This is a genomic window from Kribbella sp. NPDC056345, assembly GCF_042262745.1.
Lineage (GTDB): Bacteria > Actinomycetota > Actinomycetes > Propionibacteriales > Kribbellaceae > Kribbella.
The window spans coordinates 689,470-745,562 of the sequence record NZ_JBHJQQ010000003.1 but is presented as its reverse complement, the minus strand read 5'-3'; the positions used below and the strand labels follow the sequence as shown (position 1 = coordinate 745,562).

At 68.5% G+C, this 56,093-nt stretch carries 55 protein-coding genes (2 of these 55 only partly in view); 36 read left to right on the top strand and 19 right to left on the bottom strand.

The features are described from left to right. On the top strand, position 1 holds a 1-nt sliver of the coding sequence (pyrR, locus tag ACFCV3_RS14215; protein ID WP_132412306.1) for a bifunctional pyr operon transcriptional regulator/uracil phosphoribosyltransferase PyrR. The gene continues 566 nt to the left of window position 1, outside the view; a 1-nt sliver of its 567-nt coding sequence is all that appears in the window; its start codon lies off the left edge, out of view; its stop codon straddles the left edge of the window (only 1 of its three bases is visible, at position 1). Beyond that, on the top strand, positions 1-942 hold the full coding sequence (locus ACFCV3_RS14210) for an aspartate carbamoyltransferase catalytic subunit (protein ID WP_202875140.1): 942 nt from the start codon (positions 1-3) through the stop codon (positions 940-942). The genes pyrR and ACFCV3_RS14210 overlap by 1 nt, the downstream gene beginning before the upstream one ends. Further along, positions 939-2,228, top strand: coding sequence for a dihydroorotase (locus ACFCV3_RS14205; RefSeq protein ID WP_376030156.1), 1,290 nt, complete (start codon positions 939-941; stop codon positions 2,226-2,228). Before ACFCV3_RS14210 ends, ACFCV3_RS14205 begins: the two co-directional genes overlap by 4 nt. Continuing rightward, entirely contained in the window at positions 2,225-2,716 is a 492-nt protein-coding gene (locus ACFCV3_RS14200; protein ID WP_132412312.1) for a hypothetical protein, read from the top strand. Before ACFCV3_RS14205 ends, ACFCV3_RS14200 begins: the two co-directional genes overlap by 4 nt. Further along, positions 2,713-3,834: a glutamine-hydrolyzing carbamoyl-phosphate synthase small subunit gene (carA, locus tag ACFCV3_RS14195; protein WP_376030154.1), complete on the top strand. Its 1,122-nt coding sequence runs from the start codon at positions 2,713-2,715 to the stop codon at positions 3,832-3,834. The genes ACFCV3_RS14200 and carA overlap by 4 nt, the downstream gene beginning before the upstream one ends. Beyond that, entirely contained in the window at positions 3,834-7,136 is a 3,303-nt protein-coding gene (gene carB / locus ACFCV3_RS14190; RefSeq protein WP_376030152.1) for a carbamoyl-phosphate synthase large subunit, read from the top strand. The genes carA and carB overlap by 1 nt, the downstream gene beginning before the upstream one ends. Further along, positions 7,129-8,193, top strand: a complete 1,065-nt coding sequence (locus ACFCV3_RS14185) for a quinone-dependent dihydroorotate dehydrogenase (protein WP_376030150.1) — start codon at positions 7,129-7,131, stop codon at positions 8,191-8,193. The genes carB and ACFCV3_RS14185 overlap by 8 nt, the downstream gene beginning before the upstream one ends. Continuing rightward, the gene (gene pyrF / locus ACFCV3_RS14180; RefSeq protein ID WP_376030148.1) at positions 8,190-9,026 is read left to right on the top strand and encodes an orotidine-5'-phosphate decarboxylase; all 837 of its coding nucleotides are present in this window, start codon (positions 8,190-8,192) and stop codon (positions 9,024-9,026) included. The genes ACFCV3_RS14185 and pyrF overlap by 4 nt, the downstream gene beginning before the upstream one ends. Positions 9,027-9,139: 113 nt before the next feature. Next, positions 9,140-10,117, top strand: a complete 978-nt coding sequence (locus ACFCV3_RS14175) for a DUF4037 domain-containing protein (protein WP_376030146.1) — start codon at positions 9,140-9,142, stop codon at positions 10,115-10,117. A gap of 83 nt (positions 10,118-10,200) precedes the next feature. On the opposite strand, the gene ACFCV3_RS14170 is transcribed toward ACFCV3_RS14175, so the two are convergent. Then, entirely contained in the window at positions 10,201-11,052 is an 852-nt protein-coding gene (locus tag ACFCV3_RS14170; protein ID WP_376030144.1) for a LysR family transcriptional regulator, read from the bottom strand. 68 nt (positions 11,053-11,120) lie between these two features. Here ACFCV3_RS14170 and ACFCV3_RS14165 point away from each other — a divergent pair, with 68 nt between their 5' ends. The 10 genes from ACFCV3_RS14165 to ACFCV3_RS14120 all read left to right on the top strand — a co-directional run bounded on the left by ACFCV3_RS14165 (position 11,121) and on the right by ACFCV3_RS14120 (position 20,669). Beyond that, a complete protein-coding gene (locus tag ACFCV3_RS14165; protein ID WP_376030143.1) occupies positions 11,121-12,098 on the top strand; it encodes a DMT family transporter in 978 nt (325 codons plus the stop codon). Between the two features lie 69 nt (positions 12,099-12,167). Further along, complete coding sequence (locus ACFCV3_RS14160) at positions 12,168-12,539, top strand: hypothetical protein (protein ID WP_376030141.1); 372 nt, start codon at positions 12,168-12,170, stop codon at positions 12,537-12,539. 102 nt (positions 12,540-12,641) lie between these two features. Beyond that, entirely contained in the window at positions 12,642-13,013 is a 372-nt protein-coding gene (locus ACFCV3_RS14155; protein ID WP_376030139.1) for a hypothetical protein, read from the top strand. 83 nt (positions 13,014-13,096) lie between these two features. Beyond that, complete coding sequence (gene mihF / locus ACFCV3_RS14150) at positions 13,097-13,411, top strand: integration host factor, actinobacterial type (protein ID WP_132414875.1); 315 nt, start codon at positions 13,097-13,099, stop codon at positions 13,409-13,411. Positions 13,412-13,461: 50 nt separating this feature from the next. After that, positions 13,462-14,100 carry a guanylate kinase gene (gene gmk / locus ACFCV3_RS14145; protein ID WP_376030364.1) on the top strand — a complete coding sequence of 213 codons (639 nt, stop codon included), beginning with the start codon at positions 13,462-13,464 and terminating at the stop codon, positions 14,098-14,100. A gap of 2 nt (positions 14,101-14,102) precedes the next feature. Then, positions 14,103-14,405, top strand: a complete 303-nt coding sequence (gene rpoZ / locus ACFCV3_RS14140) for a DNA-directed RNA polymerase subunit omega (RefSeq protein ID WP_132166639.1) — start codon at positions 14,103-14,105, stop codon at positions 14,403-14,405. A gap of 129 nt (positions 14,406-14,534) precedes the next feature. Beyond that, complete coding sequence (gene coaBC / locus ACFCV3_RS14135) at positions 14,535-15,806, top strand: bifunctional phosphopantothenoylcysteine decarboxylase/phosphopantothenate--cysteine ligase CoaBC (RefSeq protein ID WP_376030137.1); 1,272 nt, start codon at positions 14,535-14,537, stop codon at positions 15,804-15,806. 38 nt (positions 15,807-15,844) lie between these two features. Continuing rightward, positions 15,845-16,945 carry a winged helix DNA-binding domain-containing protein gene (locus tag ACFCV3_RS14130; RefSeq protein ID WP_376030136.1) on the top strand — a complete coding sequence of 367 codons (1,101 nt, stop codon included), beginning with the start codon at positions 15,845-15,847 and terminating at the stop codon, positions 16,943-16,945. A 186-nt stretch (positions 16,946-17,131) separates the two neighbouring features. Then, positions 17,132-18,325: a methionine adenosyltransferase gene (gene metK / locus ACFCV3_RS14125; RefSeq protein WP_376030134.1), complete on the top strand. Its 1,194-nt coding sequence runs from the start codon at positions 17,132-17,134 to the stop codon at positions 18,323-18,325. Positions 18,326-18,641: 316 nt separating this feature from the next. Further along, positions 18,642-20,669, top strand: coding sequence for a primosomal protein N' (locus tag ACFCV3_RS14120; protein WP_376030133.1), 2,028 nt, complete (start codon positions 18,642-18,644; stop codon positions 20,667-20,669). Here ACFCV3_RS14120 and ACFCV3_RS14115 read toward each other — a convergent pair. Both ACFCV3_RS14115 and ACFCV3_RS14110 read right to left on the bottom strand, forming a co-directional pair. Next, positions 20,666-21,160 carry a GyrI-like domain-containing protein gene (locus ACFCV3_RS14115; RefSeq protein ID WP_376030132.1) on the bottom strand — a complete coding sequence of 165 codons (495 nt, stop codon included), beginning with the start codon at positions 21,158-21,160 and terminating at the stop codon, positions 20,666-20,668. The genes ACFCV3_RS14120 and ACFCV3_RS14115 overlap by 4 nt on opposite strands. Before the next feature lie 81 nt (positions 21,161-21,241). After that, positions 21,242-22,240 carry an ArsR/SmtB family transcription factor gene (locus tag ACFCV3_RS14110; protein WP_376030130.1) on the bottom strand — a complete coding sequence of 333 codons (999 nt, stop codon included), beginning with the start codon at positions 22,238-22,240 and terminating at the stop codon, positions 21,242-21,244. An 84-nt stretch (positions 22,241-22,324) separates the two neighbouring features. Between ACFCV3_RS14110 and ACFCV3_RS14105 the strand changes: the two genes are divergently transcribed. After that, entirely contained in the window at positions 22,325-23,539 is a 1,215-nt protein-coding gene (locus ACFCV3_RS14105; RefSeq protein ID WP_376030128.1) for an MFS transporter, read from the top strand. Here ACFCV3_RS14105 and ACFCV3_RS14100 read toward each other — a convergent pair. Then, complete coding sequence (locus ACFCV3_RS14100) at positions 23,472-24,794, bottom strand: MFS transporter (protein ID WP_376030127.1); 1,323 nt, start codon at positions 24,792-24,794, stop codon at positions 23,472-23,474. The genes ACFCV3_RS14105 and ACFCV3_RS14100 overlap by 68 nt on opposite strands. Positions 24,795-24,912: 118 nt before the next feature. Between ACFCV3_RS14100 and ACFCV3_RS14095 the strand changes: the two genes are divergently transcribed. After that, positions 24,913-25,890 carry an Lrp/AsnC family transcriptional regulator gene (locus tag ACFCV3_RS14095; RefSeq protein ID WP_376030125.1) on the top strand — a complete coding sequence of 326 codons (978 nt, stop codon included), beginning with the start codon at positions 24,913-24,915 and terminating at the stop codon, positions 25,888-25,890. A 15-nt stretch (positions 25,891-25,905) separates the two neighbouring features. Here ACFCV3_RS14095 and ACFCV3_RS14090 read toward each other — a convergent pair whose 3' ends face one another. After that, the gene (locus ACFCV3_RS14090; RefSeq protein ID WP_376030123.1) at positions 25,906-26,262 is read right to left on the bottom strand and encodes a hypothetical protein; all 357 of its coding nucleotides are present in this window, start codon (positions 26,260-26,262) and stop codon (positions 25,906-25,908) included. Between the two features lie 40 nt (positions 26,263-26,302). Between ACFCV3_RS14090 and ACFCV3_RS14085 the strand changes: the two genes are divergently transcribed. Further along, positions 26,303-26,920, top strand: coding sequence for an HAD family hydrolase (locus ACFCV3_RS14085; RefSeq protein WP_376030122.1), 618 nt, complete (start codon positions 26,303-26,305; stop codon positions 26,918-26,920). Between the two features lie 3 nt (positions 26,921-26,923). On the opposite strand, the gene ACFCV3_RS14080 is transcribed toward ACFCV3_RS14085, so the two are convergent. Both ACFCV3_RS14080 and ACFCV3_RS14075 read right to left on the bottom strand, forming a co-directional pair. Further along, positions 26,924-28,051, bottom strand: a complete 1,128-nt coding sequence (locus ACFCV3_RS14080; RefSeq protein ID WP_376030120.1) for a hypothetical protein — start codon at positions 28,049-28,051, stop codon at positions 26,924-26,926. Positions 28,052-28,056: 5 nt separating this feature from the next. Next, the gene (locus ACFCV3_RS14075; protein ID WP_376030118.1) at positions 28,057-29,331 is read right to left on the bottom strand and encodes a C39 family peptidase; all 1,275 of its coding nucleotides are present in this window, start codon (positions 29,329-29,331) and stop codon (positions 28,057-28,059) included. A gap of 160 nt (positions 29,332-29,491) precedes the next feature. Between ACFCV3_RS14075 and def the strand changes: the two genes are divergently transcribed. Genes def through ACFCV3_RS14055 form a run of 4 tightly spaced genes read left to right on the top strand, consistent with a single transcriptional unit; the run spans position 29,492 to position 33,382 of the window. Further along, entirely contained in the window at positions 29,492-30,040 is a 549-nt protein-coding gene (gene def, locus ACFCV3_RS14070; protein WP_376030116.1) for a peptide deformylase, read from the top strand. Continuing rightward, entirely contained in the window at positions 30,037-30,963 is a 927-nt protein-coding gene (gene fmt, locus ACFCV3_RS14065; RefSeq protein WP_376030114.1) for a methionyl-tRNA formyltransferase, read from the top strand. The genes def and fmt overlap by 4 nt, the downstream gene beginning before the upstream one ends. After that, positions 30,956-32,335 (top strand): RsmB/NOP family class I SAM-dependent RNA methyltransferase, encoded by a 1,380-nt coding sequence (locus ACFCV3_RS14060; protein ID WP_376030113.1) that lies wholly within the window; start codon positions 30,956-30,958, stop codon positions 32,333-32,335. The genes fmt and ACFCV3_RS14060 overlap by 8 nt, the downstream gene beginning before the upstream one ends. Positions 32,336-32,392: 57 nt before the next feature. Further along, positions 32,393-33,382: a DMT family transporter gene (locus ACFCV3_RS14055; protein WP_376030112.1), complete on the top strand. Its 990-nt coding sequence runs from the start codon at positions 32,393-32,395 to the stop codon at positions 33,380-33,382. An 85-nt stretch (positions 33,383-33,467) separates the two neighbouring features. Here the strand turns inward: ACFCV3_RS14055 and ACFCV3_RS14050 are convergent, their stop codons facing one another. Beyond that, on the bottom strand, positions 33,468-34,433 hold the full coding sequence (locus ACFCV3_RS14050) for a DMT family transporter (protein ID WP_376030110.1): 966 nt from the start codon (positions 34,431-34,433) through the stop codon (positions 33,468-33,470). A gap of 122 nt (positions 34,434-34,555) precedes the next feature. On the opposite strand from ACFCV3_RS14050, the gene ACFCV3_RS14045 reads away from it, so the two are divergent. Genes ACFCV3_RS14045 through ACFCV3_RS14030 form a run of 4 tightly spaced genes read left to right on the top strand, consistent with a single transcriptional unit; the run spans position 34,556 to position 39,838 of the window. Further along, positions 34,556-35,752: a cysteine desulfurase-like protein gene (locus tag ACFCV3_RS14045; RefSeq protein ID WP_376030108.1), complete on the top strand. Its 1,197-nt coding sequence runs from the start codon at positions 34,556-34,558 to the stop codon at positions 35,750-35,752. 28 nt (positions 35,753-35,780) lie between these two features. After that, positions 35,781-37,340 (top strand): hypothetical protein, encoded by a 1,560-nt coding sequence (locus tag ACFCV3_RS14040; protein ID WP_376030107.1) that lies wholly within the window; start codon positions 35,781-35,783, stop codon positions 37,338-37,340. Then, complete coding sequence (locus ACFCV3_RS14035) at positions 37,337-38,560, top strand: ROK family transcriptional regulator (protein ID WP_376030105.1); 1,224 nt, start codon at positions 37,337-37,339, stop codon at positions 38,558-38,560. The genes ACFCV3_RS14040 and ACFCV3_RS14035 overlap by 4 nt, the downstream gene beginning before the upstream one ends. A gap of 9 nt (positions 38,561-38,569) precedes the next feature. Further along, a complete protein-coding gene (locus tag ACFCV3_RS14030) occupies positions 38,570-39,838 on the top strand; it encodes a glycoside hydrolase family 125 protein (protein WP_376030103.1) in 1,269 nt (422 codons plus the stop codon). Here the strand turns inward: ACFCV3_RS14030 and ACFCV3_RS14025 are convergent. The 5 genes from ACFCV3_RS14025 to ACFCV3_RS14005 all read right to left on the bottom strand — a co-directional run bounded on the left by ACFCV3_RS14025 (position 39,831) and on the right by ACFCV3_RS14005 (position 44,295). Further along, positions 39,831-40,676: an ABC transporter permease subunit gene (locus ACFCV3_RS14025; protein WP_376030101.1), complete on the bottom strand. Its 846-nt coding sequence runs from the start codon at positions 40,674-40,676 to the stop codon at positions 39,831-39,833. The two genes, ACFCV3_RS14030 and ACFCV3_RS14025, sit on opposite strands and share 8 nt — an antisense overlap. After that, positions 40,666-41,586, bottom strand: coding sequence for an ABC transporter ATP-binding protein (locus ACFCV3_RS14020; protein WP_376030099.1), 921 nt, complete (start codon positions 41,584-41,586; stop codon positions 40,666-40,668). Before ACFCV3_RS14020 ends, ACFCV3_RS14025 begins: the two co-directional genes overlap by 11 nt. Positions 41,587-41,775: 189 nt before the next feature. Further along, positions 41,776-42,441, bottom strand: a complete 666-nt coding sequence (locus ACFCV3_RS14015) for a response regulator (protein WP_376030097.1) — start codon at positions 42,439-42,441, stop codon at positions 41,776-41,778. A gap of 46 nt (positions 42,442-42,487) precedes the next feature. Beyond that, entirely contained in the window at positions 42,488-43,144 is a 657-nt protein-coding gene (locus ACFCV3_RS14010) for a response regulator (protein ID WP_376030095.1), read from the bottom strand. Beyond that, positions 43,141-44,295, bottom strand: a complete 1,155-nt coding sequence (locus ACFCV3_RS14005; RefSeq protein WP_376030093.1) for a sensor histidine kinase — start codon at positions 44,293-44,295, stop codon at positions 43,141-43,143. Before ACFCV3_RS14005 ends, ACFCV3_RS14010 begins: the two co-directional genes overlap by 4 nt. A 129-nt stretch (positions 44,296-44,424) precedes the next feature. Here ACFCV3_RS14005 and ACFCV3_RS14000 point away from each other — a divergent pair, with 129 nt between their 5' ends. Then, positions 44,425-44,922, top strand: coding sequence for a DUF6069 family protein (locus ACFCV3_RS14000; RefSeq protein ID WP_376030092.1), 498 nt, complete (start codon positions 44,425-44,427; stop codon positions 44,920-44,922). Here ACFCV3_RS14000 and ACFCV3_RS13995 read toward each other — a convergent pair. Next, positions 44,919-45,605 (bottom strand): FadR/GntR family transcriptional regulator, encoded by a 687-nt coding sequence (locus ACFCV3_RS13995; RefSeq protein WP_376030090.1) that lies wholly within the window; start codon positions 45,603-45,605, stop codon positions 44,919-44,921. The genes ACFCV3_RS14000 and ACFCV3_RS13995 overlap by 4 nt on opposite strands. An 81-nt stretch (positions 45,606-45,686) precedes the next feature. Between ACFCV3_RS13995 and ACFCV3_RS13990 the strand changes: the two genes are divergently transcribed. Next, positions 45,687-46,901 (top strand): alpha-hydroxy-acid oxidizing protein, encoded by a 1,215-nt coding sequence (locus tag ACFCV3_RS13990; protein WP_376030088.1) that lies wholly within the window; start codon positions 45,687-45,689, stop codon positions 46,899-46,901. On the opposite strand, the gene ACFCV3_RS13985 is transcribed toward ACFCV3_RS13990, so the two are convergent. The 3 genes from ACFCV3_RS13985 to ACFCV3_RS13975 form a co-directional block, all read right to left on the bottom strand. After that, positions 46,878-48,014: a sensor histidine kinase gene (locus ACFCV3_RS13985; protein ID WP_376030086.1), complete on the bottom strand. Its 1,137-nt coding sequence runs from the start codon at positions 48,012-48,014 to the stop codon at positions 46,878-46,880. The genes ACFCV3_RS13990 and ACFCV3_RS13985 overlap by 24 nt on opposite strands. 78 nt (positions 48,015-48,092) lie before the next feature. After that, entirely contained in the window at positions 48,093-48,731 is a 639-nt protein-coding gene (locus ACFCV3_RS13980) for a pyridoxamine 5'-phosphate oxidase family protein (protein WP_376030084.1), read from the bottom strand. An 8-nt stretch (positions 48,732-48,739) separates the two neighbouring features. After that, positions 48,740-49,975 (bottom strand): MFS transporter, encoded by a 1,236-nt coding sequence (locus ACFCV3_RS13975; protein ID WP_376030082.1) that lies wholly within the window; start codon positions 49,973-49,975, stop codon positions 48,740-48,742. A 133-nt stretch (positions 49,976-50,108) separates the two neighbouring features. Between ACFCV3_RS13975 and ACFCV3_RS13970 the strand changes: the two genes are divergently transcribed. After that, positions 50,109-50,561: a hypothetical protein gene (locus ACFCV3_RS13970; protein ID WP_376030081.1), complete on the top strand. Its 453-nt coding sequence runs from the start codon at positions 50,109-50,111 to the stop codon at positions 50,559-50,561. 62 nt (positions 50,562-50,623) lie between these two features. Further along, positions 50,624-51,199 carry a Uma2 family endonuclease gene (locus tag ACFCV3_RS13965; protein WP_376030079.1) on the top strand — a complete coding sequence of 192 codons (576 nt, stop codon included), beginning with the start codon at positions 50,624-50,626 and terminating at the stop codon, positions 51,197-51,199. A 6-nt stretch (positions 51,200-51,205) separates the two neighbouring features. Here the strand turns inward: ACFCV3_RS13965 and ACFCV3_RS13960 are convergent, their stop codons facing one another. After that, positions 51,206-51,850 carry an alpha-ketoglutarate-dependent dioxygenase AlkB gene (locus tag ACFCV3_RS13960; protein ID WP_376030078.1) on the bottom strand — a complete coding sequence of 215 codons (645 nt, stop codon included), beginning with the start codon at positions 51,848-51,850 and terminating at the stop codon, positions 51,206-51,208. A 97-nt stretch (positions 51,851-51,947) separates the two neighbouring features. On the opposite strand from ACFCV3_RS13960, the gene ACFCV3_RS13955 reads away from it, so the two are divergent. Then, positions 51,948-52,337, top strand: a complete 390-nt coding sequence (locus tag ACFCV3_RS13955) for a VOC family protein (RefSeq protein ID WP_376030077.1) — start codon at positions 51,948-51,950, stop codon at positions 52,335-52,337. 17 nt (positions 52,338-52,354) lie between these two features. Next, positions 52,355-53,692, top strand: a complete 1,338-nt coding sequence (locus ACFCV3_RS13950; RefSeq protein WP_376030075.1) for an amidohydrolase — start codon at positions 52,355-52,357, stop codon at positions 53,690-53,692. Between the two features lie 52 nt (positions 53,693-53,744). On the opposite strand, the gene ACFCV3_RS13945 is transcribed toward ACFCV3_RS13950, so the two are convergent. Beyond that, positions 53,745-56,093, bottom strand: the 3' portion of a protein-coding gene (locus ACFCV3_RS13945; protein ID WP_376030073.1) for a S8 family serine peptidase. The gene runs 516 nt beyond the window's last position; the window shows 2,349 of its 2,865 coding nt (coding positions 517-2,865); the start codon falls outside the window, past its right edge; its stop codon occupies positions 53,745-53,747.

Below are 56,093 nucleotides of genomic sequence, written 5' to 3'. Positions count from 1 at the left end.
ATGCGCCATCTACTGAGTGCCGGGGACCTGAGCCAGGACGAGGCGAACCTGATCCTGGACACCGCCGAGGAGATGCGCTCGCTGGCGGACCGGCCGATCAAGAAGCTGCCGGCCCTGCGCGGCCGGACCGTGGTGAACCTCTTCTTCGAGGACTCCACCCGGACCCGGATCTCGTTCGAGGCGGCGGCCAAGCGGCTGTCGGCCGATGTGATCAACTTCTCCGCCAAGGGCTCGAGTGTGAGCAAGGGCGAGAGCCTGAAGGACACCGCGCTGACCCTGCAGGCGATGGGCGCCGACGGCGTCGTCTGCCGGCACGGCTCCTCCGGGGCGCCGCATCTGCTGGCCACCTCCGGCTGGATGACCGGCGCGGTCGTGAACGCCGGTGACGGCACCCACGAGCACCCGACGCAGGCGCTGCTGGACGCCTTCACCATGCGCCGCCACCTCGGCTCGCTGGACGGCCGCCGGATCACGATCGTCGGCGACGTCCTGCACTCCCGGGTCGCGCGCTCCAACGTGTTGCTGCTGGCAACACTCGGCGCCGAGGTCACGGTGGTCGCTCCGCCGACGCTGCTGCCGGTCGACATGTCGCGCTGGCCCTGTACGACGTCGTACGACTTCGACTCGGTCCTGGCCAAGAGCGACGCGGTGATGATGCTGCGGGTCCAGCGGGAGCGGATGGGGGAGGCGTACTTCCCGAGTGCGCGGGAGTACACCCGGCGCTACGGCCTGGACGTGCACCGGATGGCGCAGCTGTCCGACGAGGCGATCGTGCTGCACCCCGGCCCGATGAACCGCGGGATGGAGATCAGCGCCGAGGTCGCCGACTCGACCCGCTCGGTGATCGTCGAACAGGTCACCAACGGCGTGGCCATCCGGATGGCCGTCCTTTATCTGCTGTTGTCAGGTAGCAACGAATCTTCAGAGGAGCAGAACGCATGACCGCATATCTGATCACCGGCGCCAAGATCGTGGGCGGTGAGGTGGCGGATCTGCTGATCGACAACGGCGAGATCGTTGCTGTTGGCACCGGCCTGGATGCACCGGCCGATGCGGAGACGATCGACGCCAGCGGACTGATCGCGCTGCCTGGGCTGGTCGACCTACACACGCACCTGCGGGAGCCCGGTCGCGAGGACGCGGAGACCGTGCTCACCGGCACGCGCGCGGCGGCGCTGGGTGGGTTCACCGCGGTGTTCGCGATGGCCAACACCGACCCGGTCGCCGACACCGCCGGTGTCGTCGAGCAGGTCTGGCGGCTCGGCCGCGAAGCCGGGTACGCCGATGTCTTCCCGATCGGCGCGGTTACGGTCGGACGCCAGGGCACGCAGCTCGCCGAGCTCGGCGCCATGGCGGACTCGGCGGCCCGGGTCCGGGTCTTCTCCGACGACGGCGACTGCGTCTGGGATGCGGCGCTGATGCGTCGTGCACTGGAATATGTGAAGGCCTTTGGCGGCACGATCGCTCAGCACGCGCAGGAGCCACGCCTGACCAAGGGCGCGCAGATGAACGAAGGTGCGCTGTCCGGTGTGCTCGGACTGACCGGCTGGCCGAGTGTTGCCGAAGAGGCGATCATCGCCCGCGACATCCTGCTCAACCACCACGTCGGTTCCAAGCTGCACATCTGCCATCTGTCCACCAAGGGCTCGGTCGACATCGTCCGGGCCGCGAAGAGGCGCGGGCTGGAGGTGACCGCCGAGGTCACCCCGCACCACCTGCTGCTGACCGAGGACCTGGCCAGCACCTACAACCCGGTCTTCAAGGTGAACCCGCCGCTGCGGACCAAGGAGGATGTCGAGGCGGTCCGCGAGGGCCTGGCCGACGGCACCATCGACATCGTCGCCACCGACCACGCACCGCACCCGGTCGAGGACAAGGACTGCGAGTGGAGCGCGGCCGCGTTCGGCATGCTCGGCCTGGAGACCGCGCTCTCGGTGGTCCAGCACGCGATGGTCGACACCAAGCTGCTGACCTGGGCCGAGGTCGCCGACCGGATGAGCTACCGCCCGGCCGCGATCGGCCAGATCAGCGACCACGGCCGGCCGCTGGAGGCCGGTGCCCCGGCGAACGTCGTACTGGTCGATCCGGCCGCGCAGCGCGTGATCAAGTCGGCCGAGTCCGCGTCGCTGTCGCGGAACACGCCGTTCGACGGGATGACGCTGCCGGGCAAGGTGGTCGCGACGTTCCTCCGCGGCGAGCCGACCGTTCTGAACGGGCAAGCCAAGTGAAGGCTTTCCTGGGCATCGCCGGCACGCTCGTGGTGATCGCCGCGGCGTACTTCGGCATGTACCGGGGCTGGCGGAACCGCCAGGCCCGGCAGTCCGAGCTGGCACCGCTGCCCGAGGTGCCGGCCGACAAGACCCGCGGCGTGGAAGGCGTGTACGTCGCCACCACGTCGGCCGGCGACTGGATGGACCGGATCGCCGTGCACGAACTGGGCGTCCGCAGTACCGCGGACCTGGCCGTCATCGAGGCCGGCCTGATCTTCCACCGGCAGGGCGCGGCGGATGTCTTCATCCCCGCGGACCACCTGACCGCCGTCCGGACCGACCGCGGGATCGCCGGCAAGGTGACCGCGGAGAAGTCCGGCCTGGTGGTGGTCACCTGGAGCCACGACGGGCGGGAGCTGGACACCGGCTTCCGGCCCCGCCGCAAGGCCGACACGGAACCCCTGACCGCGTCCATCGCGACTTTGATCGGAGCCGACGCACAATGAGCCAGCCCGCATTGCTCGTCCTGGAAGACGGCCGGTCGTTCGCCGGTACGTCGTACGGGGCCACTGGCGAGACCTTCGGCGAGGCGGTGTTCACCACCGGGATGACCGGCTACCAGGAGACGCTGACCGACCCGTCCTACCACCGTCAGATCGTCACCCAGACCGCGCCGCACATCGGCAACACCGGGGTGAACGACGAGGACGACGAGTCGAACAGGATCTGGGTCGCCGGGTACGTCGTCCGCGACCCTGCCCGCGTCCCCTCGAACTGGCGCGCCACCCGCTCGCTCGACGACCAGCTGAAGTCGCAGGGCATCGTCGGGATCTCGGGGATCGACACCCGCGCCCTGACCCGGCACCTGCGCGAACGCGGCGCGATGCGGGCCGGGATCTCCACCTCGGTCCTCGACCCGGCCGAACTGCTGGCGAAGGTACTCGAGCAGCCGGCGATGGCCGGCTCCGATCTGGCCTCGCAGGTCACGACCGTGGACCCGTACGTCGTGCCGGCCGAGGGGGAGAAGCGGTTCACCGTGGTCGCCCTCGACCTCGGGATCAAGGCGATGACGCCGATGCGGATGGCCGAGCGCGGTATCGAGGTGCACGTGCTGCCGGCCACCGCGACGCTCGAAGAGGTGCTGGCGGTGAACCCGGACGGCATCTTCATGAGCAACGGGCCGGGCGACCCGGAGACCACCGAGCACCCGACGACGCTGCTGAAGGAACTGCTGCAGCGCGGCAAGCCGTACTTCGGGATCTGCTTCGGCAACCAGGTGTTCGGGCGGGCGCTCGGGCTGGGGACCTTCAAGCTCAAGTACGGGCACCGGGGCATCAACCAGCCGGTGCTCGACCGGGCGACCGGGAAGGTCGAGATCACGGCGCAGAACCACGGGTTCGCCGTTGACGCACCGCTCGAGGGGACGATCGAGACGCCGTACGGGACGGCTGAGGTGTCGCACGTCTCGCTGAACGACAACGTCGTCGAAGGACTCAAGCTGACCGGTCACGACGGCCGCGTCCTTGCGTTCTCTGTGCAGTACCACCCCGAAGCCGCAGCAGGGCCGCACGATTCGGCGTACCTGTTCGATCGCTTCGTCGAGCTGATGGAGGGGCGGGCCTGATGCCACGTCGTACAGATATCGAGTCGGTGCTCGTCATCGGCTCAGGCCCGATCGTGATCGGTCAGGCCTGTGAGTTCGACTACTCCGGTACGCAGGCCTGCCGGGTGCTGCGCGAGGAGGGCTTCCGGGTCATCCTGGTGAACTCCAACCCGGCCACGATCATGACGGACCCGGAGTTCGCCGACGCGACCTACATCGAGCCGATCACCCCGGAGTACGTCGAGAAGGTGATCGAGAAGGAGCGCCCGAACGCGCTGCTCGCGACCCTCGGCGGCCAGACCGCGCTGAACGCGGCGATCGCGCTGCACGACAGCGGCGTACTGGAGAAGTACGGCGTGGAGCTGATCGGCGCTTCGGTCGACGCGATCCAGCGCGGTGAGAACCGGGAGTCGTTCAAGCAGATCGTCGAGAAGCTCGGCGCGGAGACCGCTCGCTCGGTCATCTGCCACACCATCGACGACGTTCTCGGTGCGGCTGAACAGCTTGGCTACCCGCTGGTGGTGCGGCCGTCGTTCACGATGGGCGGCGTCGGCTCCGGGATGGCGTACGACGAGGCCGACCTGACCCGGATCGCCGGGGCCGGTCTGCACGCTTCGCCGACCACCGAGGTGCTGATCGAGGAGTCGATCCTCGGGTGGAAGGAGTACGAGCTGGAGGTGATGCGCGACAAGGCCGACAACGTCGTGATCATCTGCTCGATCGAGAACGTCGACCCGATGGGTGTGCACACCGGCGACTCGGTGACGGTCGCGCCGGCGATGACGCTGACCGACCGCGAGTACCAGGTGATGCGGGACCTGTCGATCGGCATCATCCGCGAGGTCGGCGTCGACACCGGCGGCTGCAACATCCAGTTCGCGGTGAACCCGGTCGACGGCCGGCTGATCGTGATCGAGATGAACCCGCGGGTGTCCCGCTCGTCCGCGCTGGCCTCGAAGGCGACCGGCTTCCCGATCGCGAAGATCGCGGCGAAGGTGGCCATCGGCTACACCCTCGACGAGATCCCGAACGACATCACCCAGCAGACCCCGGCCAGCTTCGAGCCGGTGCTGGACTACGTGGTGGTGAAGGTGCCGCGGTTCGCGTTCGAGAAGTTCCCGGCCGCGGACGCCACGCTGACCACGCACATGAAGAGCGTCGGTGAGGCGATGGCGATCGGCCGCAACTACACCGAGGCGCTGCAGAAGGCGCTGCGGTCGCTGGAGAAGCCGGAGGCCCGGTTCTCCTGGGCCGGCGATCCCTCCACCGACCTGGAGTCGTTGCTGGAGGCAATCAAGACGCCGCAGGACGGCCGGCTGCGGATCATCATGGACGCGATCCGGGCCGGTGCGACACCGGAGCAGATCTTCGAGAACACTCGCATTGATCCCTGGTTCGTCGATCAGATGTACCTGATCCACGAGACCGCTCTCCAGGTTGCCGCGGCGCCGCGGCTGACGCCCGAGATTCTCCGGTTGGCCAAGCGGCACGGGTTCTCGGATCTGCAGCTGGCCGAGATCCGCTCGCTGACCGAGGACGTGGTGCGCGGAGTTCGCCAGGCGCTCGGGATCCGGCCGGTCTACAAGACGGTCGACACGTGTGCCGCCGAGTTCGCGGCCACGACGCCGTACCACTACTCGTCGTACGACGAGGAGAGTGAGGTCGCGACCCGCACCGAGCCCGCCGTACTGATCCTCGGCTCGGGGCCGAACCGGATCGGGCAGGGCATCGAGTTCGACTACTCGTGTGTGCACGCGTCGATGGCACTGCGCGACGCCGGCTACTGCACGATCATGGTCAACTGCAACCCGGAGACGGTCTCGACCGACTACGACACCTCCGACCGGCTCTACTTCGAGCCGCTGACCTGCGAGGACGTGCTCGAGATCGTGTACGCCGAGATGCAGGCCGGCCCGGTGGCCGGAGTGATCGTGCAGCTCGGTGGCCAGACCCCGCTCGGGCTGGCCCAGCGGCTCGCGGATGCCGGCGTACCGATCGTCGGTACGTCGCCGGCCGCGATCCACCTGGCCGAGGAGCGGGGTGCGTTCGGCAAGGTGCTCGCGGATGCGGGGTTGCCGGCGCCGAAGCACGGTACGGCGCTGTCGCCGGCGGAGGCGCATGGGGTGGCCGAGGAGATCGGGTTCCCGGTGCTGGTCCGGCCGTCGTACGTGCTCGGTGGGCGCGGGATGGAGATCGTCTACAGCGCCGACGAGCTTTCGGCCGCGCTGGAGCGGTTGGGCGGTGGCGAGGCGTTCGAGCACCCGGTGCTGATCGACCGCTTCCTCGATGACGCGGTCGAGATCGACGTGGACGGGCTCTTCGACGGGAACGAATTGTTCCTGGGCGGCGTGATGGAGCACATCGAGGAGGCCGGGGTGCACTCGGGCGACTCGTCCTGCGCGCTGCCGCCGATCACGCTTGGGAACGCCGATATCGAGAAGATCCGGCGGTCGACCGAGGCGATCGCGCGCGGCGTCGGCGTACAGGGTCTGCTGAACGTGCAGTACGCGCTGGCTGGGGATGTCCTCTACGTGCTCGAGGCGAACCCGCGGGCGTCGCGGACGGTGCCGTTCGTGTCGAAGGCGACGGCCACCCCGCTCGCGAAGGCGGCGGCCCGGGTGATGCTCGGTTCTTCGATTGCCGAGTTGCGGGCCGAAGGTCTGCTGCCGGCTACCGGCGACGGGGGCACGCTGCCGCCGAACGCGCCGATCGCGGTGAAGGAAGCCGTGATGCCGTTCAACCGGTTCCGGACCATCGACGGCCGGTCGGTGGACACGGTGCTCGGGCCGGAGATGCGTTCGACCGGTGAGGTGATGGGCTTCGACGACACCTTCGGGATCGCGTTCGCGAAGTCCCAGGCCGGGGCGTCGCAGCCGCTGCCGGGATCCGGCAAGGTGTTCGTGTCGGTGGCGAACCGGGACAAGCGGCACATGATCTTCCCGGTCAAGCGGCTGGCCGATCTGGGCTTCCAGATCTACGCGACCGAAGGTACGGCGGACGTGCTGCGCCGCAACGGGGTCGAGGCGGTGACCGTTCGCAAGAGCAGCCAGGGCCCGGGCCCGAACGGTGAGCCGACGATCGTGCAGATGGTCCAGGACGGCGAGCTCAACCTGATCGTCAACACGCCGATCGGGATCACACAGGGCGGTTCGCCGCGCCTGGACGGGTACGAGATCCGGTCTGCGGCGGTGGCCCGGAATATTCCGTGCATCACGACCGTGCAGGGGCTGGCGGCCGCCGTACAGGGGATCGAGGCGCAGCAGAGCGGCGGGATCGGCGTGCGATCTCTGCAGGACTGGGTGCCGAGGATCCTCGGTGTATAGGCGAATTGTCCGGCCGGTCCTGTACCGGCTGGGCAAGGGTGACGCCGAGATCGCGCACGAGCAGACGCTGCACGGGTTGCGTCGGCTCGGGCGCGTTCCCGGCGCGGTGAGCGCTCTCTCACGGTCGTTCGGGGCGATCCCGGCGGGGGCGGCGCGGACGGTCTTCGGGATCCGTTTCCCGGGACCGGTCGGGCTGGCCGCGGGGATGGACAAGAACGGGGTCGCGCTGCCGGCCTGGCGGGCGCTCGGGTTCGGGTTCGTCGAGGTCGGCACGGTGACCGCTCAGCCGCAGCCCGGGAACGAGAAGCCGCGGTTGTTCCGGCTCGTCGAGCACGAGGCGGTGATCAACCGGATGGGGTTCAACAACCTCGGCTCGGCGGCGCTGGCCGAGCGGCTGGAGGCCTACGGGCCGCTCGGGTATCCGCTCGGCGTCTCGATCGGCAAGTCGAAGGTGACACCGCTGGACAAGGCCGTCGACGACTACGTGATCTCGCTGCGCCGGCTCTACCGGTACGGCGACTACTTCGCCGTCAACGTGTCATCGCCGAACACCCCGGGTCTGCGCTCCCTCCAGGACGCGGGTCAGCTGCGCGAACTCCTGACAGCCCTGCACGCGGAAGCGGAGACGCTCGGCAAGGCGGGCGCCGCCGGCCAGGGCGATATGGCTCGGCGCGCCAAGCCCATCCTCGTGAAGATCGCGCCCGACCTGACCCCGTCGGCGATCGACGAGCTGCTCGGCGTCTGCACGGACGTCGGCGTCGCGGGGATCATCGCCACCAACACGACCATCGGTCGACCGGGTGTCGAGTCACACCCGCTGGCTTCGGAGGCCGGTGGGTTGTCCGGCCGGCCGTTGACCGAGCTCGCGGCCAAGACGGTCGCGCACATTCACGCGGAGACCGGGGGAGCGCTGCCCGTGATCGGGGTCGGCGGGATCCTCGACCCGGACGACGCCGTACGGCTGCTGGACGCCGGAGCGAGCCTGGTGCAGGTGTACTCCGGCCTGATCTATCGCGGGCCCGGTTTGATCCGGCGTATCAACAGGAGGCTGTCATGAGTAACGAACCCTTCGGTACCCGGCTCCGGGCTGTCATGGATGCGCGCGGTCCTTTGTGTGTCGGCATCGACCCGCACCAGCACCTCCTGGACCAGTGGGGCCTGCCGGACACCGCGGAGGGCCTGGCGTCCTTCACGTACGGCGTGATCGACGCGCTGGCCGAGCGGGTCGGCGTGTTCAAGCCGCAGTCGGCGTTCTTCGAGCGATTCGGCTCGGCGGGGATCGCCGTACTGGAACAGGCCACGATCCGGCTGCGGGAGGCCGGCGCGCTGGTGATCATCGACGCGAAGCGCGGTGACATCGGTACGACGATGGCCGGCTACGCGTCGGCGTACCTGGCCGAGAAGGGGCCGCTGGCGTGTGACGCGCTGACGGTCAGCCCGTATCTCGGGTTCGGTTCGCTGCAACCGGCGATCGACGAGGCACGGGCCGCGGGGGCCGGGCTGTTCGTGCTGGCGCTCACCTCGAACCCGGAGGGCCCGCAGTTCCAGTCCGCGCGGACCACCGACGGTCCGACGGTCGCCGGTGCAGTGCTCGACGGCCTGCGTTCGTTGAATGCGGACGCCGAGGATCTCGGCTCGTTCGGCGCGGTGGTCGGTGCGACGATCTCCTCCACCGACGAGAACCTGGACATCCGTGGGCCGTTGCTGGCCCCGGGCCTGGGTGCGCAAGGTGGAACGGCCGACAGCCTGCGCGCGGTCTTCGGTTCCGCGGTCCGCAACGTCGTACCGGCGAGCTCGCGCGAGATCCTCGGTGCCGGGCCGGACGCAGCCGGTCTGCAGGCGGCGGCCGATCGGGCGAACGACGCGTACCGAACGGTCCTCGGCTACTGACAAAGGACCGGAATTACCGGTAGAATATGAATCGGCAAATGGCGCGGATGAATTCCGCGCCATTTTCTGATTTCTATTGAATTCCCTGTTGCTGGTATGCGACCTTCGTCGGCATGACTATTCCGGGGATCGAGTTGTGCCGGCGGTTCTACGCCGAGGTGGTGGGTCCGCAGCTGACCGCTCCGCACAGTGCGGCGCTGATCGGGCGGGGCTCGGAGGTGCTCGGGTTCGACGACGCGATGTCGGCCGACCACAACTGCGAGGCACGGGTCGTGCTGTTCGTCGAGGATTCCTCATGGACCCCGCCCGAAGTCCCACGGGAGTTTCTCGGGCGGACGACCTTGCTCCAGGCGCACACGCTGAGTGGATTCTTCACCGGCCAGCTCGGTCTCGATCCGTCGGCCGGGCTGGGTGTCGAGGACTGGTTCACCCTGCCGGAGCAGTCGTTGCTGATGCTCACCGCCGGCGCGGTGTTCCACGACGACCTCGGTCTGCAGGATGTCCGGGACCGGTTGGCGTATTACCCCGATGACGTCTGGCGCTATTTGCTGATTGCGGCCTGGTGGCGCGTCCATCCCGAGATCAATCTGGTCGGCCGGGCCGGTTCTGTCGGTGACGAGCTCGGATCGGCGTTGATCGGTTCCCAGCTCGTCGAGGACCTGATGCGGCTGTGTTTCCTGATGGAGCGGCAGTACGCGCCGTACTCGAAGTGGTTCGGCACGGCGTTCGCCCGGCTCTCGTGCGGACCCGAACTGGCACCGATCCTGTCCGCCGTGCTCCGCGCCGACGGCTGGCAGGACCGCGAGAAGGCATTGATGGCTGCCTACGAGGCGGTCGCCGCTCTGCACAACCGGCTCGGCATCACCGCACCGGTCGAGCTCGGCATCGAGCAGCTGTGGGGGAGACCCTTCAAGGTCGTCTGGGGCGACTTCCCCGGCGCACTCTCCGCCACCATCGCCGACCCCACCGTCCGCGCCATCGCCGACCGCTGGCCCGTCGGCGGCATCGACCGCCTCCGCACGGTCCTCTGGAAACCCACCGACCGCCGCGTCATCGCCAGGTTCTTCGAACCCGAACGACAGGAGGTATAGGCCGGCTGGAGGCCGCCGCCCGCCTGAGCCTCAGCGCGAACGGGCTGGATTCGGCCACACCTCCTGTCCTTCGTGCACCGACCTCAGCTCGAGTAGAGGGTGGTGAGGAGGTCTACGGCGGCTTGGGTGGCGGGGTGGGGGTCGTGGCGGTGCCAGATGAGGTGGACGTCGACCGGGGGTGCGTCGCGGAGACGGCGGTAGGTGATGCCGTCGCGACGGTACTGCGTGGTGGTGGCCTGGGCGGTGACGCCGACGCAACGGCCGGAGGCGATGGCGGTGAGCCAGTCGTCCACATCCTGGTTGAACTCGATCCGCGGCCGGGCGTCCGCAGGCCAGAGGTCGATCGTCGTGCTGCCGGTCCGGCGATCGATGCTCAGCACGCGGTCGCGGAGCTGCTCGAGGGTGACCGTGCGCTTGCGGACCAAGGGGTCGTCGGCGGGCAGGGCGGCGTACCGGTCCTCCTGCGCGATCGTGATGTGGGCGAACCGGCGCAGGTCGAGCTGGGTCCGGACGACAGCGAGATCGCACAAGCCCTCGGCGAGGCCGCCGGTCGTGGTGTTCGTGCGGACGAGCTGCAGCTCGACGCCGGGGTGCTCGGCAGCCCAGCGGCGCTGAAACTCGGCGGTGTGGCGGCCAAGCGCCGACCAGGCGTGGCCCAGCCGTAGCCGCGTGTGGCCGCTGGTTGCCTCGCGCACTAATTCCTCGACGTCGGTCAGCACCTGGCGGGCCCGCGCCAGCACCCGGATACCCGCACTGGTCGGCGTCACCGACCGACTTGTTCGGTGCAGGAGCCGCACGCCGAGCCGCCCCTCCAAGGCAAGGATGTTCCGCGACACCGCCGCCTGGCTGATGCCTAGCTCGATCCCGGCATCGGTGAACGTCCCCGTCTCCACCACCGCGACCAGACACCGCAGCTGCCGAACCTCCACATCCATAACCCCAGCGTATAGATCCACCCGCCGCCGCATTTTGCCTGACCACTCAACGAGCGCACGCTCGCCCCATGAGCACCCCGCCCGCTCCCGCACCCCCTGCGGCCCACCCGGCCCTGGTTACGCCCTCTGCCTCCACCAACCACATCGGTGATCGGAGGTTGGCTGGGGTGCTGCTGATGCTGACCAGCGGGCTCTCAAGCCAAATCGGTGCGTCGGTCGCCGCTCAGGCCTTCCCGGTGATCGGGCCGGTCGGTGTGGTGGCGGTCCGGCAGTGGATGGCGGCCGTGGTGCTGTTCGCCATCGGGCGGCCGCGGCTGCACAAGCTGACGGCACGGCAGTGGCGTCCGGTGCTCGGGCTGGCTCTCGTGTTCGCGGTGATGAACGTTTCGCTGTACACCGCGATCGACCGAGTCGGTCTCGGACTGGCCGTGACACTGGAGTTCCTCGGCCCACTGGCGGTTGCGCTGCTCGGCTCACGGCGGGTGATCGACCTGATCTGCGCGCTGGCCGCGGCGCCCGCCGTACTGGTACTGACGCGACCGCAGGCGGCCACCGACTACTTCGGCATCGCGGCCGGACTGCTCGCTGCGGCCTGCTGGGCCTCCTACATCCTGCTCAACCGCACAGTCGGCCGCGAACTACCGGGAGCGACCGGCGCAGCAGCTGCCGCCACGGTGTCCGGACTCGCCTACGTGCCGGTCGGAATCGTCGTACTGCATCACCACCCGCCGACCGCGGCGGCCATCGCCTACGCGTTGACCGCCGGCGTGCTGTCATCGGCCGTCCCGTTCCTGCTCGATCTGCTGGCACTGCGGCGGGTGCCGGCCCAGTTCTTCGGGGTCTTCATGAGCATCAACCCCGTGCTCGCGGCCTTGGTCGGGTACGTCGTTCTGCGGCAGCACCTCGCCGTACCGGACTGGATCGCGATCGGCGTCATCGTCGCCGCGAACTGTGTCGCCGTCGAGGCAGGCCGACGCGCCACATCACGGACCGGTTCCAGTCGCGGGATGCGAGCTTCTTCACGGCGTGCCGGACGGACCGGATGACCCTGTGGTTCGGGAGGGTGTCGGTGACGGGGAGCGATGGGTTGCCCGCGGTGGAAAGTAAGGATTGCGATGCGGAAGCTGGGAGCCCTGGCGGCGGCAGTGACGATGAGTGCTGTCGCTCTGACGGCCTGTTCGGGCGGCGACTACTGCGGCGACCTGCAGGCGTACGCGAAGTCGGCCAAGAACCTCGACGCCAAGAACTCCGACCAGGTCGGCAAGGCGCTCAAGGACGCCGAGAAGGTCTCGAAGTCGGCACCGTCGGACCTGAAGGACGACTGGGCCGTGCTGCTCGGCTACGCCAAGAAGGCCCAGGAGGCCAAGGGCGACGCCACCAAGCTGACCGAGCTCAGCAAGTCCGAGGGCGCGAAGATGGGCGAGGCGTCCGGCGCGATCTCCAAGCACGCCAAGGACACCTGCAAGATCGACCTCGAGAACCCCTGATCGAGCTGCCCGTGCCCGCCGTTCCGCGGCGGGCACCAGGGCGGCCCGGTCCCGGAACGTATTCGTTTCGGATCGTTTGCTGACGGCCGGTAGCTTCGGGATATGCGAACCATCGCCGCTGCCGTGACCCTGCTCGCAACGACTGCGCTGCTGACCTCGTGCACCGAGGAGCAGGCCTACTGCGTGGACCTGGCCGGGTACGCCGCCAGCGCCACCGGGGTCGACCCGACGAAGCCGGCCGACTACGTGAAGATCCTGGATGACGCGAAGAAGCTCCAGGAGTCCGCGCCGGCCGATGTGAAGGACGACTGGGCGGTGGTCGTGAAGTTCGCCGAGCAGGCCCAGAAGGCGGGTTCGGACCGCGTCGAGCTGGCTCGGCTGAGCAAGGAGACCGGCACCGTGCTGACGGCGTACAAGGCGATCACCACGCACGCGAAGGACGCCTGCAAGGTCGACGTCCCGGCGCTGAATTAGGGGCTTGCCGTGACGGGGTCCTGTGGGTGGCCGGAGCCGTGTTAGGTTCCCTTGCGAAGCCATACAACGGGACAGGTGAAACGGTGCCACTTCCTTCTTTGACCCCGGAGCAGCGAGCGGCGGCTCTGGACAAGGCCGCGGCGGCGCGGCGCGAGCGAGCCGAGATCAAGAACCGGATCCGGCACTCGGGAGCGTCTCCGACGGAGGTGCTCCACGAGGGGCAGACCAACGACGTGATCGGCAAGATGCGGGTCAGCGCACTGCTGCAGTGCATCCCCGGCGTGGGCAAGGTGCGGGCCCAGCAGATCATGGAGCGGGCCGGAATCTCCGAGACGCGGCGGGTCCGCGGCCTCGGGTCCAACCAGATCGCCGCGCTGCTGCGCGAATTCGCCGAGTGAGCCGCACCGAAACCCTGGCCGGCTCGTTGGACACTGGTGTGACGATGACCATGGACTCCGAGAACCTGAGCCAGGCCCCCGAGACCCCGCAGCCTCCGACGACCGACGGCGGGCCGGGCCCGGCCCGGCTGACCGTGCTGGCCGGACCGACCGCGGTCGGCAAGGGCACGGTCGCGGCCGATATCCGTGAGCGGTTCCCCGACATCTGGATCTCGGTCTCGGCGACCACGCGCAAGCCGCGGCCGACCGAGGTGCACGGCGTGCACTACCTGTTCGTCTCCGACGAGGAGTTCGACCGGATGGTCGCGGCCGGTGAGCTGCTGGAGTGGGCGGTCGTGCACAAAGCGGCCCGGTACGGGACGCCCAAGCAGCCCGTGCTCGACAAGCTGGCCGAGGGCCGCCCGGCGCTGCTGGAGATCGACCTGCAGGGTGCCCGGCAGGTCCGCGAGACGATGCCGGAGGCACATTTCGTCTTCCTGGCCCCGCCGTCGTGGGACGAGCTGGTACGGCGCCTGGTCGGCCGCGGGACCGAAACGGCCGAGGAGCGCGAGCGCCGGCTGGAGACGGCGACGCTCGAGCTGGCCGCCGAGAAGGAGTTCGACGTGACCATCGTGAACGCCTCGGTTCGGGAAGCGGCCGATCAATTGGTAAAGTTGATCCGATCACCCCAAATCTCTGGAAAGAGCTGAACTTGTCTGGCAACCAGCCTGTCGCCATCGGTATCACCTCTCCGCCGATCGACGACCTGCTCACCCACACTGATTCCAAGTACAAGCTCGTCCTGTACTCGGCCAAGCGTGCGCGGCAGATCAACGCCTACTACTCCCAGCTCGGCGAGGGCCTGCTGGAGTACGTCGGTCCGCTGGTCGAGACCCACGTCCAGGAGAAGCCGCTCTCGATCGCCATGCGCGAGATCAACGAGGGCGTCCTGACCTGCACGGACATCGACCCCGAGGCCGAGGCGGAAGCCGCGGCCGCGGAGAAGACCGCCTAACCAAGCCCCGATGATCACCGGTGATCGGCTCCTCAGGGTGTCCGTGTCCGGTTCCACCCCCGGTGAGGCAACCGCCCCGGGGGTTGCGGGCGTTCCCGGCCCGACCTCGACCACGGCCCGGAGGCTCCCGTGAGCTCTACTTCCCCCTCACCACAGTCCCCTGCGACCAAGGCTCGGCCGAATGTCGTTCTTGGGGTCGGCGGCGGGATTGCGGCGTACAAGGTTTGTGATCTGCTCCGGCGGCTGACCGAGTCCGGGCACAGTGTGCGGGTGGTGCCGACCGCGGCCGCGCTGGAGTTCGTCGGCGCTGCGACCTGGGCGGCGCTGTCCGGCCAGCCGGTCACCGCGGATCCGTTCGACAACGTGCAGGAAGTGCCGCATGTGCGGATCGGCAAGGCGGCCGAGCTCGTCGTCGTCGCGCCCGCCACGGCCAACCTGATCGCCAAGGCCGCCCACGGTCTGGCCGACGATCTGCTCACCAACACCCTGCTGACGGCCCGCTGCCCGATCCTGTTCGCGGCCGCCATGCACACCGAGATGTGGGAACACCCGGCCACCCAGGCGAATGTGGCCACCTTGCGTTCGCGCGGGATCACCGTGCTGGAGCCCGCCGTCGGCCGGCTGACCGGCACGGACACCGGTCGCGGCCGGTTGCCCGAGCCCTCGGAGATCTTCGCGATCAGCCAGCTGATGCTCGCCGACGAGGCGGCCCGCGCGGCCGGCCAGTCGGTCGCCGACCTGACCGGCAAGCATGTCCTGGTCAGCGCGGGCGGCACCCGTGAGCACCTCGACCCGGTCCGCTACCTCGGCAACTCGTCGTCCGGCAAGCAGGGCTACGCGCTGGCCCGGATCGCGGCCGCCCGTGGCGCCAAGGTCACCCTGGTCGCGGCCAACTCCGAGCTCCCCGACCCGGCCGGCGTCCAGGTCGTCCCGGTCACCAGCACCCGCGACCTGTACGACGAGATCACCGGCCGCGCCGGGGATGCGGACGCGATCGTGATGGCGGCCGCACCAGCGGACTTCCGCCCGGCCGATGTCGCCGAGCACAAGATCAAGAAGACCTCGGACGGTTCGGTCCCGGCGGTGAACCTGGTGCAGAATCCGGACATTCTGCAGACCGTCTCGCACGACCGCCGCCGTACCGGTCAGGTGATCGTCGGCTTCGCCGCCGAGACCGGGGACGCGGAGCACTCGGTGCTCGACCTCGGCCGCGCCAAGCTCGAGCGCAAGGGCTGCGACCTGCTGGTCGTGAACGACGTCTCCGGCGGCAAGGTCTTCGGCAGCGACAACAACGAAGCCGTCATCCTCGACCGCTCGGGGAACGCGCTCCCGGTCCCGTCCGGCAGCAAGGACGCCCTGGCCGGCGTGATCTGGAACCTGGTCGCCACCCACTGGGAGTGAGGACAGCTCCTGACCGCTACCCCACCTAGGGTCGGGCCATGGAGATCTCCTGGCCCGCGGTGGTCGCACGACGGATGCGCCGCCACTTCCTGACCGAACCAGCGTCCACCCCGGTCGACGCCGTACGGGCGATGTGTGGAGCACATGCTCAGGTCCTGACCGCGGGGGAGGCGTCCGTGGCACTCCGGGTCAAGGACGCGACCCGCGAGACCGTGCAGAACGACCCTGGCCTGGTGAAGACCTTCGGTCCGCGGGGAACCGTGCATCTGCTGCCGCTCGAGGATCTGCCGATGTGGACGGGAGCGCTCTCTGCGCTGCCCGCGGGTCCGCCGCCGCCCGAGATCATGCGGATGACGGCGGATCAGAAGAACGCCGTGATCTCGGCCATCGGGGAAGCGCTCTCTGACGCGGAGCTCACGGTGGACGAACTCTCGGCCGAGGTGGTCCGCCGTACCGGACCGTGGGCGGGGGACCTGGTGATGGAGGCGTTCCAGACCCACTGGCCGCGCTGGCGGCAGGTCATTCCCGAGGCGGCCAACGCCGGTGTGCTCTGTTACGGCGTGAACCGTGGGCGACTCACGACGTACACGTCTCCCCAGCGTCACGGATCTTTTGAACCGATGGATCAGCAGAGAGCGCTCTCTGCGTTACTCCACAGCTACCTGTTCGCCTACGGACCCGCGACTCCGCAGCAGTTCGCGCGCTGGATCAAGTCCACGGTCACTGTGGTCAGGCCGTACTTCGAGGGTCTCCCGGAGACCGAGTTCGGCTTCGTGGCGCCCGGCGACGAGGAGTTCACCGACGAGCCGGTGGAAGGTGTGCACCTGCTGCCGTACTTCGACGCGTACGGCGTCGGCTGCTTCCCGCGCGAGCTCGTGTTCCCGGGCAAGGCGCTCGAGCGCGCCACGAACCGTGGTCAGGCCGGCAACTACCCGCTGCTGCTGATCGACGGCTCCGTGGCCGGTGTCTGGCACCAGAAGAAGAGCGGCCGCACCCTGCACGTCACCGTCGAGCCGCTGGTCCGGCTGAACCGCGCGAGGCAGGCCGCGCTGGCCGCCGCAGTGGACCGGATGGCGACAATCCAAAGCAGTAAGGCTACCCTAACAGTGGGCGAGATCACGGTGGGTCCGCACGCCTGAGGATCGGGTCGCTGTCTAGAATCTGGACAACGATCCCGGGATACGGACGGAATCGGAGCGCCCCCGGGACTCTGCCCGGAAACGCTGGCATACTCGCCGAAGATGCATCGTCAACCGCCGGTGCATGGGGGGATCGCGTGGTCGTGGGGTCGGTCACGTGGCACAAGAGGAATCCGAGGGAGAATTGTGGGCAGGCGCCTTTTCACGTCCGAGTCCGTGACCGAGGGTCACCCGGACAAGATCGCTGACCAGATCAGCGATTCCATTCTCGACGCGCTGCTGACGGCGGACCCGAAGAGCCGCGTGGCGGTCGAGACGCTCGTCACGACCGGTCTGGTCGTGGTGGCCGGTGAGGTCACCACCTCGGCATACGTCGACATTCCCGGGATCGTGCGCAAGCGCATCCTGGAGATCGGCTACGACTCGTCGCTGAAGGGGTTCGACGGTTCGTCCTGTGGGGTGTCGGTCGCGATCGGCAGCCAGTCGCCGGATATCGCGCAGGGGGTCGACACGGCGTACGAGACGCGCTCGGACGCGTCGAAGGACGAGCTGGACCTGCAGGGGGCCGGCGACCAGGGGCTGATGTTCGGCTACGCGTCCAACGAGACGCCGGAGCTGATGCCGCTGCCGATCACCATCGCGCACCGGCTGTCGGCCCGGCTGACCGAGGTCCGCAAGGACGGCACGCTGGCCTACCTGCGGCCGGACGGCAAGACCCAGGTCACGGTCGAGTACGACGGTGACAAGGCGGTCCGGATCGACACCGTGGTGGTGTCCAGCCAGCACGCGGCCGACATCAACCTCGAGTCGATGCTGGCGCCGGACATCAAGAAGCACGTCGTCGACCCGGTGCTCGAGCAGTTCGACATCGACGCGGCCGACTACAAGCTGCTGGTCAACCCGACCGGCCGCTTCGAGGTCGGCGGCCCGATGGGTGACGCCGGACTGACCGGCCGCAAGATCATCATCGACACGTACGGCGGGATGGCGCGGCACGGTGGTGGCGCGTTCTCCGGCAAGGACCCGTCGAAGGTGGACCGGTCCGCGGCGTACGCGATGCGCTGGGTGGCCAAGAACATCGTCGCCGCCGGCCTGGCCGACCGCGTCGAGTGCCAGGTCGCGTACGCGATCGGCAAGGCCGCGCCGGTCGGTTTCTACGTCGACACGTTCGGTACCGAGAAGATCCCGGTCGCCCAGATCGCCGACGCCGTCGCCGAGGTCTTCGACCTGCGCCCGGCCGCGATCATCCGCGACCTCGACCTGCTCCGCCCGATCTACGCCCAGACCGCCGCGAACGGCCACTTCGGCCGCACTGGCGAAGACTTCACCTGGGAGCGCACCGACCGCGTCGAGGCCCTGAAGGCCGCGGTCAGCAAGTAGTCCCGCACTCCGCACGGCCCGGCTGCCCCTCGGCAACCGGGCCGTCGCCTTGTGCTGCGGACCTGCAGGCCATCACAACTGGCCCCCGCCGCCCGATCCCCGCGTAAAGCCCGACGCGAACCGCAATTGTGATGGCCTGGGGGTCCGGGCCGGCGCGAGGCGACCGATGTGTCGGCCGGGGCCGGCCGTCCAGCGGTCGGATCGCCTGGCCGGCCGCGGACCCCACCGCCCACCCGGTCGGCCGTGGCGGGCGCGTTGTCCACAGGTTGCGGACCGTCTGCGGGGAACTGTCGGCCGGGGCGACTAGCATTTGCCGGTGACATCGGAGCCGCCGGAGCAACTGACGCTGCTGCGGGACACCGTGCGCAAATCCCGGACCAAGGAGCCGGCCGGGATCACGTCATCGTTGCCGGTGGCCCGGATCGCGGTCGATGTCTCGTTGCCGCACCTGGACCGGCCGTTCGACTACCTCGTCCCTGACGATCTGGCCGCTGCCGCACAGCCCGGTGCCCGGGTGAAGGTGCGGTTCGCCGGCAAGGACCTGGACGGGTTCGTGCTGGAGCGCCTCGCCGAGTCCGACCACGACGGCAAACTCTCCCGCATCCGCAAGGTTGTGTCACCCGAGCAGGTGCTGACACCGGAGATCGCCGACCTGTGCCGCGCGGTCGCCGACCGGTACGCGGGCGTCTTCCCCGACGTCACCCGGCTAGCCGTTCCACCACGGCACGCCAAGGTCGAGGCCGAGCCGCTGCGCTGCGATCAGCCGCCGCCTCCGCCGCTCTCCACCTCGCGATCCGCCTGGTCGCCGTACCCTTCCGGCTTTCTGGACGCGGTCGCCCGTTCGGAGACGCCACGCGCGATCTGGACCGCCGTACCGGGTGCTGATTGGCCGCTCGCCTTCGCCCAGGCAGCCGCGGTGTGTTCGGCCGCGGGCCGAGGTGCGTTGCTGCTGGCCCCGGACGCGCGTGATCTCAAGCGACTCGAAGACGCCTGTACGGCGGTGCTCGGCAACGGCGGATTCGTCACCTTGTCGGCAGACCTCGGCCCGACCGCGCGGTACCGAGCCTTCCTGGCCGCACTGCGTGGCAACGCACGCGTGGTGATCGGGACCCGCGCGGCCGCGTTCGCCCCGGTCGCGAACCTCGGTCTGGTCGCCATGTGGGACGACGGCGACGACTCGTACGCCGAAGCGCGCGCCCCGTACCCGCATGCCCGCGAGGTCCTGCTGCTGCGCGCCTTCAAGCAGAACTGTGCCGCGTTGCTCGGCGGGTTCGCCCGCTCGGCCGAGGCGGCCGCAGTGATCGAGTCCGGCTTTGCGGGGGAGCTGATCGCGGACCGCACGGTGATCCGGGCCGCGGCGCCGGAGGTGCACATCACCGGGGAGTCGGATCGCGAGTTGGCCCGCGACCCGGCCGCGCGCGCGGCCCGGCTTCCGCACCGCGCCTTCGAGATCGCCCGCGAAGGGCTGCTGTCCGGGCCGGTCCTGGTCCAGAATCCGCGCGCCGGCTACCTGCCGAGCCTGGTCTGCCAAACCTGCCGGGCGCCATCGCGGTGTGCAACCTGCGCGGGGACCTTGCGTCTGATGGGTCGAACCGGACCGGCGAGCTGCAGCATCTGTGGCCGACCGGCCGCCGATCACCGCTGCCCCGAATGTGGTGACCCGAGGATGCGCGCCGCCGTCGTGGGCGCTCGTCGTACGGCGGAGGAGTTGGGGCGGGCGTTTCCCGGCATCGTCGTCCGGACCTCGGGCAGCGAGCACATGCTCGATCACGTGTCCGACAAACCGGCGCTGATCGTGGCCACGCCAGGTTCGGAGCCGGTCGCCGACGGCGGCTACACCGCAGCTCTCCTGCTCGACACCTGGCTGATGCTCTCCCGCCCCGACCTCCGAGCCCCCGAAGAAGCCGTCCGCCGCTGGCTCAACGCCGCCGCCCTCGTCCGCCCGGCCCGCGCCGGCGGCACGGTCATCCTGGTCGGCGACCCATCGGCACTACCCCTGCAGGCGGTCGTGCGCTGGAGCCCGGAGGGCTGGGCAACCCGCGAAGTGGAAGAACGCCGTACCGCCCGCCTCGCCCCCGCCGCCAAACTAGCCGAACTGACCGGCCCCTCCGCCGCAGTCACCGACCTGATCGAACGCCTCCGCCCCCTCCTCCAACCCGAGGCAGGCCTGGAAGTCCTAGGCCCAGTGGACGTCGACGACGAAACCGTCCGAGCCGTCGTCCGCACCCCCCGAACCGCCGGCACCCAACTCGTCCGCGCCCTCAAAGAAGCCCAAGCCGCCCGCACCACCAAGAAGAACCCCGGCTCCGTCCGCATCCAGATAGACCCACCCGGCTTCGGCTAACCGGCGACGGCGATGTTGAGTTCGACCTCCCACTTCGTCTTCCGTGGTTCGGTGCGGGGATCGGTGCGGAACGCCTCGTACCGGCAGGCGAAAAGGTCGCCCTCGGCGACATCGCGACGGTCGAACGCGATGTTCTGCGCGCCGGCCCACTCGATGAGGGCACGGTTCGCGCGGAGGGAATGATTGCGGTAGGTCAGCGTCGCGTAGCGGCCGGCCGGCAGTACGGCGGGTCGCACGCGAGCATCGCCGGTCGGCGGGCCCGGCGTGACCACGCCCACCTCCAAGTCCATCGGACCGCTCATGTCGATCACATGCAGACGGAGGAAGAACGGGCCGACGTCGTCGATGCCCCGGGTGTCCAGCCAGGCGCTGAGCTCGCTGATCAGTTCGTTCCGGATGCTCAACATGCCGCGGAACGGCGTGATGACGCGGATGCCGAGATAGTCCTGCTGCGGCCGTTCGACGATGCGGGGCGGTTCGAGCAAATCCATCCTGGCCTCCTCGGTCCGGTGCCTGTCAGTATCAGGCCTGCCCCAGGGGCAGCCTCAAGTACACCGATGCCAACTGGAGGGTCAGGCGGTGTTGGCCATGGGGGTGGCGGCGGTGAGGAGTTGGGTGCCGAGTGCGGTGCGGTGGTAGAGGACTGCTCGGCCGTCGCGGCGGGAGTCGACGAGGCCGGCGTTGCGGAGGATGCTCAGGTGGACGCTGAGGGTGGGAGCGGAGACGCCTAGCTGGTGGGCCAGGTGGGTGGTGGACATGGGCAGGTCCAGGTGGCTGACGATGGCGGCCCGGGTGCGGCCGACTAGGTCGGCCAGTGGAGAGTCGGTGGTGTCTTGGCGGTCCTCCCACAGGCGGCCGAGGCCGCGGGGCGGGTAGGTGATGGTCGGCACGTGCGGTGCGCCCGTGATCGGTAGAGCGGCCGGCCAGGTGAACACGCAGGGGACCAGTAGCACGCCCTGCCCGGCCTGCGGTTCACCGTCGCAGCAGAACGGACGGTCGATCTCGATCAGGTCGCCGTGGAACCGCACCGACGGGTGCAGGTTGCGGAACAGGCGCTCGATCCCACCGCTCGCCAGCTCGTCCAGCCGGTACGCGAGATCCTCCTGCAGCAGTGATCTCATCCGCCGCCAGTCCGGTTCGATCGCGCGCCGGAAATACGACGCCAGAGCTGCAGTGATCTCAGAGAGCGCTCTCTGCGGAAACGCGATCAGCGGCGGCACGAGCGGGTGCGGGTTCTCGTCGTACAGTTTCTGCAGCTCACGCACCACCAGATCGGGTGGCGTGGCGGCGATCGCGGCCAGTCCGGACTCGAGGCTGGTCGAGCGGCGCGGAGGTGCCGGCGTGATGAAGTCCGGGATGTAGCCGACCGGCGGAATGAGTGCCCTGAGCAACGTCAGGTCCGGGCCCTCGATGGTCGGCCGGACCTTCTGCAGCCATGGTCCGTGCACACTGCGTGCCGTGTTGTTGCTCAGCGCACGGACACTGGTGACCGCCTCCCAGATCGGGGAGAGCGCGAACCGGATCCGGCCGACGTCACCCGCGTTCAGCCTGAGTGTGATCACGGGATCCATCGTAGGAGTGGTTCGGTTCACCGCAGAGGATTAGTCCTGAGGCTAATCGTCGACAGTGGCCCTCGAAGTTCGGACAGTTGTCTCATGAGTGCAGCCCCGATGACCGTGCCCGACGCGCCCCGAACTCTGCCGCGGGCGTTCTGGGCACTCTGGGTCTGCCAGCTGGTCAACCGGCTCGGCAGTTTCGTGCAACCGTTCCTCGTCCTCTACCTCACCCAAGATCGCCAGCTCTCAGCCGGTACGGCGGGTGCCGTGGCGGCCGCGGTCGGTGCCGGGAGTGTGGTGTCGCAGCTCGTCGGCGGCTGGCTGTCCGACCGGGTCGGCCGCCGGTCCACGATGCTGATCTGCTTCTTCGGAACCGCGGCCGCGCTGATCCTGCTCGGCTCGGCCCGGTCGATGCCGATGATCTGGGCAACGGCGTTCGCGGTCGGTCTGCTCGGTGACCTGTTCCGGCCCGCGGTCTCGGCGACGGTGGCCGATCTCCTGGCACCGAGAGAGCGCGTTCGCGCGTACGGGTTGCTCTTCTGGGCGATCAACCTCGGGTTCTCGGTCTCGACCGTGAGCGCGGGCGTGCTGGCGTCGCTGGGCTACGGTCTGCTGTTCTGGCTGAACGCGGCGACCTCGGTGGTCGCGGGCATCGTGATCTGGATGATGGTTCCGGAGAGCCGGCCGACGCTCGAGGAAGGCACGAGCCGCCGGCCGCTGCTCCCCGTCGTCCTGCGCGACCGGGTCTTCCTGACCGTCGTGCTGATCCAGACGGGGTACGCGACCATCTACTTCCAGGGCTACTCGACGCTACCGCTCGCCATGGCCAATGACGGACTCGCCACCTCGATGTACGGCACGGTGATGGCGCTGAACGGCATCGTGATCGTGGTGGTGCAACCGCTGGTGGTGAAGCGGCTGGCCACGTTCGACCGGCCGAAGCTGGTAGCCGTGTCGATGCTGATCGTCGGACTCGGCTTCGGGCTCGGCGCGGTCGTCCACGAGTGGTGGGGCTACGCGCTGTCCGTGGTGGTGTGGACGATCGGCGAGATCGGTTTCGCTGCGGTGGTCGGCGCGGTCTTCGCCGACATCGCCCCGAGCGATCTCCGCGGCGGCTACATGGGAATCACCGGAATGTCGTTCGGCCTCGGTGCTGTGATCGGTCCGCTGGCCGGGACGAACGCGCTCCAGCACCTGGGCGCAACCGCGACCTGGATCGGGGTCGCCCTGCTCGGTGTCCTGATCTTCATCGGCCAGTACGCGCTGTCGCCCGCGATCCACGCCCGAACTGCCGAGAACGCGGCGACCGCATGAGGTGAGCGGTTGCGACCGTGACGACGATGACCGCGGTCGCGACCAGAAATGCGCGGTGCGGGGTTGCCGGGTGATGCAGAAAGATCGTGCCCAGTACGGCGACGCCCAGCGTGCCGCCGAACTGCTGAACCGCGTTCAGGAGACCCGCCGCAGATCCGGTCTCCTGCGGCTGCACCCGATGCAGCGCTTCGGTGAAGAACGCCGTGGTGAACAGGCCGACGCCGGCGCCGCAGACTCCCAACGCCGGTACCAGCGAGAGCCGTGTCCCGAGCAACCCGATCAGCAGAACGCCGAGTCCGACGTACATGAGGCGTGAGCCGAAACGCTGGATCAGCCACTGCCCGGCACACCAGGACGCGATTCCGGAGACCGCCGACCAGGGGAGTAGCACGAGACTCGCGCGCATCACGCTGTGGTGCAGCGTGAGTTGCTGATGCAGTACGACGACCAGCGTCAGGCCGCTCATGACCGCGAAGAACAGCGCCGACGTCACGAGTGCCGCCCCGAACCCGTTTCTCCTGAACAGGCTGAGCTCGAGCAACCGGCTCCCGGTCCGGCGCTGCTGGAGCACGCAACTCCCGAGAACGGCGATCCCGAGCGGCAGCAGGATCCAGTCCCGCGACTGCAGGATCGGGAATACCAAGAGAGCGCTCCCTGAGATCAGCAAGATCGTTCCCACGAGATCGAGCGACGGCCGTTCCGGAGAACGTGACTCGGGCAGCAGCTGCGCGATCCCGAGAACGGCGATCCCGAGCGGCACGTTCACCAGAAACACGACCCGCCAGCAGGTCGCCTCGGTGATCACGCCGCCGAGCAGCGGTCCCGAGATCCCGGCCAGCCCCATCACCGGCCCGATGAGCCCGAGAGCTTTCGGCAACTCCGGACCCGAGAACGACGATCGAATCAGCCCGATCGTTTGCGGGATGATCGCCGCCGCGGTCAGGCCTTGGACGGCTCGAGCACCGATCAGTACGCCGGATTGGGTCGCCAGCGCACACGCGGTCGACGCCAGTACGAAGCCGACGACCCCGAGCCGGAACAACCGGCGCCGCCCGTAGATGTCGCCCAGCCGCCCACCCGTGATCAGCAGAGCCGCGAACGGCAAGGTGTACGCCGCGCTGAACCACTGGATGTCGGCCGCCCGGCCGCCAAGATCGGTGTGGATCACCGGAGCGGCGACCTGGACGATCGTGGCGTCGAGCAGATTCATCGCCTCGGCCACCAGTAGGGCGACCAGTCCCACCCATTTCCGCATCGCTGCCTCCAAAGTATCGGTGGCAACACGGTCGCGGTTCGCTGATCAGCTGTTCCAGTCACGAAGACGGACGTGCAGAGATCTTCCTTCAGAGAACGCTCTGGGTCATGATCTTTCCATGCTGGACGAGATCGATCGGGCCCTGATCCACGCGTTGCAGATCGCGGGACGGGTGCCCTACAGCCGGATCGGCGCCGTACTCGGGGTGTCGACGCAGACCGTCGCGCGGCGCTACCAACGGCTGCGCGCAGAGGCCGGGCTGCGCGTGATCGGCCTCCCGGACCCGCATCGGGCCGGGCGGTCCCAGTGGCTCGTCCGGCTGACCGCGACACCGCGAGCCGCGCAGGATCTCGCGAGCGCGCTCTCTCGCCGTTCCGACACCAGCTGGATCAAGCTGGCCTCCGGCGGTACCGAGATCGTGGCGATCGTTCACACCACCCCGGCCGACGGCAACACCCTCCTGCTGCACGACATCCCGCGCACCACAGGCATCACCTCCGTCTCAGCCCACTACCTCCTGCACCTCTACGTCGGCGGTCCAACCGCCTGGGGCGCCCGAGCAACAACGCTCACCCCCGCCCAAGAGAGAGCGCTTTCTCCCGAACGGCTCTCTCGTGAACCGTTCTCCGGCGTCGGCGCTGAGGTTCTCCCGACCGATCAGAAGCTGCTGACAGCCCTCGGTACGGACGGCCGCGCCACCGTCGCCGATCTCGCTGGACAGACCGGGTGGGCGCCGGCCACGGTCGCCCGGCGCCTCGCCGATCTGGAGGCCAGCGGCGCGATCTTCTTCGACGTGGACGTCGACCCGAACGCTCTAGGCGCAACCACCGCCGCGATGCTCTGGCTGACAGTCCCACCGGCCCATGCCGACGCCGTAGCACGCGCTCTGGCCCAGCACGACGAACTCGCCTTCGTCGCCGCGACCACCGGCCGCACGAACCTCGTAGCCCATGCCCTCTGCCCGAGCCCCGACGCCCTGCACACCTACCTGACCGACCGCGTCGGTGCGATCGACCACATCACCGCCCTCGAGACGGTCCCCATCCTGCGAACAGTAAAGTCCGCGGCCCCCAACCAAGCAGGCCCACGGGCCTGAGACACCCGGCGCGAGTCAGGCGAACGAAGGGCGTGCCGGATCCAGGAGTTCGGTGACTCGGCCGCGGTCGAGTGCCGCGATGAGTGCGTCGGTGCCCTGCGACAGCTTGAGCGGTACCGCCATCGGCCGCTCGCTCATCCCGGACGTGATCAGCGTCTGATACGGCCGCTCAGCAGTCGGCGCGATCACGTAGACGTGCACCGTCACCAGGTGCCCGACCACCTCGTGCAGGACGAAATCGATGGGGCCGAAGTGCGTCTGGATGTGCCGGTCGATCGCTTCGTCGACGCCCGGCCGCTGCCCGGCCGGCGCGACCCACTCGCCGTTGTGCGCCTCGTGCCGCCAGATCTCGGTCCCGCGCGGTCCATCCATGGATCGGCATCCTACAAGCGGCCCACGTAGGGTTGCGGGTATGACTGAGCGGACGATCGACGCGGTGGTGTTCGACATCGGTGGGGTGTTGCTGGACTGGAGTCCGGACTATCTGTACGCCGACCTGATCCCGGATGCGGAGCAGCGGACGCGGTTCCTGACCGAGGTGGCGACGCGGGAGTGGAACGCGCAGCAGGATGCTGGGCGGACCTGGGCCGAGGCGGTCGCCGAGCTGGCCGGTCAGCACCCGGAGCACGCCGAATGGATCGAGGCTTACGACACCGGCTGGCTGAAGATGGTGAAGGGTGTCTTCGAGGACACCGTCGAGCTGCTGACCGAGATCCGCGCGCTCGGGCTGCCGACGTACGCGCTGACCAACTTCTCGCACGAGAAGTGGGACGTGGCGCAGGAGGCGTTCCCGATTCTGGCGACGTTCGACGGCGAGGTCGTGTCCGGGACCGAGCAGACGGTCAAGCCTGGCGAGAAGATCTACCGGATCCTGCTGGAGCGGTACAACCTCGACCCGGCGCGGACTTTCTACACCGACGACATGCAGTACAACGTCGACGCCGCCCGCTCGGTCGGGATGGAGTCCGAGGTCTTCACCAGCGCGGCCGATCTCCGCGTCCACCTCCGCAATCGTGGGCTCGCGGTCTGACGCTCAACCGGCCGGAGCGGAGATGGCTTCGGTGTACGTCGGGCTCGCGGACAGATCGGCGGCTTCGACGTACACCGTGTTGTCCTGGCAGGTCATCGGCGTCAGCGCGATCCCGGGCTTCCCGGTGTAGATCCGCTGCGGTTTGGCCAGCCCAGCCGTCCACCGGTTGATCTGGAACGACTCCTCGCCGCCACTCCCGACCGTCCGGGTCTCCCAGAGAATCCAATTGCCACAGGCAAGGATCGTGTCCGTCGCCACGGCTCCGAGCGGGCGGGTCGGAGCGTCCGCGGACTCCCGCAGATAGGCCTTGCTCTGGTACTGATCCGGATCCGATGCGGCCACCTCGGACCAGATCGTCGCGCCGCCTACCGAAGCACCGCTCCACTGAATGCATTTGGTTGCCGCTGGCACCGGCCGCGCCGGACCGCCCGACAACGAGGCGGTCAGCACTCGCTTGCAGCGACCGGCAGTCTCCGGCGCGGTGATCTCGCTGAACGTGACCGAGTCCGACGACACCACCGGATCGGCGATGTACCCGGGCGCGGCCACGCAGCCCACCGTTCGCGAGGACAGCGTCTCCAGTGAAGCGACGATCAGGCACGACCGGTTCTTCGCATCCGTCGAGCTGTAGGCGAACGTTCCGTCGTACCCGCCGATCTCCGGCTCCGAGACGCGCGGGAGCTTGCCGATCCCGCCGGCGCGACCGGTGCTCAGGTCGTACCGGACGACCCTGATCTCGGGATCGGATCCTTCCGAGCGGATGTCCTCGATCAGCGCCCAGCGATCGTCGATCACCACCGGCGACTGCGCCACGAACCCCTTCGCGGGAACGTGCCGCACGACCACCTTCTTGCTCGACTTGTCGGCAATCGTGGTGGTCCCGGCCTCGTCGCTGGCCCGCGTCACGACGTACTTGCGGTGCTGCGTGACGAGGTGCTGCCCGTCGACCGGCTGCCGCAGCACCTTCGCCCAGACCGGTACGGCGGTGTTGGTCTGCGCGGGCGGTGTCGCGGAACTGGGAGGCGGGGCCGGTGTGGACGGCTGCGGCTTCGACGAGTTGTCAGCCGACGAGCAGCCGGCCACCCCCAGGACGAGAACGATGCCTACGGCAACGGTGGTACGACGGCGCATTCAGGTCACAGTCCGATGTTCTGGAAGGAGTTGGCCAGCGTCGCGTTGAACAGGGCCGAGGCCGGGATGTTCTTCGGGCCGTCGGTGACATTGCCGCGGCTGTTGAAGCGGCGCTCGTTGAACACCTCGAAGATCGCGATGGTGCCCTTGGTCCGGTCGTAGCCGCGACCGACCTGGTAGTGCCCGCTGTGGTTGAAGGCGAGATACGGGAAGTACCGCTTGAGCAGCTGCACGTGCTCGATCACCGGCGCGGGCTTGCCGTCACCGAGGTGCTTCTGGTGCACGGTGAAGAACTTCTGCGTGTTCCAGTGGGAGACGTTCTGGACGATGTAAGTGCCGGCGGCAACATCCCACTCGGTCTTCAGATTGGTCTGCTTCACCATCGCGGTGATCCCGGTCCCGGAGCTGGTCGAACCGAGATCCTTGGCCCACGACTTCTGGGTGTCCTTCTGCTGGTCGTCCGCCCAGTCGATCGACTGGAACGTCGCCGGACCGCACCAGTACCCCTTCTCCTGCGAGGTCTGGAAACCCTTCATGATGTACGACGACTTCGGCAGCTTCACCACCTTCACCGGCGGCTGCGGAGCCGGGGTCGGCACGGTCGGGGTGGTCCGCGTCGGAGTCGCCGTCGGCGTGGGAGCCGGCGTCGCATCAGACGAGGAAGAGGTGCGCGCGGCAGCGGAGTCGTCGAGCAGCCGAAGCGCACGCGCCTTCTCCCGGCCCTCCCAAGCAGCCTTCATCTCATCGAGCTCGACATCCACTCGCTCACTCCGAGGCAACGCCACCCGCTCCGCCACGAAGGACTGCGGAGTCTGGTCTCCGGTGTCGATGTCCTGCTCAACGCCGTCTTCGTCCGCCGAGACCTCCGGCGTCGTCACCGTCTCCTGGAGCTGCGCGCCGGTCGGCAGCTTGTCCACGAACCCGAGCCCGAGGCAGTAGTTCTCCTCCTCGAGCTTGAAACAACGCAGCACCGAGGCCGCCTGGGTCGAGGTGTCCGAGGCCTGCAGATCGTCCGGCGAGGTCTCGATCACCTGCTCGCTCAGCTCGCTCCACGACTCCGCGGCCGGGGGCGTGGCAACCGCCGTACTGGCTGGTGCCGGTCCAGGGGTTGGCGCAGGCGTCGGTACGACGGTCGGCGCGGTCGACGGGGCAGGGGTGACCGGCGTGGCCGGCCGGATCAGCTCCGGATCACGGGGCTGGTACGCGAAAGCGGTCAGGGGCGCCTGGGCCAGAAGAGCTCCCAGGACGATCAGAGTGGCCCCCCGTGCTGCTGTGGGCATTGTGTCTCCCGATAGGCGTGGGACGACAGTGACTGTAGGTACGCCTGGGACCACAGTACGTGTTTGAGGCAACAAACGGCAGCCCCCTCCCAGCCACGGCCTACGCACCCGGCCAACTAGACTTGCTCAGTCCTGGTCAGTGGAACGTTGTGGAGAGTCTGTGTCGGTCCAACCCATCCGCCTGTTCGGCGACCCCGTCCTGACCACGAAGGCGGTGCCGGTCGTCGACTTCGACGCCGAGCTCCGCCGCCTCGTCGCGGACCTCGCGGACACCATGCAGGCAGCACCCGGTTCCGGCCTGGCCGCGCCGCAGATCGGCGTCGGGCTGCGCGTTTTCACCTACCACGTGGACGGCGAGCTGGGGCACCTGGTGAACCCCGAACTCACCCTCTCCGAGGACGAACAGTTCGGCCCCGAGGGCTGCCTGTCCATCCCTGGCCTCTACTTCGACTGCCGCCGCGCGCAGTCGGTGATCGCCCGCGGCTTCAACATGTACGGCGACCCCGTCGTGATCGAGGGCTCCGAGTACCTGGCCCGCGCGATCCAGCACGAAACCGACCACCTGGACGGCATCCTGTTCGTCGACCGCCTGGACACCGCCACCCGCAAACAGGCGATGAAGGCGATCCGCGAAGCCGAATGGTCCGGCCTCTCCGGCCCACCACAGATCAAGATCTCGCCTCACCCCACGAATGGATTCGGTCTGTGAGAGTCGTCTTCGCCGGTACGCCGGAACCTGCCGTCACCGCTTTGCGCGCGATCGTTGCCAGCCGCCACGAAGTCGTTGCCGTGGTCACCCGACCGGATGCTCCGGCCGGTCGTGGCCGCAAGCTGGTCGCGTCGCCGGTCGCGCAGTACGCCGAGGAGCTCGGCGGCATCGAGATCCTGAAGCCGGTGAAGCCCAGCGACCCGGAGTTCCTGGCGCGGCTCGCCGAGATCGCGCCGGACTGTTGCCCGGTCGTCGCGTACGGCGGTTTGTTGCCGCAGGCAGCGTTGGACATCCCGGAGCACGGCTGGGTGAACCTGCACTTCTCGGTCCTGCCGGCCTGGCGGGGTGCCGCGCCGGTGCAGCACTCGATCATTGCCGGGGACGACGTGACCGGGGCCAGCACGTTCCGGATCGTGAAGGCGCTCGACGCCGGCCCGGTGTTCGGCGTACTGACTGAACCGATCGGGCCGACCGATACTTCGGGCGACCTGTTGGGGCGGCTGGCCGAGTCGGGTTCGAAGCTGTTGGTGGACACGCTGGACGGGATCGAGGACGGGATCCTCCAGCCGCAGGAGCAGCCGGCCGATGGTGTCTCGCTGGCGCCGAAGATCAACGTCGAGGATGCCGAGCTGGACCTGACCGCGCCCGCGCTGCGCGTGGATCGGCTGGTGCGTGGCTGCAATCCGGCGCCGGGTGCGTGGACGACGTTCCGTGGTGAGCGGCTGAAGGTACTCGCGGTCTCGTTGACCGATGAGGAGCTGAAGCCTGGGGAGATCAGCGCGACGAAGTCGAGCGTCCGCATCGGTACCGGTAGCAAGGCGGTCGAGTTGCTGACCGTCCAGCCGCAGGGCAAGAAGCCGATGGCCGCCGCCGACTGGGCCCGCGGCATCCGTCTGACCGATGAGGATCGTCTCGGTGAGTGATCGCACCCCCAGAAATCGGGAGCCGCAGAAGCGGCCGGACAAGGTGCGACAGGTCGCGTACCGGGTGATCCGCCAGGTCACCTCCGAGGGTGGGTACGCCAACCTCGTGCTGAACAAGGCAATGCGCGACTCCCGGCTCGCCGGACGCGACGCGGCGTTCTGCACCGAGCTCGTGCACGGCACGCTGCGCTGGCAGGGCACGTACGACGCCTTCCTCGCCCGCTGCGTGGATCGCCCGCTGAACGAGCTGGACCCGGAGCTGCTCGACATCCTCACGCTCGGCACCCATCAGTTGCTCCGGATGCGGGTCGACTCGTATGCCGCGGTCAACGAGATGGTCACGCTGACCCGGGCCGAGATCGGCCACAAGCGCAGCGGGCTGGTGAACGCCGTACTGCGCAAGATCAGTCAGCGCACGTTCGACCAGTGGATCGACACGGTCGCGCCGTCGATCGAGGAGAACCGGCTGCTGCATCTCGCGGTCGCGAAGGCGCATCCGACCTGGGAGGTCGAGGCGTTCGCGCGACTGCTGGGTGACGACGAGCTGGAAGATCTGCTCGACGCCGACAACGAGCCGCCGCGCGTCACCCTGGTCGCGCGGCCGGGGCTGTCCACGGTCGACGAGCTGATCGAGGCGGGAGCCAGTCGCGCCAAGTGGTCGCCGTACGCCGCTGTCCTGCAGAGCGGTGGTGATCCGGGCCGGATCGCGGCCGTGGCGACTGGTCGGGCCGGAGTGCAGGACGAGGGCTCGCAGCTCGTCGCGCTCGCTTTGGCGAACGCGACGATCGAGGGATCCGACACCGCGTGGCTGGACTTGTGTGCGGGCCCCGGTGGGAAGTCGGCATTGCTCGCGGCGCTGGTCGAGAAGCGGGACGGTGCGCTGACCGCGGTCGAGCCGCTTGAGCACCGCGCCGAGCTCGTCCGTGCCAACCTCCGCGCTATCCCGGGTAATCACCAGGTGGTGGTCGGCGACGGTACGAAGCCGACCTGGCCGGATGGTTCGTTCGACCGCGTCCTCGCTGACGTGCCGTGCAGCGGACTCGGCGCGCTGCGCCGGCGCCCGGAGGCACGGTGGCGCCGTACGCCGGAAGACATCGAGGAGCTGCGGCCACTCCAGGAGGACCTGCTCGATTCGGCGATCAGCTCGGTTCGTCCGGGCGGAGTCGTTGCCTACGTCACCTGTTCACCGCACCCGGACGAGACTCGCGCAGTCGTGGACGCTGTCCTGGCCAAGCGGGACGACGCGATCCTCGAGGACGCCCGGGAGCTGTTCCCCGATGTGCCCGAGCTCGGTGACGGTCCCGACGTCCAGCTGTGGCCGCACCGGCAGGGGACCGACGCGATGTACCTGGCGCTGATCCGCCGTCGCTAGCGCTCACCAGCTGGACCTGGTGTCAGGTGCATCAGGTGGAACGGTCATGATGGTCGAGTGACTGTTACCGCTCACCGCCCGGAAGCCTCGGCCCGTCGGCAGCAGGCTGCCGGGCTGGCCGCCGCCTTCGGCATCGGGGCATTGTTCGCGGTCCAGTCCCGGCTGAACGGCGGACTGGGCGAGCTGCTCGGCGACGGGGTCCTGGCCGCGCTGATCTCCTTCGGCACCGGCTCGGTGATCCTGGCGATCGCGGCAGCGCTCGTTCCGGGGATCCGCCGTTCGCTCGCCAATGTCTGGCATGCGATCCGCGACCCGCAGAACGCCGGAGGCCTGCGCTGGTGGCAGTGCATCGGCGGCCTCTGCGGCGCCTTCCTGGTCACGACACAGTCCTTCACCGTGCATGTGCTCGGTGTCGCGGTCTTCATCGTTGCGGTGGTCGCGGGGCAGGCGGGTAGCAGTCTGATCGTCGACCGGCTCGGCTTCGGCCCGGCCGGTCGGCAGGAGTTCACCACCCTGCGGATCGTCGGCGCCGGGATCGCGGTGGTGGCCGTCGTCCTCGCGGTCTCCGACCAGCTCGGGCATCCGAGTGGGCTGCTGCTCGCGATCCTCCCGGCTCTCGGTGGTGTCGCGACAGCGGTCCAGCAGGCGATCAACGGCCGGGTCGCCCAGACCGCCGAGGGCGGCCGGCACGGCGCCGTCGCGGCCGGTGCGATCAACTTCGGCGTCGGCTTCGTCGCGCTGCTCATCGTGTTCGGCATCGATCTCGTCCTGCGCGGCGCCCCGAACCCCCTGCCGAGCAACCCTTGGCTGTACCTCGGCGGTGCGTGCGGCGTGATCTTCATGAGCGTGGCCGCCGCCGTGGTCCGCGTCGTCGGCGTCTTCGTCCTCGGCCTGGGCACCATCGCCGGCCAACTCGTCGCCAGCCTCGCCATCGACCTCCTGGCCCCCGCCGCCGACAAACCGGTCACCCTGCCGGTCATCGCCGGCACCGTCCTTGCCTTCGCCGCCGTGGTCGTCGCAGCAATCCCCAACCTTCGCCGACGCTAACGACAGGTAGTAGGTGTCTACGTACACACGCCCGCCCGCCTGAGTTCAGCCGCAATGGCCGCGATGCAGCGACTACCACCTGTCGTTAGCGCACCTCTGCCACCCGTTCCGGGGTGATCGCCACTGGTTTGCGCTTGATGGTGAACACCCCTTGGGAGATGGCGACGCCGAGGAGGACGACGAGGCCGCCGACGGGCTGGTACCAGAAGATGTGTTCGCGGAGGACGAGGACGCCGACCAGGATCGAGAAGACCGGCATCAGGTAGGTGACCATCGAGGAGCGGCTGGCGCCGATCAGGCGGATGTTGCGCATGCTCAGGACGAAGGCGATGCCGCTGCCGAGTGCCCCCAGGGCCAGCACACTGCCGAGGACCTCGATCGACAGCGACCAGGGCGCGGGCGGGGCCTGCCGGGTGATGAGCGGGGCCACGATCGCGAGCTGGACCATTGCGCAGAGCAACAAAGTCGCCGACAGTGCGGTGCCGGAGACGCTGCTCCCGGCGAGGAAGCGCTTCTGGTACGGAACCGCGATCCCGTAGCAGACCGCGGCGAGCATGCAGAGGAGCTGGCCGGTCAGGTCGGCGCCGCCGCTCACGTTCCAGGCACCGAGGACGACGAGCATCCCGGCGAACCCGATCACCAGACCGAGTCCGCGCTGCAGCGAGAAGAGCTCGGTGCGGAAGATCAGGACGGCGATCGGCAGCACGACCAGCGGGGTGATGCCGTTCCAGATACCGGCCAGCAGCGACGGGATCCGCTCCTCGCCGTAGCCGAACAGGGTCCACGGGATCGCCGAGCCGACCGCGCCGACCACGAAGGAATGCGCCCACAGACGGCGGTCGCGGGGGAGTGCTTCGCGCTTGATCGCGAGGAACACCAGCAGCACGATCGCGCCCGCGGTGACCCGGCCGAGGGCCAGGTAGAGCGGCGGCAGCTCCCGGACGCCGACCGAGATGAACAGGAAGCTGCAACCCCAGATGGCGGCCAGGGTCAGCATGGTCGGAAGCCAGGCTCGCGTCGGAACCTTGTCAGTAGTCGTAGGGGTGCTCACTCCTGACATCCTGCACCACCGCACCGACAATTCGTACTGCGATTTCCGGATCCGGGCACGTGTTTGTCCGACGCCGGGCAGACGCTGGCTCAGAACCGGTTCGGCGGGAGAGGATGACGGGCATGGGTGCCTTCGATGTCATAGCGGTCCGCAAGCAGTTCCCGGCACTCGGTGAGGGGGCCGCGCACTTCGACGGCCCCGGCGGTTCGCAGACTCCGCAAGCGGTCGCCGACGTCGTCGCGCAGACCCTCATGTCAGCCCTGGCGAACCGCGGGCAGCTCACCCCGGCCGAGCGTCGCGCCGACGGCATCGTCCGGGACGCCCGGACGGCGATGGCCGACCTGCTCGGGTCCACGGCCGGCGGAATCGTGTTCGGCCGCAGCATGACCCAGCTGACCTACGACTTCTCCCGCACGCTCGCCAAGGGCTGGGGGCCCGGCGATGAGATCGTTGTCAGCCGCCTCGACCACGACGCGAACGTCCGCCCCTGGGTGCAGGCCGCCGAGGCGGTCGGCGCGACCGTCCGGTGGCTCGGGTTCGACCGCGAGACCTCGGAGCTCGACGACCTCACGCCCTTGCTCTCCGACCGCACGAAGCTGGTCGCGGTCACAGGCGCCTCCAACCTGCTCGGCACCCGCCCCGACACGGCCCAGATCGCCGAACAAGTCCACGAAGCCGGCGCTCTCCTGTACGTCGACGGCGTGCACCTGACCGCCCACACCCCGGTCGACACGTCGTACGCCGACTTCTACGTCTGCTCGCCGTACAAGTTCTTCGGTCCGCATCTCGGGGTGCTGAGCGCACGCCCGGAGTTGCTCGAGACGCTCCGCCCGGACAAGCTGCTGCCCGCGACCGACGTCGTACCGGAGCGCTTCGAGCTGGGCACCCTGCCGTACGAACTGCTCGCCGGTACGACGGCCGCTGTCGACTTCTTAGCGGGATTGGGTGGCGACGGCGCGACCCGCCGCGAGCGGCTGAACGACTCGCTCCGCCTGGTCGAGGAACACGAGGACACACTCCGCGACGACCTCGAAGCCCGTCTCAAGGCGATCCCCGAGATCACGCTCTACGGCCACGCGGCCCGCCGGACGCCGACCCTGCTCTTCACGGTCGACGGTCACTCACCGGCAGCGGTCGCCGAACACCTCGCCCAAGCCGGAGTGAACGCCCCCGCCGGCACCTTCTACGCCTACGAACCCGCCCGCCACCTCGGGCTCACCGAAGGCGCAGTCCGCGCCGGGCTCGCGCCGTACACGGACCAGTCCGACGTGGACCGCCTGGTCGAGGCGATCTTGACGCTCACCCGGCCCACTAACTAAAGTCAATGGGGAAAGTCGAGGGGGGACAGTGAGGGAACCCAGCGCGGTCTTCGTCCAGCAGGACGACGACCTGATCGAGGCCCGGCGGACCGGCACCTGGTCGGCCGACGGCATCGAGGTCGGCTGGAACGACGGCACCGTCGAGGTCACCGCTGACACGGTCACCCGCGTCGCCCTGCGCTGGTCCGAACCGCTTCCGTCCGGCGCGCTGATCCTCGGCGACGCCTGGGAACGCTCGTACGGCGACCTCCAGTGGAGGCATCAGCAGCCCGAGCGCCTGCTCCCGTGGTACTTCCTCGCCCACGACCCAGTCACCGGCCGCACGACCGGCGCCGGGGTCGCGGTGCAGCCGAACGCCTTCGCCGCCTGGACCGTCGACGCGGACGGTTTCACCCTCTGGCTCGACCTCCGCAACGGCGGCGGCCCCACCACGTTGAGCGGGCGGACCCTCGAAGCAGCTACCGTCCAACTATTCGACGACGCAGGAACCCCGTGGCAGACCCTCAACGCAGCGGTCGCCACCATGAGCTCCCGACTGCCGGCGCGACCTGAGCCCGCGCCGGTGGTCGGGGCCAACAACTGGTACTACGCATACGGCGAGAACTTCGACGAGAAGGCAGTCCTCACCGACGCGGCCACGATCGTCGAGCTCGCCGACGGTCATCCGGTCAAGCCGTTCAGCGTGGTCGACGACGGCTGGTACCCGGGCGGCATCGCCTCCGGCGGACCGTGGGACCAAGGCATCCCCGGCGTCTTCGACGACCTCGCCGGTACGGCGGCCGCGATCGCGGCGATCGGCGCCCGGCCCGGACTGTGGTTCCGCCCGCTCCTGGTTCGGGAACCCAACCAGTGGGGCCGCCAAGGTCCGCACGACAAGCCGGGCCGAGCGCTGGACCCGTCGTACCCGGAGGTCCTGGACCTCGTCCGCGCGGACCTGACCCGGTTCAAGGACTGGGGTTTCGAGCTCGTCAAACACGACTTCAGCACGTACGACGTCTTCGGCGCATTCGGGCCCGCGATGGGATCGCGGTTGACCGAGAGCGGTTGGCAGCTGCACGATCCGAGCCGGACCACGGCCGAGATCCTGCTCGCCTTCTACCGCCAGATCCGCAGCGCTGCGCAGGACGTCGTACTGATCGGGTGCAACACGGTCGGTCACCTCGCGGCCGGGCTGGTCGACGTTCAGCGGACCGGCGATGACACGTCCGGGCGGGACTGGGAGCGGACACGCAAGATGGGCGTCAACACGCTTGCCTTCCGGCTGCCGCAGCATGGGCGGTTCTTCACCGTCGACGCCGACTGTGTGCCGTGTACGCCGCAGACGCCCTGGGAGCTGAATGAGCGGTTCCTCGATCTGATCGCGCGGTCGGGTACGGCGCTGTTCCTGTCGATCGACCCAGCAGCTCGCACCGAGCGCACGGACCGCGCGCTGCGGGCGGGGATCCGGCTGGCACTCGACGGCGGCGACGCGGGCGGGATCGAGCCGGCGGACTGGCTGGTCAACACCACGCCGACGGCCTGGCGCAGCGGGGGAGACACGATCGACTACGACTGGTCCCGGCCGTGGGGAGTGGACCCGATCTCGTGAGCATCCGCCGCGGGACGAATCTCGATCGTGTCGGTGGGTACAACGACGCAGTGGTCCTGGACGCGATTCGCCGCAGCGCGCAGCTCAGCCGGGTCGAGCTCGCCGCGGCCACCGGCCTGTCCGGACAGGCCATCTCGAACATCACCCGCCGCCTGCTCGACGCCGGCCTGGTCCGCGAGGCCGGTCGCCAGAAGGGCACTGGCCTCGGCAAACCGCGCACCCTGCTGGAGCTCGAACCTGCCGGCCAGTACGCCGTTGGTGTCCACCTCGATCCCGCAGTCGTTACCGTGGTTCTGCTCGATCTGACCGGTCGCGTGGTCGCTCGGCGGCAGCTCGCTCCGCCGGAGGACGACGATCCGGACGTCCTGATCGACGCGATCGCGGACGCCGTCGAGGTCATCATCGACGACTCCGCCGCCCTACGCAGCCGTGTGATCGGTGTCGGGATCGCTGCGCCTGGTCCGATCGACGTCGAGCGCGGCGTGGTCGTCGACCCACCGAACTTGTCCGCCTGGCATCTCGTGCCGCTGCGGGACGAACTGCGCGAGCGGACCGGGCTGCCAGTGCTGCTCGACAAGGACGTGACCGCGGCGGCTGCTGCCGAGAAATGGGTCAGTGGACCGGGCAACTTCGTCTTCTTCTACCTCGGTACCGGAGTCGGCGCCGGACTGGTCCTCGGCGACGAGGTGGTCCGCGGCTCGTCCAGCAACTCCGGCGAGATCGGTCACGTGGTCGTCGATCCGGACGGCCCGGTCTGCTTCTGCGGCCGCCGGGGTTGCGTCGGCGAGACCAGCCGGCCGCGGTACCTCGTCCACCAAGCGGTCCAGGCCGGAGTGCTTGCCCAGAGCATCGACCTCGACGACCGCCAGGCGGTGGACGCCGCCTTCACCCAGCTGTGTACGCTGGCCGCCGCCGGGCCCGGGGCCGCGGCCGGGATCATCACGGCACTGGCCGAGCGGATCGCGCACGTCGTCGAGGACGTGGCGAACCTGCTCGACCTGGACCGGGTGGTCTTCGGCGGACCGTACTTCGAGCAGCTCGCCCCGCTGCTGACCGACCGGGTCCGGGCCGCTCTGCAGAGCCGCTTCACGGTCCGCACGATCCACGGGGTCGAAGTCACCGGTACGGCGCTCGGCGCGGATGCCGGGGCGATCGGAGCCGGCAGCCTGGTGCTGGACCACACGTTCTCGCCGGAACGCGAACTCGTTGCTGAAAGGTAGATGGAGAAGATGATCGATCCCGACGTGCTGGCTGCTGCGACCGAGAAGGTCCGCGCGGCCAGTGGGGACGACGTGATCGCGGAGATGTTCCGGCGGTCGATGGCCGAGAACCTGCCGGCGGTGGCCGAGCGGTTGCCCGACGGTACGACGTTCGTCCTCACCGGTGACATCCCGGCGATGTGGTTGCGCGACTCCGCTGCGCAGTTGCGCCCGTACCTGCTGCTGTGCAAGGACGATCCGACCCTGCAGGACGTGCTGATCGGCGTACTGCACCGGCAGCTGGAGTACGTCGTACTGGATCCTTATGCGAACGCCTTCAACAAATCGGCGAACGGGGCCGGGCATACCGGGGACGAGACCGAGATGTCGCCGTGGGTGTGGGAGCGCAAGTACGAGATCGACTCGCTGTGTTTCCCGCTCGACCTGGCCTACAAGTTGTGGAAGGCAACGGGCCGGGCCGACGTGATCGACGCGCGGTTCCGGCCTGCGGCGGAAGCGATCCTGGAGTTGTGGACGGTCGAGCAGGATCACGAGGCGCGTTCGCCGTACCGGTTCCAGCGGCACGACGACCGGCCGTCCGACAGTCTGGTGCGTGGCGGCCTCGGGCGGCTGACGAAGCCGACCGGGATGTCGTGGAGCGCGTTCCGGCCGAGTGACGACGCGACCGATCTCGGGTTCAACGTGCCGGGAAACATGTTCGCTGCGGTCGTTCTGGGCCACCTGCAGGAGATCGCGACCGAGGTGTTCGGTGACGAGTCGCTGGCGGCGCGGGCCAAGGAGCTGAAGGCCTCGATCGAGGACGGGATCGCTCGGCACGGGACGGTCGACCACCCGGTTCATGGGCGCGTTTATGCGTATGAGGTGGACGGGATGGGGGAGTCGCTGCTGATGGACGACGCCAACATGCCGTCGCTGCTGAGTGCTCCGCTGTCCGGGTTCGTGGCGGCCGACGACCCGACGTACCTGGCGACTCGCAAGCTCCTGCTGAGCCCGGAGAACCCCTACTACTACAGCGGTACGGCGGCCTCGGGCATCGGTAGTCCGCACACTCCGCCCCGCTACATCTGGCACATCGCCCTCGCTGTGCAGGGGATTTCGAGCACGTCCGCAGCGGAGCGCCAGGAGCTACTCGAACTCCTCCGTGACACGACCGGCGGTACCGGACTCATGCACGAAGGGTTCGATGTCGACGACCCGACGCAGTTCACCCGCGAGTGGTTCTCCTGGGCGAACGCGATGTTCTGCGAGCTCGCCCTGGTGCACGCCGGGATCAGGTGACGTCACGCCGCCGGGTGGTCCAGGCGGCGATGACGGCGAAGATCAGGCAGTAGGCCAGCAAGGTCGCGAGGGCACGGCCGCCGTCGACCGCATCCCGTACGCCGGGAGGTGCGTCGCCGGTGGCCATCCCGGTCACCGCGAACACCAGCGAACCGGCATTGGCTCCCGGCAGCGCGTCGGACAGGAACTTCAGGTCGGGCAGCAGGCTGTTGACCACGCCGGCCAGCAAGGTCTCGATCCCGAGGATCCACACCACCCCGAGCCCGATCGGCAGCGCAACGTTGCGGAAGGCAACGGCCAGGGCGGCGCCGGCCAGGCACCAGGTCATCAGGACCAGCCAGCCACCGGCGAGCCCCTTGACCAGATCAACGGCGCCCGGCCAGTTGGTGGCCCCGTCCTCGGCCGCCGCGATGCCGATACTGCACAGGGCGCAGGTGGCGAAGATCCCGAGCACCCACAGCGCGATCATCGTGGCGAGCCCGAGGAACTGGGCGCCGAGGATCGCGGCCCGGCCCGGTCGCTGGGTGAAGATCGTCTTCAGTGTGCCCCAGCTGTACTCGCCGCCGATCACGATCGCGCCCAGGACGAGCGCGAGGGCCCCGGCGAAGATCGGATAGCCGCCGATCGTGTTGTCGATGACTCTGGCCGGGAGCATGCCCGCCAGAACGGCGTCTCTCGGGACACCGGTGGTCTGCGGATTCTCGTCGCCGGTGAGGTAACCCAGGTACGGGAGAAGGTAGCCGAAGATCAGGCTCAGAACCAGACCGGCGCCGAACAGTACCCAGACCGCGGAGCGCTTGCGGAGTTTCAGGATCTCCGCGCGATAGCTACCCAACATCAGCCTTCTCCTTGCTGGTCGTGAGCTCGAAGAACAGGTCCTCGAGAGCGCGTTCGGTGCTGTGCAGCTCGGACACGGCGACCCCGGCCTCGACGAGAACGCGGTTCACCTCGGCCGCCCGCCCCGGCTCCACCTGCACGCGGAGCGTCTCGTCGTACCGGTGAACGGCGTTCGCACCGAGCAGCTTGGTCAGTACGGCGTGCGCGGTCTGCTGTGGTTCTGCTCGGATCAGGAGCTCCTGCTCGCCGCGCAGGTCCTCGACGTGGTGCTCGGCAACCATCCGGCCGGAGTCGATGATGCCGACCCGGTCGCAGATCTGCTGGACCTCGCCGAGCAGGTGGCTGGAGAGCAGGACAGTGCGTCCGTCGGATCCGAGTTCGCGGATCAGCCGGCGCATGTCCCGCATACCGGCCGGGTCGAGGCCGTTGGTCGGCTCGTCCAGGATCACCAGCTCCGGATCTTTCAGCAGCGCTGCGGCGACCCCGAGTCGCTGCTTCATCCCCAGGGAGTAGCTCGAGAACCGATCTCGAGAACGGTTCTCGAGATCCACGATCTCCAGAACCTCGTTCACGCGCTGCCTCGGGACCTCGGCGTACTCGGCGAGCAGCCTCAGGTTGTCAAGGCCCGAGAGATACGGGTAGAACGCGGGGGACTCGATCATCGAGCCGATGCGGCCGAGTACGTCGGGACTCCCCGGCCGCCCGCCCAGCACCTTGATCGTCCCGGTGGTCGGCGCGATCAGCCCGGTCAGGATCCGCAGCGTCGTCGTCTTCCCGGCGCCATTCGGTCCGAGGAACCCGTACACCTCACCCGGCAGGACCGTCAGGTCGACACCGTCGACCGCGAGCGTGTCGCCGTACCTCTTCGTCAGGCCGATCGCCTCGACCAGTGGAACCCCTGTCTCGTTCATGATGACGAGACTGCCGGTCCAGAGCGGTGCACCGCGTCGCCCACCAGGAGGCACTTCGTCTACCGCACCCGGAGTAGTACCGGATGCGTACAGAGCGACGGGTAGTAGTACCGCCCCACGGCCGGCCGCAGACGTAGCCAACCGGGCTGAGGTGCTGGCTGCCGGACTATTACCCGTTCTTCTGTACGCCTACCCGAGCCAACCCGGCCGGACCAGGCCGGTCTGGTAGGCGACGACGACCAGTTGCGCACGGTCTCGCGCACCGAGCTTGATCATCGCGCGGCTGACGTGCGTCTTCGCCGTGGCCGGACTGAGCACGAGCCGCTCCGCGATCTCGTCGTTCGACAGCCCTTCACCGACCAGCGCGACGATCTCCTTCTCGCGCTCGGTCAACACATCGAGCTCCTTGCTGGCATGCGGCTGCCGGCTCCGGCTCGCGAACTCGGCCACCAGCCGGCGAGTGACCCCTGGCGAGAGCAGCGCATCACCCCGTGCCACCACCCGAACCGCCTGCAGCAGCTCCACCGGTTCGGTGTCCTTCACCAGGAATCCGCTGGCCCCGACCCGCAGCGCCTCGAACACGTACTCGTCCAGATCGAACGTCGTCAGGATCACCACATGGACATCGGCCAGCGACTCGTCCGCACCGATCATCCGGGTCGCGGCCAGCCCGTCGGTTCCCGGCATCCGGATGTCCATCAGCACGACATCAGGCTTCTCCGCCCGCGCCACCGCCACCGCTTCGGCGCCGTCGGCGACCTCACCGATCACGGTGATGTCGTCCTCGGCATTCAGCAACGACCGGAATCCGGCCCGCACCAACGCCTGGTCATCCGCCAGCAACACCCTGATCATGCGGTCACGTTAGTGCTTGCCCCGGGCCATGGCCATCAACGGGCGATCAGGCGAGGCCCGCGTCGTGCGCGAGGAGCGCGATCTGGGTGCGGTTCCCGAGCTCCAGCTTGGTCAGGATGTGCGAGATGTGCGCCTTTACGGTCGCCAGGCTCATGTACAACTCGGTCGCGATCTGCGCGTTCGCCTTACCCTGCGCGACCGCCAGCATCACGTCGTACTCGCGCGGTGAAAGCCGTTCCAGCGATTCCCGCGCGATCGTGTGCGCGTCGGCCTGGGTGGCGGCGCGATCCATCAGCCGCCGGGTGATCGCGGGGGAGAGGATCGGGTCTCCAGCCGCGACCCGCCGTACGGCGTCGACGATCTGGGCCGGCGGCGTGTCCTTCAGCAGGAACCCGCTGGCCCCGGCGCGCAGCGCGTGCAACACGTTCTCGTCCGTGTCGAACGTGGTCAGCACCACGACCTCGGGCGGATTCGGCCGGGCCCGCACCCGCTGGGTCGCGACGATCCCGTCCACCCGCGGCATCCGCAGATCCATCAGCACGAGATCCGGGAAGTGCGCGTCGACCGCCGCCTGCACCTCGTCCCCGTCGGCGGCCTGCCCGACCACCGAGATCCCGTGAGCCCCGTCCAGCATCATCTCCAGACTCGCCCGAACCAGCGCGTCGTCATCCACCACCAGCACTCTGATGATCGGCTCGCTCATGTCGGCCACGGTAGCGAGGCGGCCAGCCGGAAACCGCCACCGGGCTCTCGCTGATGGTCGAGTGTCCCGCCGGCCAGTTGGACCCGCTCGGTCAGACCGACCAGCCCGGTCCCGCTCCCCGGTGCCAGCGGTACGCCGCTCGACCCGGGGTTCGTCAGCTCGATCCGCAACCCGGTTCCCGGCCGCCCGGTCACGGTGACCGTCACCGGATGCCCGGCCGCGTGCTTGCGGGCGTTCGTCAATCCTTCCTGCACAATCCGGTACGCCGTCCGGCCGGTTGCCGGGGGCAACGACGTGACATCGTCCACCTCTTCGTCGTACGCGACCGTCGTACCAGCCGCTCGCGATTCCTCAACCAGGCCTTGAACATCCCCGAACGTCGGCTGCGGCCGCCCGCCCGGTCCTTCCTCGATCTCGGTGTCGCGCAGCACGCTGATCACCTCACGCAGTTCGTCCAGCGCCTGATGCACGCCGGTCCGAATCACACCCGCAGCCTGCGCCAGCTTCTCCGGCGACGAGTCCGGCCGGTACTCCAGCGCCCCCGCATACGTGGCCAGCAACGACAACCGATGCGCCAGTACGTCGTGCATCTCCCGAGCCATCTTCGTCCGCTCGAGCGTCCGCGCCTCGGCTACCCGGCGCCCCTGCTCAGCCTCCGCTCGCCGCGCCCGATCCAGCAACGAGTCGAGCAATTGCCGCCGAGCCTGGGTCCACAATCCCCAACCCAGCAAGGCCGCGTGGACGGCGACATCCAGCGCAGCGAACCACAAGAACGGCAAGTCGGCGATCGGCCGCCAAGCCCCCTGCGCGAGATGGGCGACGACCTGAACCGCCGTCACCGCGATTGCAGTCCGCTGAGATAAACGCAACGCAATCCCGAGCGTCGCCGCCGTACTGGCCGGCGTCCCCGCCGGTGACAACATCACCAGCAGCGCCATCCCGAGCGCCGTGGGCACCGGTCGCCGCGGTAACAGAACCATCAATCCGGTACTGACAACACCCACCGCAATATCCAGCACCAGCCGCCGCGGATGACTCGTGTCCGTCATCCGCCCCACGACGGTCATCGCCGTAAAAACCCCGATGGGAACGACAGCCCAGACATCCCAGACCCACCGCCGCCCCGCCGGCGGGCAGTCGTCTCTCTCCATGTGCAGACCCTAGGCCGGAGTCGGCCCGCCCACCACCGACCAAAGTAGAAGCCGCACAGCCGTCGGACCGATGCCCGGACGGCTTGCTTTCCGCCACGGTGATTGCAACAACCACTCCCGGAGGCTGACATGCAGACCACCACCTCGTCCGTTCCCACCGCCAAGCCGGCCGCGCGCCGCCGTACCGATCGGAGCAGGTTGCTGGTGGTCGGGGTGGCCACGATCGCGGCAGCGTCGTGGTGGGCGATCCTCGTTCCCGCGGCCGGACTGACCCTGGATGCTCGCCAGAACGGCGTTCCCGAGAACGGCGTTCTCCAGCACGTCGGCGCTCCAGAGATCGTGATCTCAACGGCTCTCCTGACCCTCGCGGGCTGGGCGCTCTTGGCGATCTTGGAGCGCTACGCGATCGGCGCCCGCAAGGCTTGGACGATCGTCGCCGTGATCGCCTGTCTGCTGTCCCTCGGCAGCCCGCTCATCAGCGGCGTCGGCATCGGCGCCAAGCTCGGCCTGGCGTCCTTCCACCTGCTGGTCGGCGCGATCGTCATCCTCGGCCTCCGCCGGACTGCCCTTTCCGCCGTCGAACGCGGCACCGCCGTCGAACGCGGCACTGCAGCCGAGCGCGACTAGGAAGGCAGCCGAGCGGCCTGATAGAACCCCTGGATGTGCGCGGTCACCAGCCCGGCCGCGCCGTCCGCATCCCCGGCCGCCAGCGCCGACACGATCGCCCGATGCTCACCCCGCAACCCGATCGCGGTCGCCTCCCAGTCCGGCAGACTCGGTACGGCGGCCAGCACGTACCCGTGAATTGCCGACCGCAACGACTCCATCACCGCCGCGATCAGCACGTTCCCCGCGAGCCCCGCCAGCGCTACATGGAACTCCGCGTCGAGCAGGTGAAACTCCTCCGGCGACAACCCCGGCGCATCCATCCGATCCAGCAACTCCACCGCCGGACCCAATTCCGGAGAGCGCCCAGCTGCCTCCCGTGCCGCCCAGGACTCCAGCAGGATCCGGGTCTGCACCACATCACCCATCGGCAGATGGTTGGTTGCCAGGTGCAACCGCAGTACGGCGGTCAACGGTGACACCGGCTCGGCCACGATCACCGCTCCCGCATCCGGCCCGGACCCGGTCGCGGTGCGCACGACGCCCATCGCCTCCAGCACCCGAACCGCCTCCCGTACCGACGGCCGGCTGATCCCGAGCTGTTCCGCGAGAACGCGCTCTCCCGGCAGCCGCCCGCCGATCCGCAGCCGCCCGGCCGCCAGCTCCGCCTCCACCCGATGCAGCACCAGCTCGTAGTTCTTCACCCGGCGACTCTACCCCTGTGGTCGGACCACAGGATAGGCTGTGGTCCGACCACACACAACCTGCCCCCGGAGCTACCCCAGATGACCGATCGACAGCTACCCAAATGGTCCGAGCTGCGGCCCCTGCTGCGGGCCAAGCCGATCACCACGAACCCCACCGAGCGCCGCCTCGAGAAGGCGCTCACGATCGCGGATCTGCGGGCGATCGCCAAGCGCCGTACCCCGCGCTCGGTCTTCGACTACACCGACGGCGCCGCCGAGGCCGAGATCAGCCTCAGCCGGGCCCGCCGGCTGTTCGCCGAGATGGAGCTGCAGCCGTCGATCCTGCGCAACGTCTCCGATATCGACCTCGGGACGACGATCCTCGGCAAGCGCTCGGAGTTGCCGTTCGCCTTCGCGCCGACCGGGTTCACCCGGATGATGAACCACGAGGGGGAGAGTGCGGTCGTCAAGGTCGCCGAGGAGATCGGCATCCCGTATGCGCTCTCCACCATGGGCACCACCTCGATCGAGGACGTCGCCGCGGCCGGCCCGGATGCGCGCAAGTGGTTCCAGCTGTACGTCTGGAAGGACCGCGACTCCGGTGAGGACCTGGTCAAGCGGTCTGCCGCTGCCGGGTACGAGGCGCTGATGCTGACGGTCGACGTACCGGTCGCGGGTGCGCGTCTGCGCGACGTACGCAACGGCTTCACCATCCCGCCGTCGCTGACCGCCAAGACCGTGCTGGACGCGTCGATGCACCCGGCCTGGTGGGCCAACCTGCTCACCACTCGTCCGCTGACGTTCGCCTCCCTCTCCAGCTGGGACGGCACCGTGGCTGAGCTGCTGGACAAGCTCTTCGACCCGACCATGACGATCGACGACCTGACCTGGCTGCGGTCGATCTGGGACGGTCCGCTGATCGTCAAGGGCATCCAGACCGTTGACGACGCTCGCCGCGTGGTCGACGCCGGCGCGGACGCGATCGTGCTCTCCAACCACGGCGGCCGTCAGCTCGATCGCGCGCCAACGCCGCTGCGCATCCTGCCGGACGTTCGCAAGGCGATCGGTTCCGACGCGGAGATCTACCTCGACACCGGCATCATGTCCGGCGCCGACATCGTGGCTGCGGTCGCTCTCGGCGCCGACGCCTGCCTGGTCGGCCGTGCGTACCTGTACGGCCTGATGGCCGGCGGCCAGCGCGGTGTCGCCCGCGCCGCGGACATCCTCACCAAGGAGGTCCGTCGCACCATGGCTCTGCTCGGCGTCTCGAGTGTCGCCGAGCTCAGCCCGTCACACGTGCGCTTGCCCGACTAGCGGTAGCGTCGCGACGACTCGCAGTCCACCCGCAGGGGTGCGGGTCGTCGCCAGGGTCCCGCCGAGAGCGGTGGCGCGTTCACGCATGCCGACGATGCCATTGCCTTCGGTCGGTGCGCCGGCCAGCGACCGCCCGTTGTCGTCGACCTGGATCACGAGCGACTCCTCGCCGTACTGGATCCGGACAGTCGCAGTGGTCGCCTTGGCATGCCGTACGACGTTTGTCAGCGACTCCTGGATGATGCGGAACGCAGCGCGGTCCAGCCCGGTCGGTAGCGGACGTGACTCACCATGGATCGCGGTGTGTACCTCCAGCCCGGCCATGGAGGTCCGGCTGACCAGATGCTCGAGCCGCTCCAGACCCGCAACCGGCTGGCGTGGTGCGGACTCGTCGGTCTGGCGGAGGATGCCGACAATCGACCGTAGCTCCACCAGCGCTTCCTTGCTGGCCTCCTTGATCGCTGCGAGCGCCGGTGCGGCCTGCTCGGGTTGGCGGTCGGCCAGGTGCAGCGCAGTCGAGGCCTGCACGTTGATGAGCGAGATGTGGTGCGCAACCACGTCGTGCAGCTCCTGCGCGATCCGGAGCCGCTCCTCGCTGGCCTGCCGCAGCTCGGCCTCCCGCCGCGTGCGCTCGGAGGCAGTCACCCGCTCGCGGTGCGCCCGGAACAACTCCGAGACAGTGCCCAGTAGAACGAAGAAGAAGCCGACCAGCAGGATCTGGTAGACGCCGTCCTCGTTGATGCCGAGCACCATCCGCCCACCGACGTGGCCGATGTACAGCGCGGCCAGCGCCGACCACCCGACCAGCCGGTGCCCGAGCCGGATGGTCGTGAACACCGCGATGATGAACGGGAAGATCACCGGGCCGTACGGGTACTGCATCAGCATGTAGATGAGCGTGGACACGACAGTTGCCCACAGCACCGGGATCACGTGGGTCCGCAGCCAGTACAGCGACAGCGACCCCTTCAGGATCAGCAGCACCATGAACCAGTCCGCCGGCCGCCGGTCGACCTGGCCGTTCGCCGCCCCGATCGACCCGACCACGCCGATCACCGACAGCACCAGCGGCAGGGCGATCCGCCGTACCTGGGCCCAGTGGTCAGTGCTCACAGTAAGGAACCGTACGGCGCCGCGCCCCTCGATGTCATCGTCGCCACGGAGTAGATGTCTGTACGCCAGGTGCAGTACTCAGTACTTGACGTCGTAGATCTTCTCCTCGTACTCCTTGCCGTAGTACTTCTCCAGGTCGGCCAGACTGGCGTCCTTACGCTCCAGCGCCTGCGAGAGCACCGCCCGGCTCGGCGCCGCGTCGACGTCCCAGCTCTCCGGCTTCCACAGCTTCGAGCGCAGGAACGCCTTCGAGCAGTGGTGGTAGACCTCCTCGATCTCCACCAGCAGGGCCAGCTGCGGCCGGTTCCCCTTGACGATCATCTGGTCGAAGAACGGCGCTTCCTTGACGATCCGGGCCCGTCCGTTGATCCGCAGCGTGTCCGTCCGCCCCGGCAGGAAGTAGATGAGCCCGACATGCGGGTTGCTGATGATGTTCTCGAAGCCGTCCACCCGCCGGTTGCCGGCCCGGTCCGGGATCGCGATCGTGGTGTCGTCGAGAACCAGCGTGAACCCGGCCGGATCACCCTTCGGCGACACATCACAGGTGCCGTCGGCCGCGGAGGTGGCCATCAGCACGAACGGCGAGGCGGCCAGCCACTCCCGGTCCAGCGGGTGCAGTTCCTTGCGTTCCTTGTCGACTGCCGCCCCCAGTGGCGGCGGGACAATCTCGCGCAGTTCCTCGTACGTCGTGACCTCGACCAGACCGGGGATATCCATCAGGCTCCTCAGGCGACCACGGCCGGACCGTCCACACTGACGGCCCGCGTCCGCGCTGCCCATTTTACGGCGGGACCAGTTCCCACACTGGTCCCAAGGAACAGGGCTCCGACGAGGATCCAGCCGATTGGGCCCCAGCCCAGGACCACCGTGGTCAGCAGCGCCGGACCGAGCATCCGGGCGATCGCAGGACCAGTGCCGAAGAACCCTTGGTACTGCCCCTGCTTGTCGGCCGGCGCCAGCCCGAAGCTGATTTCCCAAGCACCCGAGGCGAGCTTCATCTCGCCCAGCGTCAGCAGCGCCGCGGCCACGACCAGCACTCCGGCAGCGACTGCAGGGTGCAGGTTCATCGCCGTGAAGGCGAACACGCCGCAGGCGGCCAGCATCGCGATCCCGGCGTACCGGACGGACTTCGTCGCAGTGCGCAGATCGCGGACCTTACCCGCGACGCGCACCTGGAAGATCATGACGCCGAGCGTGTTCACGATCATCAGCGAGGCGACCGCCCAGCTCGGGGCATCGGTGCGAGTCACGATCCACAGCGGTCCGATCAGACTGATCAGCGGCATGAACAGCAGCATGATCGAGTTCAGCAGCGCCAGGACGGCGTACGGACGATCCCGCAGTACGGCGAGCCGCGGCTCACCGTGGATCCGGACGGTGACCGCGACCGGTGGCACGCGCCGGATCAGCGCTGCGGCGATCAAGAAGCTCACCGCATCCAGTGCAAACACCGTCAGGTACGCCGTCTCTGTGTCGAATCGGAGCGCGATTCCGCCGAGCAGCGCGCCGACCGCCAGTCCGCCGTTCACCGTGGCCTGCAGGAACGCGCGGATCCGGGTGCGCTCGGCCGGCGCGATCAGTCCGGCGAGCAGTGCCTGCCGAGCCGCCGTCAGTCCGGTCTGGCTGCAGGCGTAGGCGATCGCGGCCACCAGGAAGAGCGGGAAGCTCCGGACGAACAAGAACGCCGAGACCGAGACCGCCGTACTCAATGCCAGCAGGATGGCGACCACCCGCGGTCCCTTGCGGTCCGCCAAGTTGCCCAGCGGCACGCCGGTCAGGAACCCGACCAGCCAAGCGATCGTCAGCCCCAGCCCGACCTGTGCCTCCGAGAGCCCGACGACCCGCGTGAAGAACAGTGCCGACGTGACGACGAACGCGCCGTCTCCCACCGAGTTCGCCAGCTGTGCCATCGCCAGATCGCGCGGTGCTCCCGCGGGCGGCAAGAACTTGTTCGTCATCATGTGCCGAGCCTATGGGCGCAGCGGCCCACGCTGCAGATCCACTTTGGGGCCAACCGGATGGGCCAATTGACCGATGGAAAACTGCCCTGTGGATAACTCGGATCCGGGCCGGGACCCACGGCACCTTCTTGGTATGACCTTCCTTGACCTGGCCCCCGAGTGGGCCGACCAGCCCCTGACCGATCCCACCCTCGCCGCCGACGTCGTCGACCTGATGGTCAGCCACGGCGACCGCACCCGCGGCACCTTCACCGCCATCCTCTGCGGCCCCGACGCCCGCCTCCGCGCCGTCGTAGCCATCGACCTACCCACAGAGTTCGCCGACCAGCACCCACCCCTGGACACCCCAGGCCTCTGCGCCACCGCCCTGCACCCCATCGTCCCCGCCCTCCGCACCGATCCAGGCTCCGCCCTCCTCCTGGCCCTGGGCCGCCCCGGCCCACCCACCTGGCCCGAAGTAGACGACGAATGGTCCACCGCCGCCACCCACCTCTGCCAAGCCGCCCAAGTCCCCTTGCTCGCCTTCTACATAGCCACCCCCGACCACATCTACCAACCCCTACGAGCCACCGCGAAAGCCGCCTGATCCTCGCCGGCTGTGGAACACTGATGACTGCGACCGTTCTTCGGCAGAAGGGAGATCACGCGATGAGCATCGCACTCGCGGGTCACGTCGGGCCTTGGACGATCGATGATGTTGAAGGGCTTCCCGACAATGGCGATCACACTCGCTACGAGCTCCTTACCCCCGGTGTTCTCACCGTGACCCCGGCGCCGGGAACCGTCCACCAGCGCGCGTCTCGCCGTCTCGCCAATCTGCTGGAAGCAGCGATCGCCGCTGCAAAGGCGCCCTACGAGGTGCTCGAGACTGTCAACGTCGAGATTCCCGGTGGCCGGCTGACCGAACCGGATGTTGTGGTGGTCGACCGGGCTGTCTCCGCCACTGCCCCTTCGCGGTATCAAGGCGCGTCAGTACTGCTCGTCGTGGAGATCGTGTCACCGAACACGCATCCGCAGGACCGGATCATCAAGCCTGAGCTCTACGCCGAAGCCGGTATCGACTTCTACTGGCGCCTTGAGCTGGAGAAGCGTCCGCACCTGATCGCCTCGAAGCTCAGCAATGGCAAGTACCGCCGGACGCTGACGGCTCTCGGGGGAGTGCTCTCCACGGTCGAGGAGCCCTACCCGATGCAAGTGGACCCAGCGGCACTCGCCCGCCAGTAGTAGACCTCAGCGCACGCCGCGGGGGCGGAACTGGATGCTGATCCGGGGGCCGACTCGCCCGCTGGCCTTGGGGATGGCGTGTTCCCAGGTGCGTTGGCAGGAACCACCCATCACGATCAGGTCGCCGTGCCCGAGCGGATACCGGATCGCCGAACTCACCGGCCCACTCGACCCACCCGGCCGCGGCCGCAGCGCCAGCATGCGCGGCTCACCCACCGAAAGGATCGCCACCATCGTGTTCTCATGATTCCCGCGACCGATCCGGTCGCCGTGCCAGGCCACGCTGTCCCGGCCGTCGCGGTAGTAACACAACCCGGCCGTCCGGAACGGCTCGCCCAGCTCCTCGCGGTAGTGGTCGCTCAAGGCGTCGCGCGCCTCGTCGAGGATCGGCAGCGGCAGATCCTGGCTCTCCTCGTAGAAGCACAGCAACCGCGGCACATCCACCACCCGGTCGTACATCTGCCGCTTCTCCGCATACCAAGGCACCTCCCGCACGAGCCGCTCGAACACCTGGTCCGCCCCGCTCAACCACCCCGGCAGCACATCAACCCAAGCGCCCTGCCCAAGCTCCGCCCGCGTGATCCCCTCGAGCGATCCCAACCCCGGATCCTCGAACGCATCCAGCAACGAGCCCTGAAGATCAGCACCCATACGCAGCACTGTACCCGAGATTCGAACACTTGTTCCCATGGGGTCCGATGGGAAGATGACCGCTGACCCGCCCCACCCTCGGCAGAAAGGTTTCGACATGGCCAGCAAACTGACGGAGTTGGCGATCGACTGTGCCGACCCCGGCGCCCTGTCCAGGTTCTGGTGTGCGGTGCTCGATTACGAGGTGCAGCTGATCGAGGACGACTGCATCACGATCGGTTCCCCGGCAGTACCCGATGGCAGGAACCGCCCCGGCCCGGTACCGCCGACCCTGACCTTCGCCCACGTTCCCGAAGCCAAGACCGTCAAGAACAGAGTCCACCTCGACGTGAACCCCACCGACCGCGACCAGGACGAAGAAGTCCGCCGTCTGCTCGACCTGGGCGCCCGCCCCGCGGAGGTAGGTCAAGGCGACGACGCCACCTGGGTTGTCCTTGCGGATCCCGAGGGCAACGAGTTCTGCGTGCTCGCCGGTCGTCACCCCTGAGCGTGAGAGGCTCCGGTATGGCGCAGTCGCTGATCCGCAACGTCGACGTCCTGATCGTCCCTGAGGCAGGGGAGTGCCACGTAGCCGAGGCCCAGGACATCCACCTCGCCGACACCGTTATCACGGCCATCGTCCCCACCGGCACACCCCCGCCCGCGACACCCGTTGAGGTGATCGACGGCACCGGGCTGCTCGCCGTACCCGGCCTCATCAACTCACACACGCACAGCCCGATGGTGATGATGCGCGGCGCTGCCGAGGATCTGTCGATCGACGACTGGTTCAACCAGCGCATCTGGCCGATGGAGGTCAACCTCACTCCCGAACGCGTCCGCGTCGGCGCCCGCCTGGCCTGCGCCGAGATGCTCCTGGCCGGCGTGACCACCTTCGTCGACCACTACTTCCACGCCGACCAGATCGCACAGGCCGCCATCGAGACCGGTATCCGCGCCGACCTCGCCCCCACCTACTTCTCCTCGGCCGGCCCGGAAGCAATCGACGCCGCCATCGCCACCACGCGCGAGCTCGCCACCCTCCACCCGCGCATTACCACCAGCCTCGGCCCGCATGCGACGTACACGGTCTCGGACGACGACCTCCGCCGTACCGCGGACATCGCCCGCGCCGAAGGCCTCCGCATCCACCTGCACGCCGCCGAGACGGACGACCAAACCCAGGCCTCCCTCGACAAACACGGTGCCACCCCGATCGAGATCCTCGACCGCACCGGCGTCCTCGACGCAGGAACCCTGATCGCCCACGGCTGCGGCATCCGTGACACCGACCTCCCGATCCTCGCCCGCCACGCCGACCGCACCACCGTCGCCACCTGCCCCAAGGTCTACCTGAAACTTGCCATGGGCAACGGAACCCCGGTGAGGCAACTCCACTCCGTTGGCATTCGCACCGGCATCGGCACCGACGGCGCCGCCGTCCACAACACCCTCGACGTCTGGGAGTCCCTCCGCCTCCTGGCCCTCACCCAGAAACACCAGCAAAACAACGCCGAGTGGATGCCCCTCTCCGAGACCCTCCGCCTAGCCACCCACCACAGTGCCGCCGCGGCCAACCAGCCGACCACCCTCGGCGTACTGGAGCCAGGCCGCCAAGCCGACATCACCCTCCTGGACCTCTCCGCGCCCCACAACCAACCCCTCCACGACCCCAGGGCAGCCCTCGTCTACTCCGTCCGAGCCTCCGACGTCCACACAGTCCTGGTAGCCGGCGAAGTAGTAGTCCGCAACCGCCAACTCACCAAGCTCGACCTATCCGAAGTCCTAGCCGAGGCCCGCTCCCTCGCCCACACCCTCGTCGACCTCTCCCGCGGCGGCACCATCCAGCACTACGCCCCCTGAACAGACGTGTGCCCCGGCCGCGATCGACCGGGGCACACTTGTCAGCTGATGATCAGGTGATCGTCAGGGTGCGGATGGCGCTGTAGGCGAGAGTGTGGTCGCCGTCGCTCGGGAAGTAGACCCGGTAGGCGATCTTCCCCTTGTACGGCGGCTTGATCCCGAAGGCGTAAGCGCCGCTCGAGCTCAGCTTCGCCGAACCCGCCACGGTCCACGTCTTCCCGACGAGCCGCTGCAACTGCACCGACTTGCCGGAGTGCGCCGGGGTCACCACACCACTGAGCTTCGTGGTCGAACCCAGCTTGACCGTCGACGGTGACAGTGTCGACGAGATGGTCGGCGTGACCAGCACCGTGATGTCGTTGGTCCGCGTGCCCATCAGGTCGCCGTTCCCGGCGAACGTCAGCATGTACACCGCCGAGTACCCCGGCTTGAACGTGTAGCTGACCGTCCCCGTCGAGGACGACCCCAGCGTCTTCAGCAGCTTGAACGTCGTCCCGTTCGCCGGCCGCGAGTAGATGCTCATCGGCAACGTCGGGTACGCCTTCCCGTCGATCCCCAGCGTGCTGCCCTTCAACGTGATCGACCCGCCGATGTTCAGCTTGGTGGACGTCGTCGAGATCCCCGACTTCATCCCGAGCAGCTGCGTACCCTTACCAGCACTCAGCTTCCCGCTGCGGTCCTTCACCCAAGCCGAGTACGTGTACGTCGTCGACTGCGGCAGCGCGGTGTTCGCAAAGCTGGACGCAGTACCGGAGTAAACCAGCGTCCCGGTCGTCGGAGTCGGGTACTTACCCCCGGTGTTCCGCCGCACGATGATCTGGTCCAGATCCCCGAGCGCCGGGATCTTCCACCCCAGGTTCGCCTTCTGGAACGACCCGCTGGCGTCGAACGTCTCCAGCGCAGCCGGCACCAGATCAACAGTCGAGAACACACTGCTGAACGGCGTCAGAATCACAGCCGCACCACTCTCGTGCACACCGTTCACGACGATCCGGTACGGCGAGTTGTCCAGCAACGCGCTCGCCGGCGTGATCGTCGCAGTCTTGGAAGCAGCGTCGTACGCCACCGTGCTCGCAACCGCAGCCCCCGTCTTACCGTTGACCAGCCGAACCGTCGACTCATTGACCGTCGCGGCATCCACGTCGGAAGCAAACGTCACCGAAGGCTTGACCGCAACCGGCTGTGCGAGTGACATGTCGTTCGGCACTGCGTTGAAAACCGGGTAGTCCGGGCCCGTCGTGGTGCCGGCGGTACCGGCCTCAACCTTGAGCGTGTAGGTCCGGGCATCACGAGACCCATTCGAGTTGCGCACCGCGATGTAGGTGTCGCCTTCCAGCGCACTGACGTTGGTTGCGGCGGTCAGGGGCGCCCAGATCGGGTTTCCGTTCCCATCGAAGTCCGGGAACTCCTTCTCCGCGGAGCCGATGAACTTTAGTTGGCCGTTGTAGACATCGACCCGTGGTGCGAAGTTCGCCCATCGCTCGGTCTCGTCGAACTTCGGTCCGGTCACGGAGACGCGCAGGTTCCGCGCAGCAGCCGAGTTCACCTTGTACCAGTCGACGTCACCTTCGGTCACGGTCGAGCCCGCGGCCGTGGTGGTAACGGCTGTCGCCCGCGCCGGCTGGTCGTTGTTGTCCGCTGCCGCCACCGGGAAGTCCGTCGTCCACCGGCCACCGAGGGAGGCATAGGCATCGAGGATGCCGCCGCCGTAGAACTTGTCGGTGCCGCGCGGACCGGCATCACGGGCGAGGTTCTTGATCCGGGCCTTGACCTGGTCGGGTGTGTAGTTCGGCCACTTGTTCTTGACCAGGGCCGCGATGCCGGACACGATCGGCGCCGAGCAGGAGGTGCCGGTGCAGTACCAGTACGGCACGTTCTGCTGCGGGGTCATCGACCGCACGCCGGTGCTGAGGATGTCTGTCCCTGGAGCAGCGACGTCGACCCAGTCGCCGTACGAGCTGAAGCCGGTAAGAGTGCCGCCGGGATCCGTTGCGCCCACCGTGATCACTTCGGGATAGGCCGCAGGGTAGCGGGGAAGTCCGAGACCCTGGTTACCAGCGGCAACCACCACGGTGACGCCCTTGGCCACCGCGCGTTTGACGGCGTCGTGCATGATCGTGCTGTCGGTGCCACCGCTCAGCGACATGTTGATGACTTTGGCGCCATGCGCCGCGGCCCAGTCGATGCCCTCGACGACATCGAGGTCGTCACCGGTGCCGTCGGACCGCAGCACCTTGACCGGCATGGCCTTGACGTTCCAGCCGATACCGGCCACGCCCGCGTTGTTGTTCGCGGCGGCGGCGATGATGCCCAGAGTCATGGTGCCATGGCCGTTGTCGTCGATCGGGCCACGGTTCGGCGAGGTGGTGTTCACCCCCGGAACTAGGTGACCAACCAGATC

Excerpts from the sequence above, each read along its gene's own strand:
- ACFCV3_RS14210 (WP_202875140.1), top strand. The coding sequence starts at position 1 with ATGCGCCATCTACTGAGTGCCGGGGACCTGAGCCAGGACGAGGCGAAC.
- ACFCV3_RS14205 (WP_376030156.1), top strand. The coding sequence starts at position 939 with ATGACCGCATATCTGATCACCGGCGCCAAGATCGTGGGCGGTGAGGTG.
- carA (WP_376030154.1), top strand. The coding sequence starts at position 2,713 with ATGAGCCAGCCCGCATTGCTCGTCCTGGAAGACGGCCGGTCGTTCGCC.
- carB (WP_376030152.1), top strand. The coding sequence starts at position 3,834 with ATGCCACGTCGTACAGATATCGAGTCGGTGCTCGTCATCGGCTCAGGC.
- pyrF (WP_376030148.1), top strand. The coding sequence starts at position 8,190 with ATGAGTAACGAACCCTTCGGTACCCGGCTCCGGGCTGTCATGGATGCG.
- ACFCV3_RS14175 (WP_376030146.1), top strand. The coding sequence starts at position 9,140 with ATGACTATTCCGGGGATCGAGTTGTGCCGGCGGTTCTACGCCGAGGTG.
- ACFCV3_RS14170 (WP_376030144.1), bottom strand. The coding sequence starts at position 11,052 with ATGGATGTGGAGGTTCGGCAGCTGCGGTGTCTGGTCGCGGTGGTGGAG.
- ACFCV3_RS14165 (WP_376030143.1), top strand. The coding sequence starts at position 11,121 with ATGAGCACCCCGCCCGCTCCCGCACCCCCTGCGGCCCACCCGGCCCTG.
- ACFCV3_RS14160 (WP_376030141.1), top strand. The coding sequence starts at position 12,168 with ATGCGGAAGCTGGGAGCCCTGGCGGCGGCAGTGACGATGAGTGCTGTC.
- ACFCV3_RS14155 (WP_376030139.1), top strand. The coding sequence starts at position 12,642 with ATGCGAACCATCGCCGCTGCCGTGACCCTGCTCGCAACGACTGCGCTG.
- gmk (WP_376030364.1), top strand. The coding sequence starts at position 13,462 with ATGGACTCCGAGAACCTGAGCCAGGCCCCCGAGACCCCGCAGCCTCCG.
- ACFCV3_RS14130 (WP_376030136.1), top strand. The coding sequence starts at position 15,845 with ATGGAGATCTCCTGGCCCGCGGTGGTCGCACGACGGATGCGCCGCCAC.
- ACFCV3_RS14115 (WP_376030132.1), bottom strand. The coding sequence starts at position 21,160 with ATGGATTTGCTCGAACCGCCCCGCATCGTCGAACGGCCGCAGCAGGAC.
- ACFCV3_RS14110 (WP_376030130.1), bottom strand. The coding sequence starts at position 22,240 with ATGGATCCCGTGATCACACTCAGGCTGAACGCGGGTGACGTCGGCCGG.
- ACFCV3_RS14105 (WP_376030128.1), top strand. The coding sequence starts at position 22,325 with ATGAGTGCAGCCCCGATGACCGTGCCCGACGCGCCCCGAACTCTGCCG.
- ACFCV3_RS14100 (WP_376030127.1), bottom strand. The coding sequence starts at position 24,794 with ATGCGGAAATGGGTGGGACTGGTCGCCCTACTGGTGGCCGAGGCGATG.
- ACFCV3_RS14095 (WP_376030125.1), top strand. The coding sequence starts at position 24,913 with ATGCTGGACGAGATCGATCGGGCCCTGATCCACGCGTTGCAGATCGCG.
- ACFCV3_RS14090 (WP_376030123.1), bottom strand. The coding sequence starts at position 26,262 with ATGGATGGACCGCGCGGGACCGAGATCTGGCGGCACGAGGCGCACAAC.
- ACFCV3_RS14085 (WP_376030122.1), top strand. The coding sequence starts at position 26,303 with ATGACTGAGCGGACGATCGACGCGGTGGTGTTCGACATCGGTGGGGTG.
- ACFCV3_RS14080 (WP_376030120.1), bottom strand. The coding sequence starts at position 28,051 with ATGCGCCGTCGTACCACCGTTGCCGTAGGCATCGTTCTCGTCCTGGGG.
- ACFCV3_RS14075 (WP_376030118.1), bottom strand. The coding sequence starts at position 29,331 with ATGCCCACAGCAGCACGGGGGGCCACTCTGATCGTCCTGGGAGCTCTT.
- ACFCV3_RS14045 (WP_376030108.1), top strand. The coding sequence starts at position 34,556 with ATGGGTGCCTTCGATGTCATAGCGGTCCGCAAGCAGTTCCCGGCACTC.
- ACFCV3_RS14030 (WP_376030103.1), top strand. The coding sequence starts at position 38,570 with ATGATCGATCCCGACGTGCTGGCTGCTGCGACCGAGAAGGTCCGCGCG.
- ACFCV3_RS14025 (WP_376030101.1), bottom strand. The coding sequence starts at position 40,676 with ATGTTGGGTAGCTATCGCGCGGAGATCCTGAAACTCCGCAAGCGCTCC.
- ACFCV3_RS14020 (WP_376030099.1), bottom strand. The coding sequence starts at position 41,586 with ATGAACGAGACAGGGGTTCCACTGGTCGAGGCGATCGGCCTGACGAAG.
- ACFCV3_RS14015 (WP_376030097.1), bottom strand. The coding sequence starts at position 42,441 with ATGATCAGGGTGTTGCTGGCGGATGACCAGGCGTTGGTGCGGGCCGGA.
- ACFCV3_RS14010 (WP_376030095.1), bottom strand. The coding sequence starts at position 43,144 with ATGAGCGAGCCGATCATCAGAGTGCTGGTGGTGGATGACGACGCGCTG.
- ACFCV3_RS14005 (WP_376030093.1), bottom strand. The coding sequence starts at position 44,295 with ATGGAGAGAGACGACTGCCCGCCGGCGGGGCGGCGGTGGGTCTGGGAT.
- ACFCV3_RS14000 (WP_376030092.1), top strand. The coding sequence starts at position 44,425 with ATGCAGACCACCACCTCGTCCGTTCCCACCGCCAAGCCGGCCGCGCGC.
- ACFCV3_RS13990 (WP_376030088.1), top strand. The coding sequence starts at position 45,687 with ATGACCGATCGACAGCTACCCAAATGGTCCGAGCTGCGGCCCCTGCTG.
- ACFCV3_RS13980 (WP_376030084.1), bottom strand. The coding sequence starts at position 48,731 with ATGGATATCCCCGGTCTGGTCGAGGTCACGACGTACGAGGAACTGCGC.
- ACFCV3_RS13975 (WP_376030082.1), bottom strand. The coding sequence starts at position 49,975 with ATGATGACGAACAAGTTCTTGCCGCCCGCGGGAGCACCGCGCGATCTG.
- ACFCV3_RS13970 (WP_376030081.1), top strand. The coding sequence starts at position 50,109 with ATGACCTTCCTTGACCTGGCCCCCGAGTGGGCCGACCAGCCCCTGACC.
- ACFCV3_RS13965 (WP_376030079.1), top strand. The coding sequence starts at position 50,624 with ATGAGCATCGCACTCGCGGGTCACGTCGGGCCTTGGACGATCGATGAT.
- ACFCV3_RS13960 (WP_376030078.1), bottom strand. The coding sequence starts at position 51,850 with ATGGGTGCTGATCTTCAGGGCTCGTTGCTGGATGCGTTCGAGGATCCG.
- ACFCV3_RS13955 (WP_376030077.1), top strand. The coding sequence starts at position 51,948 with ATGGCCAGCAAACTGACGGAGTTGGCGATCGACTGTGCCGACCCCGGC.
- ACFCV3_RS13950 (WP_376030075.1), top strand. The coding sequence starts at position 52,355 with ATGGCGCAGTCGCTGATCCGCAACGTCGACGTCCTGATCGTCCCTGAG.